This is a genomic window from Mesorhizobium sp. B1-1-7, assembly GCF_006442705.1.
Lineage (GTDB): Bacteria > Pseudomonadota > Alphaproteobacteria > Rhizobiales > Rhizobiaceae > Mesorhizobium > Mesorhizobium opportunistum.
The window spans coordinates 57672-115342 of the sequence record NZ_VFWQ01000003.1 but is presented as its reverse complement, the minus strand read 5'-3'; the positions used below and the strand labels follow the sequence as shown (position 1 = coordinate 115342).

The following is a 57671-nucleotide window of genomic DNA, read 5'->3' as shown; positions in this document are numbered from 1 at the left end:
TGGCGCCGATGGCCGCGCCAGGCACTGGCACCGCGGCGTAGCCTGCGAACAAGGGCGGCCACGCGCCCTTTTCTTTCGTGCCTGTCGCTGTGCTTGCGAGAAGGTCTACCGATCCTCGAAACCGGTCAGCACGCCGACGGCGTTGATGCCGATCTCCTCGACGGCATAGCCGCCTTCCATGACGAACAGCGTCGGCAGGCCGAGCCTGGCGATGCGGCGGCCGATCTTGGGATAGTCGGGGCTGGTCAGCTTGAACTGGCTGATCGGGTCCTTCTCGAAGGTGTCGACGCCGAGCGAGACGATGACGATGTCGGGCGCGTAGGCGGCGAGCTTCGCGCAGGCGTCCTCCAGCGAGGCGTTCCAGGCGTCCCAGCCGGTGCCGAAGGGCATCGGATAGTTGATGTTGAAGCCTTCGCCCGCGCCGACGCCACGCTCGTCGGCGTGGCCGAGGAAGAACGGATACTCGACCATCGGGTCGCCATGCAGATTGAGAACCTGTACGTCGGCGCGATCATAGAAGATCTCCTGCGTACCGTTGCCGTGGTGGTAGTCGACGTCGAGGATGGAGACACGGCTTGCGCCCTGGTCGCGGAACCATTGCGCCGCGACGGCGGCGTTGTTGATGTAGCAATAGCCGCCCATGAAGCCGGCGCCTGCATGATGGCCGGGCGGACGGCAGAGCGCGAAGGCGGACCTTTCGCCGGCCTTGACGAGGCCGGCGGCGGTGAGCGCCACGTCATAGGACGACTTGATCGCCGCCCACGTGCCTTCGACGAAGGTAGCGCCGGCATCGAAGGAATAGTAGCCGAGCAGCGCATCGACACGCTTCGGCGGCACGTCGCCGCGCAGGCCGCGCGTCGGCCAGGTGAAGGGCATGGCCGTGCCCTGGTGACCGGAAGCCACCCATTGCGGCCAGACTGTCGGCAGGAAGTCGATATAGTCCGATTTGTGAATGCGTTTGGCGGCCGCAAGATCGTGCTCGAGCGGCAGGACGATCGGACCGAGCTTCTCGCTTTCGACCCGCGCCTTGATGAATTCGGCGCGCGAGGGCTTTTCAAAACCCGGCACGATCGCTGATGTGACCAGTTCCATCTGGCCGGCATGGCCGGCATGAAGCGGCGAATAGACGGTCTTCATAAAATTCCTCTCGAAATGCGAAATCAGTCAAGGTTGAGGTAGGGGGTCACCAAAGCGAGCCACATTCTTTCCACATCGTCCTCGATGAGGTCATATGTCTTGCGATCTCTTTTCAGCCCCACGAGCCGGCAGGCGTGCCCGACGTCCATCATCAGCACGCCGAGCCGGCTGGCGATCTCGTCTTCAAGGGCCGGATTCACATGCTGTAGCCATGCGGCGTATAGCGCGATGATCTGCTCGTCATATTCGTCCTGGATCGGCCTGAGGTCGGCGTTGCCGGAAATGGCCTCGATCACCGGCATCAGGGTGGCGTTGTCGCGATAGAGCGTGGACGTGTCGATGAAGAGCTTGCGCACTTCCTGGCGAAACTCGTCGCGGTTGGTGGGCGGCACGACCTCGATGCGCCTCGCGATCACCTCGGGAAAGGAGGACAGCCAGCGCCGGGCGAGGTCCAGGAGAATGGCTTCCTTGTTGGGAAAGTATTGGTAGACCGAACCGACCGACAGGCCGGCGCGCCGGGCAATGGCGAGCGTCGTCGGCGCCTTGGTTCCCTGCTCCCGCGTCAAGACCAGCGCCGCGTCGAGAATCCGGTCGACCACCTTGCTCGACCGCTGTTGCCGCGGCTGCTTGCGCGGTTCGAGCGCCATCCTGGTTTCGCGGCTGAGACTGCGCTTCACTGCTCGATGTCCTCGTTCCCTGCCGGGTCTCAATACGGGTGCAGGTGCTGTCCAATACATTCGAAATTCGGTACGTTGACAAACGCGAATAATTAGTCGCATTCTTTTATCCACGCTGTTTTCAGGGATCACAAGGGGAATTTCCAGAGACAGCGCACTGGCATCATTTTTCGTCCGATAGCGCCGCTGCGGTGACGTGGCAGGTTGTCGGACAAGAGGATTGCCGGTCTCAGTCAGTCGTCAAAGCGCGGAGTCGCGATGTCTGTCACAGGTGCGGGTCACAATGCGGATCTGATCGTCATCAATGGTCATGTGCTGACCATGGACGATGACAATCCCACCGCCGAGGCCGTTGCCGTCAAGGACGGCACCATCATCGCCATCGGCGGCCGTGCCTCCATCGAAGAGCTCAAAGGTCCGGTCACAAAGGTGATCGACGCCAAGGGCGGTTCGGTGATCCCGGGCTTCATCGAAGCCCACATGCATCTGTTCTCCGGCGGGGCCGAGCTCGCGCATCTTCAGCTTGGCGGTGTCCATGGCTTCGAGGCGTTGCAAAAGGCGATCCGCGACTATGCGCCGACACGGCCACATGCCACGATGCTGGTCGGGCAGGGCGTCGACTATACCGTGCTTGGCCAAGAGCGGGTGACGCGCCACCATCTCGATCAAATCCTGCCGGACCGGCCCTTCTGCATGGCTGCGCCCGACCATCACACGATGTGGGCCAACACCAGGGCGCTGGAGATGGCCGGCATCCTGCACGGCCGCACGCTTGGTCCGGGCAACGAGATCGTCATGGGTGACGATGGGCTGGCGGCGGGTGAATTGCGCGAGGGCGAGGCCTTCGGTCCGGTGCTCGACCTTGCCGGCGAGAGCCGGGTGCGGCTGGGGCTGGCGACAGGCGGCGAGCCGGACCCGATGCCGTCGGCGGAAGAACGCGCCGCCGACCGCGACATCATGCGGCGTGGGCTTGCCTGGTGCACGCGCCACGGCATCACCTCGATCCAGAACATGGACGGCAATCTCTACCAGCTCGAGCTGCTGGCCGAAATCGACGCCGCGGAAGGCTTGCCCTGCCGCGTCCAGATCCCGTTCCACTACAAGAATTTCATGACGCTCGACATGCTCGACAAGGCGTCCGTGATGAACGAGCGCTACAACAGCGAGTGGCTGTCTTCGGGCATGGTCAAGGTGTTCTACGACGGCGTGCTCGATTCCTGGACGGCGGTGATGGTCGAGCCTTATGCCGATCGCACCGACTGGGTCGGCGAGCCGCTGTTCACGCCGCAGCAGTTCATCGATCTGGCGGTTGCCGTCGACAAACGTGGACTGCAAATCGCCGTGCACTCGATCGGTGACGGCGCCGTCCGCGCCGTGCTCGACGGCTACGAGGCGGCGCAAAAAGCCAATGGCAAGCGCGACAGCCGGCATCGCGTCGAACATATCGAGGTCACAACCGCATCGGACGTGCCGCGCTTCGCCGAACTCGGTGTCATCGCCTCCATGCAGCCGCCGCATCCGCCCGGCGCCATGGATTTTCCGCTGGAGCCGACCGTGTCGCGCATCGGGCCGGCCCGTTGGCCGCTGAGCTATGCCTGGCGGACCTTGAAGAATGCCGGCGCGCATGTCGTGTTCGCATCGGACTGGCCGGTATCGCCGATCGATCCGATCCTGGGCATTCAAGCGGCAGTGATGCGCAAACCATGGGCAGAAAGCGACCCGGACCAGAGCTTCTCGCTGCATGAATCGCTTGCCGCCTACACGGTGGAGGGTGCCTATGCGGAGTTCGCCGAGCACCGCAAGGGTATGCTGAAACCAGGCTATATGGCCGATCTGGTGGTTTTATCTGCCGATATCGAGAGGACCGCGCCGGCCGAACTGCACGGGCTGCGGCCGGTGACGACGATCTGCGGCGGCAAGGTCACCTATCAGGCCTGACAATGGCATGCGGCTTGCTAGCCGAATGAATGACTACTGAACTGTGATTCAATGCCGGACTTGCCAACCTACCGGCCGTGTGGTCACATCCAACAGGGGAAAAACCTCGCCAGCAAGAGCGGGGTCAACAGTGAGGCGTATCGTGCCGGAAAAACCGGATCGGAATGCAATTGAAGTCGTAAACGTCAGTAAAATTTTCGGATCAGGGGAAGGGCAGGTCGCTGCCCTCGATACGGTCTCGGTAACCATCCGCGAAAACGAGTTCTTCACGCTGCTGGGACCATCCGGCTGCGGCAAGACCACGCTGCTGCGGCTGATCGCCGGCTTCGATTTTCCAACCGCCGGCGAGATCCTGCTTTACGGCCAGGACATCGCACCGTTGCCGCCCTTCAAGCGGCCGGTCAACACCGTCTTCCAGTCCTACGCGCTGTTTCCGCACATGACGGTGGCCGACAATATCGGCTTCGGCCTTGAAATGCTGGGCAAGCCCAAGGCCGAGATCAAGGCACGCGTCGCGGAGATGCTGAAGCTGGTCAAGATGGAAGCGCTGGCGGGCCGGCGCACCAGCCAGATCTCCGGCGGCCAGCAGCAGCGCGTGGCGCTGGCCCGAGCGCTGGCGCCGCAGCCCAAAGTGCTGTTGCTCGACGAACCACTATCCGCACTCGACTACAAGCTGCGCAAGGAGATGCAGATCGAACTGAAGCGACTGCAGCACGAGACCGGCATCACCTTCATCTTCGTCACCCACGACCAGGAAGAAGCGCTGACGATGTCGGACCGCATCGCGGTGATGTCGTCGGGCAAGATCCTGCAGGTCGGCTCGCCCTGGGACATTTACGACAAGCCGGCGGAACGCTTCGTCGCCGACTTCATCGGCGAAACCAACTTCCTCACCGCGGCGATAACGGGCATCGGCAACGGAAGGGCGCGCGCGACGCTCAAATCCGGCACGGCCATCGAGGCGACCATTGCCGAAGGCTTCCAGCCAAAGGACAACGCCACCGTGGTGGTGAGGCCCGAGCATGCCAAGCTGACGAGGGACAAGGGCGACCTCGCGGGCACGGTCGAAAACATCGTCTATTTCGGCACCGACACGCATATCCATGTCCAGCTCGACAGCGGCGAGGCCTTCACCGTGCGCCAGCAGAACACGCGCAGCGCCGGCTGCGGTTTCGAACGTGGCGACAAGGTCGGCATCATGATCGGCAACGACGCCGCGCAAGTGCTGAGGGACTGATGGCCACCGCGGAAGAAGTCGCCAAGGCAGCGGAGCGGCGCGATGTGCGTGACCGCTGGCTGTTGTCAGCACCGGCGCTGCTGGTCATTCTGTTTGCCGCGACCGGCCCATTGCTGATCGTGCTTGTCTATTCGTTCCTGACGCCCGGCGCCTATGGCGACGTGAAATGGCAGTTCTCGTCCGACGCCTGGACATCGGTGCTGCTGGAGCGCGACATTTTCGACGACACGCTTTCGCTCGCTGCGGCGCATGTCACCATCTTCTGGCGTTCGATAAAGCTTGCGGTGGTGACGACGCTCGCGACCTTGGCGCTCGGTTTCCCGACCGCCTATTTCATGGCGACGCGCAGCGAAAAGACCAGGGATCTCTGGCTGTTCCTGATCACTATCCCGTTCTGGACCAACCTCCTGATCCGGACCTTCGCCGTGCTGCAGATCATTCGCAACGAAGGCATCATCAACACGATCCTCCTGAAGCTCGGCATCGTCTCGGCGCCGGTCCAGATCCTCTACACCGACACGGCGATCCTGGTCGGCATGGCCTATGTCTACCTGCCGCTGATGGTGCTGCCGATCTACGCCAGCATGGAGAAGCTCGATTTTCGTCTGGTCGAGGCGGGCTATGATCTCTACGCGACACGCTTCAAGGTGCTGCGCAAGATCATTTTCCCGCTGGTCAAACCCGGCGTCATCGCCGGCTCGATCCTGGTTTTCATCCCCGCACTTGGCGCCTATGTGACGCCGAGCGTGCTTGGCGGCGGCAAGAACATGATGCTGTCCAACCTGATCGAACTGCAGTTCGGCCAAGGCCGCAACTGGCCGCTCGGCTCGGCGCTGTCGATCACGGTGATGATCATCGTCATGGTGGCGCTGCTGGCCTATGTGCGCAATGCCGGCAAGTCGGGGGTGCGTCATGGCTGACAACTTCTCCATCAAGCACCAGCCGGGGTTCACGGCGATCGCCGCGACCTGCTTCGTCGTGCTCTATCTGCCCATCATCGTGCTGGTCATCTACGCCTTCAACGCGGCCAGCTCGACATCGGAATGGGGCGGGTTTTCGTTCAAATGGTTCCAGTCGGCGTACCAGAACACGCAGGTCATCGATGCGACGCTGCGATCCTTCCAGATCGGTTCCATCGCGGCGGTGCTTTCGACCATTTTCGCCACCATGGCCGCGCTCGCCACCACGCGCACGGCATCCTATCCCGGCCTCACCTTCAAATACGCGGCGATCAATCAGCCGCTGATGGTGCCCGAGATCGTCACCGGCGTGGCGCTGCTGATCTTCTTCTCGCGCATCAAGATCTTCACCGGCTATTCGGGGATAGGCTACCTGGTCGCCGCGCATACGGCGTTCTGCATTCCCTTCGCCTACCTGCCGATCCGGGCGCGGCTGGAGAATATGGACCTGACGCTGGAACGTGCCGCAGCCGACCTCTACGCGACGCCATGGAAGACCTTCCGCCGCATCACGCTGCCGCTTTTGTGGCCCGGCATCCTGGCCGGACTGATGCTGGCCTTCGTCATCTCGCTAGATGACGTGGTCATCACCGAGTTCGTCAAATCGGGCGGCCAGGACACGTTGCCCACCTACATGCTCGGCCAGATCCGCCGCGGCATCACACCCGAGATCAACGCGATATCGACCGCTTTCCTGCTGCTTTCGGTCGCGATCGTCACGTTGTTTTTCTTCGTCAGCAGGAAACGAGACTGAAACCTGAAATGGGAGTTAGAACGATGAACTGGAAGACAACAGCGACCGCCATGGGGTTGGCGTTGCTCGCATCGACGGGGCTTGCCCGCGCCGAGGGCGTGCTCAACATCTACAATTGGGGCAACTACACCAGCCCCGACGTGATCAAGAAGTTCGAGGACAAATACAAGGTCAAGGTGACCATCACCGACTACGATTCCAACGACACCGCGCTTGCCAAGGTTCGCCAGGGCGGCACCGGTTTCGACATCGCGGTTCCGTCGCAGACCTATGTGCCGATCTGGATCAAGGAAGGTCTCGTGCTGGAGACCGATCCAGGCAAGATGGAGAACTTCAAGAACGTGGCGCCGGAATGGGCCAATCCTGAATTCGACCCTGGCCGCAAATATTCCGTGCCATGGGCCTGGGGCACGATCGGCGTCGTCGTCAACACCGATGCCTACAAGGGCCCGGCCGACACGTGGGGTATTGTCTTCAACACGCCGGACGAACTGAAGGGCAAGGTCAATGTCGTCCCGGAAATGGGCGACGTCATCTTCGCGGCGATCAAATATGTCGGCGGCCAGCAGTGCACCGATGACAAGGCGGTGCTGAAGAAGGTGCGTGACCTCTTGGTGGCGGCCAAGCCGAACTGGATCGCCATGGAATACAACACCATCGAAAAGATGGGCGCCGGCGACTTCAAGGCAACCAGCGACTGGAACGGCTCGGCGCTGCGCCAGCGGCTGGCCAACCCGGCCATCCACTATAATTATCCGAAGGAAGGCTTTGGCCTGTGGAGCGACAACGTCGTCGTCCTCAAGGAAGCCAAGAACGTCGAAAACGCCAAGCTGTTCCAGAACTTCATCATGGATCCGGAAAACGCGGCTGGCCTCTCGGCCTTCCACCGCTATGCCAACGCCATCACCGGCTCGGACAAGTACATGCCGGCCGACATGAAGGACGCGCCGGAAGTCGTCATTCCGGCCGACGCCAAGCCGAAAGGCGAATTCCAGAAGATGTGCCCGCCTGAAACGCAGGAACTCTACACCAAAATCTGGACCGAGCTGCAGAAGTAATCACGACGCGATGGACCCGGCGGCACACGCCGCCGGGTCTTTTTTGTTCCGGGAATGGCTTTCATGGACTCCTATCGCAACAGCGATCCGCGGCCGCCGATCATGCAGGGCTCGCCGCCCGCCATGGTGCCGCCGAAGCTCGACTGGGACAGGCCGCCATGGAACCGCTGGGCGTTCCAGCACATCAGGGAAATTCTGCCGACCGCCGAAGTCTGGCGCGGCAATGGACATCGCCACCGCCTCGAACGCGCCGACGTCGATCTCGATGGGCTGCCGGTCGAGGGCAGCGAGGGCCAGCCTTCGACGCTCGCCGGGCTGCTCGACGAGACCTACACGGATGGCATCCTGGTGCTCAAAAACGGCAAGGTCGCCTATGAGCGCTATTTCAACGGCATGGACGAGCGCACGCTGCATCTGTCGCAGTCGATGGCGAAGTCCGTCACCGGATCGGTGTTCGGCATATTGGCCGGCCGTGGCCTGATCGATCCAGCCAAGGTGGTGACCGACTACCTGCCAGAGCTGAAGGCAACGGGATGGGCCGGGGCCAGCGTCCAGCATGTGCTGGACATGACCACGGGCGTGCACTTCTCCGAGGAATACGCCGACCGCTATTCCGACATCGGCCAGGTCGATGTCGCGACCGGCTGGAAGCCGGTGCCGCCAGGCAGCGATCCGGATTTTCGCTGGCCCTCGCACATGTTCGAACTGATCCTGGGCTTGAAGGACATAATCCGTCCGCACGGAGCGAAATTCGAGTACCGCTCGATCGAGACCGACGTGCTCGCCTTCATCATGGAACGGGTGACGGGCAAGCGGCTGGCGCAGTTGGTCTCGGAAGAGCTCTGGCAAAAGCTCGGCGCTGACGAAAGCGCCTGCTTCACCGTCGACAGCGCCGGCTATGCGCTCGCCGATGGTGGCTTCAATGCTACGTTGCGCGACTATGGCCGCTTCGGCCAGATGATCCTCGGCAATGGCGGCGGCATCGTGCCGGCCGAATGGATCGAGACGACACGCAATGGCAGGCACGGCCCCGATTTCTCCGCCAGCCTGCCGGATGGCAGCTACCGCAACCAGTTCTGGATCGAGGATCCCCGCTCGCGCGCGCTGATGTGCCGGGGCGTGTTCGGGCAGATGATCCATATCGACTGGAACACGGGAATGGTCGTGGTGAAGCTGTCGAGCTATCCGGACTTCAACAACCTCGCCTACTCCATGGCGACACTGAAGGCCGTGCATGCCATCGCCGCCGCGTTGAGCTGAGCCCCCCTAGACTCCAAGAGGAAACGCCATGACCGGTACGACCGTGTTCGAGACCCGCTACGGCTTCCGTCGCAACGAGGTGCTGCTCGCCAACTGGCGCGAGAGCCCGTTCAACCGATGGTCGTTCCAGAACCTCGGCGAACTGGTGCCGACGGCGCGCGTCACGGCGGCCGGGGGCATCGAGGCCCCGATGCAGGATCTCGGTGGCCTGCTTGGCGAAAAGGTCTCGGTCGCCAGCGCGCCGGAAACGGTGGCCGAATTTCTCGTCCGCTCCAGCACCGATGCGCTGACGGTGATGAAAGGCGGCAGGACCATTGGCGACTGGTTCGCGCCGCACATGGATTTCGGCGCCCGCCACATCATCTTCTCGATCAGCAAGTCGGTGACCGCCATCGTTGCCGGCATACTGGAAGCCGAGGGGGTGTTCGATCCGGAAGCGCCGGTGACGCACTACATTCCGGAAGCCGCCGGTTCGGCCTATGGCGATGCCAGCGCACGGCATGTGCTCGATATGAGCGTCAGTCTCGATTTCGAGGAAGCCTATCTCGATCCGGAAAGCGCCTTTGCCCGCTATCGCCGGGCGACGCTGTGGAACCCGGGCGGCGGCACCGAAAGCCTGCGCGAATTCATCCTGACCTTGCAGCGGCTGGCCGAGCCGCATGGCCAGACCTTCCGCTACCGTTCGCCCAATTCCGACCTGCTCGGCCTGCTGCTGGAGCGCGCCTCGGGCCAGCGCTTCAACGATCTGATGCGCGAGAAGCTCTGGCTGCCGCTCGGCGCCGTCAGCGAGGCTTCTATCGGCGTCGACATGGAAGGCACGGCACGCACCGCCGGCGGCATTTCGGTGACGCCGCGCGATCTGGCGTGCATCGGCGAATTGATGCGTCAGGGCGGGGTGGCCAATGGCCGGCGCATCGTGCCGGAGGCCTGGGTGCGCGACACGACCAGCACCGGCGGCAGTGCGGAAGCCTGGCAGCGCGGCGCGATGCTGCCACTGTTCCCCAAGGGGCGCTATCGCAACAAATGGTACCAGACCGGACACGAGAACGGCGCCTATTGCGGCATCGGCATCCATGGCCAGTGGCTCTATATCGACCCCAGGACCGAAGTGGTGATCGCCAAGATGTCGTCGCAGCCGGAGCCGGTCGACGATGCGCTCGATCTCGAGCTTGTGGCGTTTTTCGAAGCGCTGAGCCGGATGGTCTAAGCGCTTCCTGCCACCAAATTAACGTGCGCTTTCCTGTGGACCCGCCGGGCTGACGAAAGCGCGGCGGTTGGCGGACCGGATGTCAGCGCCTATGGTCGCCGCTGTTTTCGAAGCGAGTGGGAATGACATGGCATCCGATATCAAGCGCATCGCAGCCATCATCGCGACCGAGATCGCCGCGCGGCCCGAGCAGGCGGCAGCGGCGATCGAACTGCTCGATGAGGGCGCTACTGTGCCGTTCGTTGCGCGCTACCGCAAGGAAGTGACCGGCGGGTTGGACGATACGCAGCTACGCGACCTTGCCGAGCGGCTCGCCTATCTGCGCGAACTCGATGCACGGCGTGACACGATCCTGGGCTCCATCCGAGAGCAAGGCAAGCTGACCGACGAACTCGAGGGCAAGATCATCGCCGCCGCCACCAAGGCGGAGCTGGAAGACATCTACCTGCCCTACAAGCCCAAGCGCCGCACCAAGGCCGAGATCGCTCGGGAGCGCGGGTTGGGGCCGCTGGCGGAGGCCATCCTCGCCGATCGTTCGCTCGTGCCTGCCGAACTGGCGCTGGCCTATGTCAGCCAAGAGGTGGCCGATGCCAAGGCCGCATTGGAAGGCGCGCGCGACATCCTGTCGGAACAGTTCGCCGAAAATGCCGATCTTGTCGGCAAATTGCGGACCTACATGAAGGAACGCGCCTTCATGCGCGCCAGGGTGGTCGACGGCAAACAGGAGGCCGGCGCGAAATTCTCCGATTATTTCGACCATGTCGAACGCTGGGCAAATGTGCCGAGCCACCGCGCGCTGGCCATGCTGCGCGGCCGCAACGAGGAGGTGCTGTCGCTCGACATCGAGGTCGATGCCGATGACACCTCGCCGGTGAAGCCGGTCGAGCGAATGGTCGCCAATGCCTATGCCATCGGCGGCAGCCTGCCGGGCGACCGCTGGCTGATGGAGGTCGCGGGCTGGACGTGGCGGATCAAGCTTTCGCTGCACCTGACGCTCGATCTGATGCGCGACCTGCGCGAACGGGCCGAGGAAGAGGCGATCCATGTCTTTGCCCGCAATCTGAAGGATTTGCTGCTCGCCGCGCCGGCTGGCTCACGGCCGACGATGGGGCTCGACCCCGGCATCCGCACCGGCGTCAAGGTGGCGGTGGTCGACGGCACCGGCAAGGTGCTGACGACGACGACCGTCTACCCGTTCCCGCCGAAGAACGATGTGAGGGGCACGCAGGCGGAACTCGCCAGGCTCGTTCGCCTGCACAAGGTCGAGCTGATTTCCATCGGTAACGGCACCGGCAGCCGCGAGACGGAGAAGCTGGTGGCGGACATGCTGTCCGACATGCCGTCCGACGGCGGACCGAAGCCGCTGAAAGTGATTGTCAGCGAGGCGGGCGCCTCCGTCTATTCTGCATCGGCGACGGCGGCGGCGGAATTCCCCGGTCTGGACGTGTCGCTGCGCGGCGCGGTGTCGATCGCTCGACGTCTCCAGGATCCGCTCGCCGAACTGGTCAAGATCGAGCCGAAGTCGATCGGCGTCGGCCAATACCAGCACGATGTCGACCAGTACCGGCTCGGCCGGTCGCTGGAAGCGGTGGTCGAGGACGCGGTCAACGCGGTCGGCGTCGATCTCAACACCGCCTCGGCGCCATTGCTGGCGCGGGTTTCGGGTCTCGGTCCCTCGCTGGCCGATGCCATCGTCGCGCATCGCGACGCGACCGGTCCCTTCGCCAGCCGCAAGGATTTGCTGAAAGTAGCGCGCCTTGGACCTCGCGCATTCGAACAGTCCGCCGGCTTCCTGCGCATTGCCAATGGCAGCGAGCCGCTCGATGCCTCCTCGGTGCATCCGGAAGCCTATGGCGTGGCCAAGAAGATCGTCGCCGCCTGCGGCCGTGATGTGCGTTCGCTGATGGGTGACAGCGCGGCGCTCAAGGCGCTCGATCCGCGCGTCTTCGTCGATGAGCGTTTCGGCCTGCCGACGGTGCGCGACATCCTGGCCGAGTTGGAAAAACCCGGCCGCGACCCGCGTCCCGGCTTCAAGACCGCGACTTTTGCCGACGGGGTCGACGACATCAAGGATCTGAAGCCCGGCATGCTGCTGGAAGGCACGGTGACCAATGTCGCCGCCTTCGGCGCCTTCATCGATATCGGTGTCCACCAGGACGGGCTGGTGCATGTCTCGCAACTGGCCGACCGCTTCATCAAGGACGCGCATGAGGTGGTCAAGGCCGGCGACGTGGTCAAGGTGCGCGTCGTCGATGTCGACATCAAGCGCAAGCGCATCGCGCTCTCCATGCGCAAGGATGGCGGCGAGGGCGGCGCATCGAGAGGGCCACGCGACGATGGTGGCGGCAAGCCGGCGCCACGTTCGCCGCTGCCGCAGCGCCAGCCGGAACGGCCGGCCCAGCAAGGCGCGTTTGGCGCCGCGCTGGCGAATGCGCTGAAGCGGAAGTAGCTACCACGCCAGAACAGCCGGCTCCTTTTCGAGCTGGCCCAGCAGCCAGTCGCGGAAACTGGCGACGGGCATGTGGCCGCGCTTGCCCTGCGGGACGACGAGATAATAGGCGCTGCGGCTTTGCATGGGCTGGCCGGGCGCCGGCACGAGCTGGCCGCGCTGCAATTCGCCGGCGATGAGGATCAGCGGCAACAACGCCACACCGAGCCCCGCCATGCAGGCCTGGGCGGCGGTGCCGAACTGCTCGAACTGCATGCCCGGTCCGGTCGGCGCGCTCAGGCCCTGGTGCTCGAACCATTCGGTCCAGGCGCCGGGCCGCGTCGCCATGTGCAGCAGCGGCTGACGGCCGATATCGGCCGGCGTGGCAATGGCTCGGCCGGCGAGGAATTCCGGCGACACCACCGGCGCCACCGTCTCGCGCACCAGCAGCGTCGAGTCCGCCTCCGGCCAATCCGGCAGGCCGTAGTGGATGGCGGCGTCCAGCCTCTCCCGGGCGAAGTCGAAGCGGCCGACGCGGGTGACGAAGTTGATGGTGATATCGGGATTGTTCTCGACGAAATCCGGGATCATCGGCATCAGCCAGCGCGTGCCGAACGTCGGCAGAATCGCCAGGTTCAGGATACCACTATGCCGGTTGCTCATCAATCCAAGGGCTGCGTCGCGCAACTGGCCGAGGGCCGAACGCACCGCGTCGGCATAGATTTCGCCCGCTGTCGACAGCCTGACGTTGCGGCTGTCGCGCTCGAACAGCCGGTGGCCGAACTGATCCTCGAGTAGCTTGATCTGCCTGCTGACCGCGCCCTGCGTCAGATCAAGCTCCTGCGCGGCGGCGGTGAAACTGCCAAGCCGGGCCACCGCCTCGAAGGCGGCAAGGGCGCTGATGTTGGGCAAAAGGCGGCGTTGGACACTCATGATCCATTCCTAACGCTCATTGATTGGTGAAGCAATTTCGTTTGATTTTTTGGCGCCACGGGCCGATAAGCCGGACTTCACCCGTTTTGAGGATCGAGACGCCATGGCCGCCGACAAGAATGCATTCGTCTGGGAAGACCCGTTCCTGATCGAGAACCAGCTTTCGGAAGACGAGCGCATGGTGCGGGACGGCGCGGCGGCCTTTGCCGCTGACAAACTCGCGCCACGCATCGAGGAGGCGTATCTCGAGGAAAGGACCGATGCCGGCATCTTCCGCGAGATGGGCGAGGCGGGTCTGCTCGGCATCACCATCCCAGAGGAATATGGCGGGCTCGGCGCCAACTATGTCACCTACGGGCTGGTCGCGCGGGAAGTCGAGCGTGTCGATTCCGGCTATCGTTCGATGATGTCGGTGCAGTCGTCGCTGGTGATGTATCCGATCCATGCCTATGGCTCGGAGGCGCAGCGCAAGAAATACCTGCCGAAGCTGGCGTCGGGTGAATGGATCGGCTGCTTTGGCCTTACCGAGCCGGATGCCGGCTCGGACCCGGGCGGCATGAAGACGCGCGCCGAGAAGATCGCCGAGGGTTACAAGCTCACCGGCTCCAAAATGTGGATTTCCAACGCGCCGATCGCAGACGTGTTCGTCGTCTGGGCGAAGTTGAAGGGTGACAACGGCAAGGACGAAATCCGCGGCTTCGTGCTGGAAAAGGGCATGAAGGGGCTGTCGGCGCCGAAGATCGGCGGCAAGCTGTCGCTGCGCGCGTCGATCACCGGCGAGGTGGTGATGGAAGGCGTCGAGGTCGGCGAGGACGCCTTGCTGCCCAACGCCAAGGGCCTTGGTGGCCCGTTCGGCTGCCTCAACCGGGCGCGCTACGGCATTTCCTGGGGCGCCATGGGTGCGGCCGAGGATTGCTGGCACCGGGCGCGCCAATACGGCCTCGACCGCAAGCAGTTTGGCAAGCCGCTCGCCGGCACGCAGCTGTTCCAGAAGAAGCTCGCCGACATGCAGACCGAGATCGCGCTTGGCCTGCAGGGCTCGCTCAGGGTTGGGCGGCTAATGGACGAGGGCAAGATGGCGCCGGAGATGATCTCGATCGTCAAGCGCAACAATTGCGGCAAGGCGCTCGACATCGCCCGCCAGGCCCGCGACATGCACGGCGGCAACGGCATCCAGATCGGCTACCACGTCATGCGCCACGCGCAGAATTTGGAGACGGTCAACACCTATGAGGGCACGCATGACGTGCATGCGCTGATCTTGGGACGGGCGCAGACCGGGATACAGGCGTTTTTCTGAGCCGGTCAGCACCATGCAGGCAATGTACGCGCCTGAATGGATTGCTGATCGCGTTACCAAAGGCCGCGCGATTGAGGGCCGCCTTCCCCCACTCCGTCTCGGCTTCGCCGAGCCACCTCTCCCCCCTCCGGAGGGAGAGGAAGGGAGCCAGCCGGAATAGGTCGCGCCTTTCCTCTACCCCGTCGATCGGGGGAGAGGTGGCTCGGCGAAGCCGAGACGGAGTGGGGGTCGAACTGCTCGGGGTCGGGAAGGCTTGGGGCGACGAAACAAGGCGTTCGATTGGGTGCACCGCAACATCCGCTTGGAGATCGGCTACTATCTGTGTCAGGGTCTAGCGTTCGTTTGAAACGCTGAATTCCGGGGCCCTATGGCAATTCTGGCAGCCGTCTATCACCTGACCCATTACAAATACGACCGGCCGGTGGTGCTCGGTCCTCAGATCATCAGGCTGCAACCGGCGCCGCATTCCCGCACCAAGGTGCTGAGCCATTCGCTGAAGATCGAGCCGGCGAACCACTTCGTCAACCTGCAGCAGGATCCCTACGGCAACTTCCTCGCTCGCTTCGTGTTTCCGGAACCGGTGAGCGAACTGAAGATCGAGGTCGATCTCGTCGCCGACATGACGATCTACAATCCGTTCGATTTCTTCGTCGAGCCGTCCGCCGAGGCATTTCCGTTCGAATATCCGGAAGAGATCCGCGACGACCTCGCCATTTACCGCACGCCGGAGCCAGCGGGACCGCTGCTCTCGGCCTTCCTCAACACCATCGACCGCAGCGCGGAAAATACGGTCAATTTCCTCGTCGATCTCAATGCCAGGCTGCAGCGCGAGATCGCCTATATCGTGCGCATGGAGACCGGCGTGTTCTCGCCGGAGGAGACGCTGGCCGCGGCCAAGGGATCGTGCCGCGATTCGAGCTGGCTGCTGGTGCAGATCCTGCGCAATCTGGGCATCGCCGCGCGCTTCGTTTCGGGCTATCTGATCCAACTGAAGCCGGATCTGGTGGCGCTCGATGGGCCGGCCGGCACCGCTGTCGATTTCACAGACCTGCACGCCTGGTGCGAAGTCTATCTTCCCGGCGCCGGCTGGATCGGCTTCGATCCTACCTCGGGCCTGCTCACCGGCGAGAGCCATGTGCCGTTGGCGGCAACGCCACATTTCCGCAATGCAGCACCGATTTCCGGCATGGCGAGTTTCGCCAATGTCGAGTTCGGCTTTGACATGCGGGTCGACCGCATCGCCGAGCATCCGCGCATCACCAAGCCGTTCTCCGATGAAAGCTGGCAGGCGCTCGACGCTCTCGGCAACAAGGTCGATGCCGCACTGGCGACGGGGGACGTACGGCTGACCATGGGCGGCGAGCCGACCTTCGTGTCGATCGACGATTTTGAATCCGCCGAGTGGAACACCGCCGCCGTCGGGCCGACCAAGCGCGAAAAGGCCGATGCGCTGATCCGAAGGCTGCGCGAACGCTTTGCGCCCGGCGGCTTCCTGCATTATGGCCAGGGCAAATGGTATCCCGGCGAAAGCCTGCCGCGCTGGACCTTTTCGCTCTACTGGCGCACCGACGGTCAGCCGGTATGGAGCGACCCATCGCTGATCGCGCACGAAAAGAGCGCGGCCGATAATGTCGGCCCGCAGCAGGCGGAAAACCTGCTGACGGCGATCGCCGATGAGCTTGGCATCGACACGTCCATGGTCAGCGAAGCCTATGAGGACCCGGCCGAATGGCTGCTCAAGGAAGGCAAGCTGCCCGAGAATGTCGATCCGTCGAACTCCAAGCTGGAAGACCCGGAAGAACGCAGCCGCATGGCAAAGGTGTTCGAGCGCGGGCTGACCAAGCCGTCTGGCTACGTGCTGCCGGTGCAGCGGTGGAACAGCCAGGCCTCGGACCCTCGCTGGCGATCCGAAAAATGGACGACGCGGCGCGGCCGGCTGTTCCTGGTGCCAGGCGATTCACCGGTCGGCTATCGGCTGCCGCTCGGCACGCTTCCTCACGTGCCGCCGGCGCAGTTCCCCTACATCGTGCCGGTCGATCCGTCGCTGCCGCGTGGACCGTTGCCCGCGCGTGAAGCCATGTTGCCAGGGCCCGCGCCAGCCGAGCTTGAAGGCGCCGACGAGATGGCGCGGCGCCAGCAGGCTGCCTCATTTACCGCCGCGACCGGACAGCAGGACCGGGTCGAGCAGGAGATCACCGAGATCGGCGGCGCGGTGCGCACGGCGCTCTCGGTCGAGCCGCGCGATGGACGGTTGTGCGTCTTCATGCCGCCGGTCGAGGCGCTGGAGGACTATCTCGAACTGGTCGCCGCAGCCGAGAATGCAGCAAAGGCGATTGGTCTTCCCGTGCATATAGAGGGCTATGGCCCGCCGCATGATCCTCGCCTCAACGTCATCCGCGTGGCACCCGATCCGGGCGTCATCGAGGTCAACATCCATCCAGCTGCCAATTGGCAGGACTGCGTGGCGACAACTACGGCGATCTATGACGAAGCGCGGCTGACGCGGCTTGGCGCCGACAAGTTCATGATCGACGGCCGCCATACCGGCACCGGCGGCGGCAACCATGTGGTGGTCGGCGGCGCGACGCCCAATGACAGTCCGTTCCTGCGCCGGCCCGATCTGTTGAAGAGCCTTGTGCTGCAATGGCAGCGGCATCCCTCGCTGTCCTATCTGTTCTCCGGCCTGTTCATCGGACCGACCAGCCAGGCGCCGCGCTTCGATGAAGCGCGTCACGATTCGCTCTACGAGCTCGAGATCGCCATGGCGCAGGTGCCGCATCCGGATACCGGCTCCGCACCTCTGCCGTGGCTGGTCGACCGGCTGTTCCGCAATTTGTTGACCGACGTCACCGGCAACACGCACCGCTCGGAAATCTGCATCGACAAGCTGTTTTCGCCGGACGGTCCGACAGGGCGTCTTGGGCTGGTCGAATTCCGCGGCTTCGAGATGCCGCCCAACGCGCGTATGTCGCTGGCACAGCAATTGCTGGTCAGGGCGATCATTGCTCGCGCGTGGAAAAACCCGCTCGACGGGCGCTTCGTGCGCTGGGGCACCTCGCTGCACGACCGTTTCATGCTGCCGCATCATGTCTGGGCGGATTTTCTCGATGTGCTGGACGACCTCAACCTCAATGGCTTCGAATTCCGTCCCGAATGGTTCGACGCCCAGCTTGAATTCCGCTTTCCCTTCTGCGGCGAGGTCCAGCATGCTGGCATCAAGCTGGAGCTGCGGCAGGCGCTGGAGCCGTGGCATGTGATGGGCGAGCAGGGCGCCATCGGCGGCACCGTGCGCTTCGTCGATTCCTCGGTCGAGCGGCTGCAGGTCAAGACCGAGGGTCTCAACCCCGAGCGTCATGCGATCGTCTGCAATGGCCGTGTCGTGCCGATGAAGGTTACCGACAACCGCGAGATCGCGGTGGCGGGCGTCCGCTTCAAGGCCTGGCAGCCGGCCTCCGGCCTGCATCCGGCGCTGCCGGTCAACACGCCGCTGGTGTTCGACATCTATGACCGCTGGTCCGGCCGGGCGGTCGGCGGTTGCGTCTACCACGTCGCCCATCCCGGCGGGCGCAATTACGACACCTTCCCGGTCAACGGCAACGAGGCGGAGGCACGGCGGCTCGCCCGCTTCGAACCGCGCGGCCACACGCCATCGGGCTATGTGCTGCGCGAGGAACAACCGGCGGAAGATTTCCCGATGACCCTTGACCTTCGGCGGCCGGCAAGACTCTGATCAGCGATGGCAAAGGGGAATCACAGAAGGGTACGCGGCAAGCCGCAGACCCACAGCTTGCTGGAGCACTACCAGCCGATTGACGGCGTCGTCGATGAGATGGTCGATGCGTCGGGCAATCCCCGCCCGGTCTGGAAGCATTTCATCGAGGCGCTCGACGAGCTCGGCGCCGAAAAGCTCGGCCAGCGGTTCGCCCGCGCCGACCAGTATCTGCGCGATGCCGGCGTCTACTACCGCGTCTATGACAAGGCCGGCGCCAATGAACGCGAATGGCCGCTGGCGCATGTGCCGCTGCTCATCGAAGACGTCGAATGGGCCGACATCAGCGCCGGCCTTGTCCAGCGCGCCGAGCTGTTCGAGGAAACCATCGCCGACATCTATGGGCCGAACCGGCTCGTCGAAAAGGGCATCCTGCCGGCGGGACTGATTGCCGCCAGCCCGGAATATTTGCGGCCGGTGGTCGGCACCAAGCCGGCCGGCGGCCATTTCCTGCATTTCTGCGCCTTCGAGCTTGGCCGTGGACCAGACGGAAGCTGGTGGGTGCTGGGCGACCGCACCCAGGCGCCGTCCGGCGCCGGGTTCGCGCTGGAGAACCGCGTCGCCACCACGCGCGCGCTGTCCGACATCTATGGCGAGATGCATGTGCACCGGCTCGCGGGCTTCTTCCGCCGCTTCCGCGATGCGCTGATCGGCATGGCCAAGGAAACCGACGGCCGCGTCGCCATCCTGACGCCGGGGCCGCTCAATGAAACCTATTACGAACACGCCTATATCGCCCGCTACCTCGGCATCATGCTGCTCGAAGGCGAGGATCTGACCGTTTCGGGCGGCCGGCTGATGGTCCGCACCGTGTCGGGCCTGATGCCGATCAGCGTGTTGTGGCGACGGCTCGATGCCGCTTTCGCCGATCCGCTGGAACTGAGATCGGATTCGCAGATCGGGACGCCGGGGCTGGTCGAGGCGATCCGCCAGGGTGCGGTTGCGACGGTCAATGCGCTGGGCTCGGGGCTGATGGAAACGCGGGCGCTGCTCGGCTTCCTGCCCAAGATCGCGCGCGAGCTGCGCGGGGAGGAACTCAAGTTGCCCAGCGTGGCGACATGGTGGTGCGGGCAACAATCGGAACGGGCCCACGTGCTTGCCAATATCGACCGCATGGTGATCGGCCCGGCACTGTCGACGAGGCTTGCCTTCGAGGATGACGGCCAGACCAGGCTCGGCTCGGCGCTGTCGGCCGGCGAGCGGGCGGAGCTGGTGGCGCACATCGAACGCGAGGGCGCCGCCTTCGTCGGCCAGGAAGCGGTGACGCTTTCGACGACGCCAGTCTATGTCGGCGGCTGGCTGGAGCCGCGGCCGGCGAGCCTGCGCGTCTATCTGGCGCGCACGCCCGAGGGCTGGACGGTCATGCCGGGCGGTTTTGCCCGCGTCGGCCTGTCGCTCGACCCGACGGCGATTGCCATGCAGCGCGGCGGCCAGGCGGCCGACGTCTGGGTGGTCAGCGACCGGCCGGTGGAGCGCGAAACGTTGCTGCCGCAGGAGGGCGACAGCTTCAACCGCACCAGGCCAGGCAGCCTGCCCAGCCGCGCTGCGGAAAACCTGACCTGGCTCGGCCGCTACATCGAACGCTCGGAAGACACGGTGCGCATCCTGCGCGCCTATCACGTGCGGCTTGCCGAAACATCCGATCCGGACATGCCGCTGCTGGCCGACATCAGGGATTATCTCGAACCGTTCGGCATCGACGTCGAAACGGCTATACCGTCGGGACTGATCGGCACGCTGGACAGCGCCGTCTATAGCGCCGGGCAGATCCGCGACCGCTTCTCGCCGGATGGCTGGCTGGCGCTCAAGGACCTGTCGAAGACCATCCATCAGTTCGCAACGACGGTGTCGCCGGGCGACGACGCGACGCGGGCAATGACCGTCATCCTGCGCAAGCTTGCCGGCTTCTCCGGCCTGCTGCACGAGAACATGTACCGCTTCGCCGGCTGGCGCTTCCTCGAGATCGGCCGGCGGCTGGAGCGCGGCATCCAGATCGCCCGCACGCTCGCCCGGCTGACCAGCACCAAGGCGCCGGACGGCGCGCTCGACATGATGTTGGAGATCGGCGACAGCGTGATGACCCATCGCCGGCAATATCCGGTGCAGGCTGGCCGTCGTACGGTGATCGATCTTCTGGCGCTCGATCCGCTCAATCCGCGCTCGATCCTGTTCCAGCTCGAAAGGCTGAAGGCCGAGATCGGCCTGTTGCCCTCGGTCGGCGGCGAGGGACACATGTCGCCGGCGGCGAAGGAGATCCTGCAGCTCAACACGGCCATCGCCATCAAGGAGCCGTCGGACATGACGGCAAAGGCTCTGGACGATCTCGCCAGCGAGATAGGCGGCCTCTACAGCAGCCTTTCGAAGGCCTATTTCGGCTAGGCCCGGATCGCACGGTTTTGCGACCGGAACCCGAGCCAAGACAAGAAAAGTGGCGCATGCTTTACGACATCAGGCTTCATCTCCATTACGACTACGCAGCCGCGGCCGGCGGCGGCCGTCATCAGATCCGTGTTCTGCCGTCGACGATTTCCGGCGTGCAGCGCGTCATTGCGGCATCCCTGTCCTTTGCGCCGGCGCCCAACGAACGGTCGGATTTCTCTGACTTCTTCGGCAACAGCGTTACCTCGATCGCCTTTCGCGACGCGCATGACGCGCTCGACATCAGGATGAGCGCACGCGTCTCGGTGTCGCGGCCCGAGCCGGGGCTCGATGTGTCGCCCGATATCGGCCGGCTCAGGCAGGAACTCGCCGTGGTGCGGTCGTTGGCGTCTGCCTCGCCGCATCACTTTCTGACTGCCAGCAGCCATGCGGGCATCGATGCCGCGATCACCGCCTATGCGCAGGACAGCGTCAGCAATTCGGCCGCCGGTACTGCGATGACCCTGTGCAACCGCATCCATCGCGATTTCACCTATGATGGCGAGGCGACCACGGTGCGGACCCGGGCCAGCGATGCTTTCCGGTTGAAGCGCGGCGTTTGCCAGGATTTTTCGCACATCATGATCGCCGGACTGCGCGGGCTCGGCATTCCGGCCGGCTATGTCAGCGGCTTCCTGCGCACCATTCCACCGAAGGGGAAGCCGCGGCTGGAAGGCGCCGATGCCATGCACGCCTGGGTCAAGGTGTGGTGCGGGCGCGACGCCGGCTGGCAGGAGTTCGACCCGACCAACGGCATGCGGGCCAGCAACGACCATATCACGGTCGGCTTCGGCCGCGATTATTCGGACGTGGCACCGATCGTCGGTGTGTTGAAGACCACCGGCGGGCAGGTCGGCGAGCAGGCTGTCGACGTCATTCCGGTCGCCCTTGAAAAGGCGTGAGGCGGACCGAAACAGGAGGCGCACCCTGTCGCTGCAAATGCGGTGGATGAAGCGGCTTCTCAAACATCGAAGGGGCCGCTATTCTATGTTCGTTTCGAGGGCACAGCCATTATACTGCTAGAGCGCGCAGGCGCGGGATTTTGTAATTGAAAGCGGTCAGCGTCGTCATTCCTGCCCACAACGCGTCGGCTACCATTGGGACAACGTTGGCGTCGCTGCGGGGCGAGGCCGAGGTCATCGGCGAGATCCTGCTGGTCGACGACGCATCGACGGACGACACGGCGGCGGTCGCAAGGCGGGCGGCGGCGCAACTGTCGCTGCCGCTACGCGTGTTGCCGGCCGACTGCCGCGATGCCGGTGGCGCCCGCAACGGGGCGCTGGCGCAGGCGCTTCATCCCTGGGTATATCTGATCGACGCCGACGACCTGCATCTTCAAGGTGGATTGCGCGCGCTGCTGCGGCAGGCCCAGAGCCAGCCGAAAGCCGACATGATCGTTGGCGCCTACCGCCGACGCGTGAATGGCCAGGACCGGCAGATCAAGGTGCCGAACGGCTATCAGGACGCCTGCCTCGCAAACGCTTCGGCCTATGTCAAAGGCGATATACGTTCGGTGGCCGTTGGCAGCGTGCTGGCATCTCGGCGCCTGATCGGCGAAACACGGTTTCCGGTCAGCCTTGCCTATGACGAGGACACGCTGTTCTGGGCGCGGCTGATGAGCAAGGCGTCGCTGGCCATGATCCCGCAGCCCGTCATGGTCTATGAGGTTTCGCCGGCCCGTTCCGACGATCGTTTCGCGATCAACCCGGTGCGGCGCTTCCTGGAGTGGCGCCGGGAATTGCGCACGCTCACCGATTGCAACATCCCAGTCTCGGCACTGAAGACGAGGGAGGGGCTTGTCGCCCTCAAGATCGCGCGCGTCCACTATGCACGCGGCGATCTCGACACCGCCGCGCGCTTCCTGGCGGTGGCCGCAGCCGCGCCGAAGCGGCGGTCGGAAGCCTGGCGCTGCCTGCGCTACAGGCTGAAGCTCGCCGTACGGTGCCGTCTGTCGGCACCACGGATAGAGCTGCAAGGCGCCCTCTAACTCTTTCTTTTGACGCAACTCCCAAAGGGAAAGCGCTGCGCTTTTCCCGGGAAACCGTTTCATACTTTTCCTGGAATTGCTCTGGATTCCCCTGCATCTCGCCGGCCGACGGATGTCGGTTACCATCGACTTTGCGGCCGGCGGTGGAACCAGCGGTCAGCCAACGGCTTATGTACGGGTATTTGCGTGGAGCCGTCATGCTGCGGAGATCCGGATTATCGCGCGGCATGTCGGCCGACAGCGGCGCTGCGCCGAAGAACGGGGCACAAACCTCGGCCGAGCACGCTGCGCTGACCTATGTCAGCGATGCCGAGCCCGGTATTCGCCGGCTGAAGGCAGGCAAGGGATTTTCCTACGAGCGACCGGACGGGCGACCGGTCTCGGATGCCACCAGGGCACGTATCGAGGCTATCGTCATCCCGCCGGCGTGGACGGATGTCTGGATCTCGCCCGACGCCAATGGGCATATCCAGGCGACCGGAAGGGATCAGCGGGGGCGCAAGCAGTATCGCTATCATCCACAATGGGCCGAAGAACGCGACAGCGCCAAATATTCGAGCCTCGTCGCCTTCGCCGAAAGCCTGCCGGAATTGAGGCGCAGGATAGACAGCGACCTGCGCCGCCACGGCCTGCCGCTGGAACGCGTCGTCGCCGCGGTCGTCTGGCTGCTCGACAACACGATGATACGCGTCGGCAATGCCGCCTACGCCCGCGACAACAAGAGCTTCGGACTGACGACATTGCGGGATCGGCATGTCGACATCAAGGGATCGAGCCTGCGGTTCGCCTTCAAGGGCAAGTCCGGGAAGGAATGGAAATTGAAACTGGTCGATCGCCGCATCGCCGGGATCGTACGGGGCGCGCAGGACCTGCCTGGCCAGAAACTGTTCCAATACCTGGACGAGGACGACAACAGACGGCCGGTCCGTTCGGAGGACATCAACCTCTATATCCGGCAGGCCGCGGGCGACGCATTCACTTCGAAGCATTTCCGCACATGGGGCGGCACCATCCGTGCCGCTTCGCTGTTTGCGCAGACGGAATTGCCCGAAAGCCAGGCGCAGCAAAAGCGTGTGATGAACAGCGTCATCGACAAGGTGGCCGAGCGGTTGGGCAACACTCGCGCCGTCTGCCGAAAATGCTATATCCACCCGCGGGTCCTCGAAGCCTGGTCACAGGGGCGCCTACTTGCCGAAATAGCCGAAGCCAACAGGCGCAAGCGTTCCATCGACTGTCTCGACGAGGAGGAAGCGCTCGTGCTGAGATGGTTGAGGGCACATGAAGGTTGATTGCGGTTGCCAGCGGCGCCAAATCCAAAGCCGTCGGATTTTTTTATCGACGTCATGTCGGGATCGGCCTTACTGTTTCGTCCTTTGATACAGAAAAGGACCGCCCATGCTTTATGCCATCCTCTGCTATGCCTCCGAAGACGTCGTCTGCTCCTGGAGCAAGGAGCAGGACGACAAGGTCATGACCGATCTCCTCGACGTTCAGCAGAAATACGCCAATGCCGGCCGGCTCGGCCCGGTGGCACGGCTTTTGCCGACGACGGCGGCGACGACGCTGCGGAAGGTCAAGGGCGAATCGGTCGTCATCGACGGGCCGTTCGCCGAGACCAAGGAACAGTTCCTCGGCTTCTACACGCTTGATTGCGCCGATCTCGACGAGGCGGTCGAATTCGCGCGCGAACTCTCCGAGGTCAACCCGAGCGGCGGTTCCTACGAGATCCGGCCGGTCTCCATCTTCAATCCCAGCAGGATTGCCGTATGACCGAACTTGCCTGGATCAGCTCCGCGATCAGTGCCGCCCGCCCGCAGGCGATGGGAGCGCTGCTGCGCTATTTCCGCGATCTCGATACCGCGGAGGAAGCTTTCCAGGATGCCTGCCTCAGGGCGTTGAAGAACTGGCCGCAGAACGGGCCACCGCGCGACCCGGCGGCCTGGCTGATCTTCGTCGGCCGCAACAGCGGCATCGACGCGGTGCGCAAGCGCGCCAAACAGGCGCCGATGCCGGAAGAGGACCAGATCTCCGATCTGGAGGATGCCGAAAGCGATATCGCCGAGCGGCTGGACGGCGCGCATTACCGCGACGACATCCTGCGGCTCCTGTTCATCTGCTGCCACCCTGACTTGCCCGCGACACAGCAGATCGCCGTCGCGCTGCGCATCGTCTCCGGTCTCACCGTCAAGCAGATCGCGCGCGCCTTCCTGGTCGGCGAAAGCGCCATGGAACAACGCATCACCCGTGCCAAGGCACGCATCGCGGACGCCGGCGTGCCGTTCGAGACACCGGGCGCGGTCGAGCGCTCGGAACGGCTGGCTGCGGTGGCGGCCATGGTCTACCTGATCTTCAACGAAGGCTATTCGACCAACAGCGGCGAGGCGCCAGCCCGTGCACCGCTCTGCGAGGAGGCAATCCGGCTGGCTCGGCTGCTGCTCAGGCTGTTCCAGGCCGAACCGGAGATCATGGGGCTGACGGCGCTGCTTTTGCTGCAGCATGCGCGCGCGCCGGCCCGTTTCGACGAAGACGGCGAGATCGTGCTGCTCGAGGACCAGGATCGCGGCCTGTGGAGCCGCAAGATGATCGACGAAGGGCTGGCGCTGGTCGACAAGGCGTTGCGCCATCGCAAGCCCGGTCCCTATCAGGTGCAAGCGGCGATCGCGGCGCTGCACGCCCGGGCTACGAAGGCCGAGGATACCGACTGGGTGGAGATCGATCTGCTTTACGGCCTGCTCGAACAGATGCAGCCATCGCCGGTGGTGACGCTCAACCGCGCGGTTGCGGTCTCCAAGGTGAGCGGCCCGGAAGCAGCCCTTGCCATGATCGAACCGCTGGAGCCGAGGCTTTCCGGCTATTTCCACTTCTTCGGCCTCAAGGGCGGGCTGTTGATGCAGCTCGACCGGGGCGACGAGGCGCGCATCGCTTTCGACCGCGCCATCGCGCTTGCCAATACGGCGGCCGAAGCGGCCCATATCCGCATGCATATCGACCGCTTGATGAAGGACGGCGCCGTGCGCGCGCCGGCAAAAAAGGCAAACTGAGCTCCGTCTGCCTGGCTCAATCGTGCAGGTTGGGCTTGGACCATGCCGGGGTGGCGATTTCCCCCTGAAACGCGTAATGCCACGCCATGACTGTGCCCGAGATGCCAGCCGGCAGGCGGGTAACTGGGCGCGAAGCTCTGACCGAAGCCATTGGAGCAACGGGATCTGAAAGGGACAAAAATGACCATAGCGAAGGAAACGGCCGAACTTCTGGCGAAACTGGGTGTCGCCAAGGACGCGCTTGTTGGCGGCGACCTGATCGTGCGCAGCCCGGTGACGGGCGAGGAGATCGCGGCGCTGAAGACCATCTCGCCGACTGAGGCGGCCAAGACCATCGATGCCGCGCACAAGGCATTCCAGTCCTGGCGGCTGGTTCCGGGTCCGAAGCGAGGCGAACTGGTGCGCCTGCTTGGCGAGGAACTACGCGCGCACAAGGCCGAGCTCGGCCGGCTGGTGTCGATCGAGGTCGGCAAGATCCCGTCCGAGGGCCTCGGCGAAGTGCAGGAGATGATCGACATCTGCGATTTCGCGGTCGGTCTGTCCCGGCAATTGTACGGCTTGACCATCGCTACCGAGCGTCCAGGCCACCGGATGATGGAAACCTGGCATCCGCTTGGCGTCGTCGGCGTCATTTCGGCCTTCAACTTCCCGGTCGCGGTGTGGTCGTGGAACGCAGCGCTGGCGCTGGTCTGCGGCGACGCGGTGGTGTGGAAGCCGTCGGAGAAGACGCCGCTGACCGCACTTGCCTGCGAGGCGATCTTCAAGCGCGCCGTCAAGCGCTTCGGCGCGGACGCGCCGCAGGGGCTGGCGCCGGTGTTGATCGGCGATCGTGCGGTCGGCGAGATCCTGGTCGACCATCCCAAGGTGCCGCTGGTTTCGGCCACCGGCTCGACCCGTATGGGCAGGGACGTTGGGCCGCGCCTGGCCAAGCGCTTCGCGCGCGCCGTGCTGGAGCTCGGCGGCAACAATGCCGGCATCGTCTGCCCGACGGCGGACCTCGACATGGCGCTGCGCGCGATTGCCTTTGGAGCGATGGGCACCGCCGGCCAGCGTTGCACGACGCTGCGGCGCCTGTTCGTGCATGACAGCGTCTATGACGCCCTGGTTCCACGTCTGAAGAAGGCATACGAAAGTGTTTCGGTCGGCAACCCGCTGGAGACCTCTTCGCTGGTCGGGCCGCTGATCGACAAGGCTGCCTTCGACAACATGCAGAAGGCCTTGAAGGAAGCGGTGTCGCATGGCGGCAAGGTGACTGGCGGGGCGCGGCTCGAGAACGGTCATCCGGACGCCTACTACGTGCACCCGGCGCTGGTCGAGATGCCGAAACAGGTCTCGCCGGTGACGGAAGAGACCTTCGCGCCGATCCTTTATGTGATGAGATATTCGGATTTCGATACCGTGCTCGACGAGCACAACGCGGTTGGCGCCGGCCTTTCGTCGTCGATCTTCACCCGTGACCTGCAGGAATCCGAGCGCTTCCTCGGGGTCGACGGTTCGGACTGCGGCATCGCCAACGTCAATATCGGCACGTCGGGGGCCGAGATCGGCGGTGCTTTCGGCGGCGAAAAGGAAACCGGCGGCGGCCGCGAGAGCGGCTCCGATGCGTGGAAGGCCTATATGCGGCGCGCCACCAATACGGTGAACTATTCCAAGGCGCTGCCGCTTGCCCAGGGTGTCTCGTTCGACATTGATTGAGACAGTCGGGGCTTACCCTAGATCAGTGTCGGTGCTCGGCGAGCATCAATCGACACAGGTGGAGGGCGTACACAACGCCGTAACGCTGGAGAGTCTTTCGCGCTTGTCCGGCGTTGGCCTTTCGTAGCGTCTTTTCATGCGGATTTCTCACCGATCGCAACGCCGCACAGGCGGCGGCAATCAAAGCGTCTACCTGCCATGCCGGATTTGTGCATCTCCCGTATGGGGGATGCCGCCCGGATCATCCGCCTGCCGGAGAGGTGACGCAAGCGGTCCGGCGTTCCACGAAAACGCCGAACCGCACGATCTCGTTGGTTTGTGGGAGGGAAGCCGTCTCACACTTTCCCTGGAATTGCTTCGATGCCCGGCATTGCTCAATTGCCTTGCGATGGCGGGAAGCAGGCTTTGAAGGCATCGTCGACGACGGCCAGCTTGGCGGCCTGGACGGTCATGTATTCCTCGTAGAATCCGTGTGATACCCACATCACCGAATGGCCTCGCTGGCCGAGCCAGCCGATGCTGCCGAGTTCCTCGGCGGTGCGCAGTTTGCGGCCGAGATGGGTCCGCGACAGCTTGAGCCATTTGGCGAAGTCGCCGATCGAAACCACGCTGGTCGGAATCCGCTCCAGGTCGGCATGGTCGGGATCGATGCCTGACATCAACCAGTCCATGACGATGCCGCCATTGTTGAGCCAGATGAACAGGGAAAAGGTCTGGTTGGGTTCGCGCACTGGCTTTGAGGCAAGCAGGCCGTCAGCCACCAGGGGCTGCAACGTGGCAAGCATGTCGGGCCGATCCAAGTATCTGGCCAGCCGGTCGCCGCCGTCGATATGGTCAAGCGTGCGCAGATGGGCGATCACCCAGCCGGTGAATCTCTCGATGGTGGCCGCCGTCGGTTGCAGGGGATGGGTGCGACCGTCTCCACCCGCCACATACTCGGCGATGTTGTAGTGCAGCATCTCCTTGATGAAAGCGTCTGCCGTGTTGCGGCTGGCTACCTCGTTCTTGTGCACAACCTCGATGAAGCGCGATACGGTCAGTTCCTTGCGGCGGTCGTTAGGGTCGCGCCTGAAGTGCATGGCCAGGCCGGCATGACCCATCAGCCAGCGCTGCTGCGTGGCAAAAATGGACGCCAGCCGCGGGCTCTCCTCATAGATTCGGATCAGCGCCTTCGACTGTTCTTGAACGTAGCGGTGCAGGGCCGGATGTCGGGCTATGTCTTCCAGATTCAGCGCTGGTCTCCTGATGCTTGAATCAAACTCGCATGGCGAAGTTACGTTTCCCATTTTTCAGTCTTCAACACTTCTGTCCAGACGTACCAATTGTGGAGAACAGGCCAGCCAAGGCATGGAGCTACGGCGATGGGGCATGGTCCAGTCGCTAACTGATTGCTATGGCTTGGAAAACCCCTCCCAATGATAGTCAGCCGAACGGCCCCCCGTTGAATTGACCTTCATCAGGGCCAGGCATAGTTTCCGCGTCATTCCGAGCGGCGGGGCACGCCTTTCGGACATGGGTGCAGACCAGCCGTGGTTTTGACGAGCGATAAGACATCGCCCGGCGGCGAAGCTTTGCCGCGTTCTACTCCGAAATGCGAGTGACTGAGTGGACTATCGAAAGAAGATCGTGATTGGCAAAAATGCCGGCGACCTGCTTGTTCTTGGCGGGCCGCCGGCGCGTGGAACATGGCTGATGCTGCTGGCCGCTTCGGCATGTTTGCCGGTTCAGGCCAATGCCTTCGCAGAGACCGCCAGCCAGATCACGCCGCCAAGCCTCCGGCCGCTACCGCAGACCAACATGACTGAAGTTTCGATTCCAGAGGGCTGGAGGCTCCAAAGCCGACGCCACCGAAGTTCACCGGAGGCGCCGCACATTCATTGGCGGCCTGCGTCAGCCGTTCGGGTAGTAGCCGCCATCGGCGCCGTCGCCGATGTAGAAGCCGCCGCCCGAATCGTTTTGCAGCTGCTGGTCCAGCTTCTCGATCTGGCTGAGCAAGACCCGGTAGTCGCTGCCGGTCGCCGAGCGTTGAATGCTATTGGCCTGCATCATCAGGTCGTGCTCCTGCTCAGGGGTGATCGCTTTCGCAACCCTTGCCTCGACAATCCCCTGCTTGACGCCCTGCAACTGATCCAGGACCACTTTTGCCTCGACGGACATGCCGCTCGGTTCGACCCGGTGGCGATGCACCGCGTAGGCACTCGATAAAGGGCATCGCCGCCAGAAGCGATGCGATTGCTATGATCTTCGGTGTGAAACTGCGCGTGGTCGCGCCTCCCTTCAGCGGAAAAGCGGTAAAGGTATCGCTTTCCAATCGCGGGCCATCCACTCCCGTCGCGTCGCGATGATCCTCTCATCGCCGGCGGTTCGTGGCCCTGCAATCCATATAGAGGGCGTTCCAACTCGTTAGAGGGCAAGGAACGCAAAGTTGACAGATTGTGATCGGCGGCCGGTCAAACGCCTTGGACGCAGCTCATTCGGCGGCCTGGACGCGGTTGGCCAGGATGATGGCGCGGATCTCGGACCGGCAGGAGCCGCAATTGGTGCCGGCCTTCAGGACATCGCCGATGGCTTCGACGGTCGTGCAGCCGGCCGCCACGGCGGTCACGATCTGGTTGACGCCGACGGTGAAGCAGGAGCAGACGGTCGCGCCGGCATCGGGCCGTTCGGCGCCGGCACGACCGGCGACGATGCGGAAGCGTTCGCGTTGGCCGGCGTGGGATATTTCCAACTGTTCAGCCGCCCAGACGCGCGACACAGCGACCGGACCGGGCGCGACGAACAAGGCGCCGGCGAGGTGCTCGCCATCAAAAGCGGCAATGCGATGCTGGCCGGCCTCGCGGTCGTGATAGGCAAGCATTTCTGCTCGCGGCTCCAGACCAAACAGTGACCGGGCAAAGCCCGTCCAATCGACCTCGGCCCCGGCGAAAGCAAGCTCGACCCGCCACCCACCCTTGCAGCGGGCTGCCGCCCAATAGGGAGCGGCTATTGCCTGGGGATGTTGCCGCGTCACCGCGAAACCAAAGGCCCTGGCCGCAAATTTCTCAATATGGGCCGCGACGTGTTTCAGCGCCGGCTGGCCCGAGATTGGATCGGTGAGCGGCGCGGTAAGCGTGTCGAGCCGTCCTTTGGCGGCGAACTGATCGGTCCAGTGCATCGGCGCGAAGAGGCTGCCACGGCGCTGGCGGGCCGTGATCAGCGCACGCGCGAACACTTCGCCACGCGGGCTGGAGATGCGCACGATGTCGGCATCGCCAATGCCATGGTGTTCTGCATCCGCCGGATGGATTTCGACGAAGGGCTCGGCGATGTGCTGGGACAGACGCGGGCTTTTGCCGGTGCGCGTCATCGTGTGCCAATGGTCGCGGATCCGGCCGGTGTTGAGGACGAGTGGGAAGTCAGGTGTGGTGCGGATTTCCGTGGTGGCGCGGATGGCGATGAAGCGCGCCTTGCGGTCGGGGGTATAGAAATTGCCGTTGGCGAAGAAGCGGGTGGTGGAGGGGCCAGGTCCAGCTTGAACACCCCCCTCTGTCCTGCCGGACATCTCCCCCGCAAGGGAGGAGATTGGCAGCTTCGACGCCGGCAGGTTTCCTGCGTCGCTGGTGATTGGCGAAGGCCGCGACAATAGGTGATCTCCCCCCTTGCGGGGGAGATGGCCGGCAGGCCAGAGGGGGGTGCCTGGGCTCGGCGCTGGCCACTGGAAAGGCGCCAAGTCCTCGTAGGCCTTTGCATCAATTGAGCCACAAGCACCAATATCGAAATCCCGCGCGCCATCGTTCTCGAAGCCCGACAGCGCGGCATGCTCGCCAAAAACCGCCGCCGGCGTCTCATGCGCAAACGCTTCGCCAAATCCCATCCGACGCGCCACCTCGGCAATGATCCACCAGTCGGGCCGCGCTTCGCCGGGCAGGCTGAGAAACGCGCGCTGGCGCGAGATGCGGCGCTCGGAATTGGTGACAGTGCCGTCCTTCTCGCCCCAGGCGGCGGCCGGCAGCCGGACATGGGCGTGGCGGACGGTGTCGGTGCTCACCAGCACGTCGGAGACCACGACGAACGGGCAAGCCTTGATCGCGGCCTCGACGGCATCGGCGTCCGGCATCGAATCGACCGGGTTGGTGGCTATGATCCACAGCGCCTTGATGCGCCCGTCGGCCACGCCTTGAAACATCTCGACCGCCTTCAGGCCAGGCTTTTGCGCGACAGCAGGTGCATTCCAGAAGCGCCGCACGCGGTCACGGTGTTCGGGGTTCTCGATCTCCATATGGGCGGCGAGCATGTTGGCCATGCCGCCGACCTCGCGGCCGCCCATGGCGTTGGGCTGGCCGGTCACCGAAAATGGTCCGGCGCCCGGCCTGCCGATGCGGCCGGTGGCGAGATGACAGTTGATGATGGCGTTGACTTTGTCGGTGCCGGAGGACGACTGGTTCACGCCCTGGCTGTAGACGGTCACCGTCTTGGCGGTCGCGGCAAACAGGCTGTAGAAACGGACAAGCTCGTCTTCGCCGAGGCCCGTCGCTGCGGCAACGCCCGCCAGATCGAGCGCCGAGGCGGCGAAAAGCGCTTGTCCGAAGCCGGTGGTGTGCGCGGTGATATAGCCGCGGTCCAGCGCATTGTGCTGGCCGAGCCAGGCGAGCAGACCGGTGAACAAGGCGACGTCGCCGTCCGGCGCGATCGCCAGGTGCATGTCGGCAATGTCCGATGTCATGGTGCGGCGCGGGTCGACCAGCACGATCTTCATGTCCGGCCGCTTTTCGCGGGCCGCGGCGATGCGCTGGTAGAGGACGGGATGGCACCAGGCGAGGTTGGAGCCGACCAGCACGATCAGGTCGGCAAGCTCGAGATCGTCGTAGTTCCCCGGCACGGTGTCGGAGCCGAAGGCGCGGCGGTGGCCGGCGACCGACGAGGCCATGCAGAGCCGCGAATTGGTGTCGATGTTGGCCGAGCCGACAAAACCCTTCATCAGCTTGTTGGCGAGGTAATAGTCCTCGGTCAGCAACTGGCCGGAGACGTAGAAGGCGACCGCATCCGGTCCGTGCTCGGCGATGGTTTGCGAGAAGGTCGACGCGACAAGGTCGAGCGCCTCGTCCCAGCCGGCGCGGCTGCCGTGGATTTCAGGATGAAGCAGCCTGCCGTCGAGGTCGATGGTTTCGGCCAAAGCCGAACCTTTCGAACAGAGCCTGCCGAAATTCGCGGGATGGTCGGGGTCGCCGCGGACGGACACTTGCCCGTCCGCGGCAACCTTCGCCAGCACGCCGCAGCCTACCCCGCAATAGGGGCAGGTGGTCCTCACCTCGCGCGCTGCTTCAATGTCCATGTTCAGGCCGCGCGGCTGGCCAGCGCTTCCAGCGCGATGAACAGATGTTCGCCTTCCCGTTTCACCGGGATGGTGCGGACCGCGCCCTCGTCGGCGCCGAGCGCCTTGCCCGTCTCCAGCGAGATCACCCAATTGTGCAGAGGGCAGGTCACCGCGGCGCCATGGACGATGCCCTGGCTAAGCGGCCCGCCTTTGTGCGGGCAATGGTCATCGATGGCATAGACCTGGTCGTCGGCGGTGCGGAAGACAGCGACCTTGCCTTCAGGCGTGGCAACGCAGCGCGCGCCACGGCGCGGGATGTCGGAAAGGGTGCCTATTGCGATCCAGTTCATTGCGCTGCCTTTGCTTGGTAGGATTGCGCCTCGCGCAAACATCTCCATCACTCCGCCGCCTCGGCAAACCCGACCGAAGCCATCGGCCGGAATTCGTGCTTGTCCTTACCCGAAACGCGCTCCGACCAGGGATCGACCTGGGCGGATCTCTGCGAGAAGACGAAGCGCTCGTAATAGGCCTTGCGCTTGTCCGCATCGTCCATGATCTGGCGCTTGATCTCGGGGATGCCGATGCGCTTGGCCCATTTGTAGATGCGCTCGAGATAGCGGCCCTGCTCGCGGTACATCTGCGTCAGCGCCACGATATGCTCCAGCGCCTCGTCTTCCGTCTTCACGAGGCCGAGCACTTCGGTGCCCTTGATGTCGAGGCCGGCGGCACCGGCGAAATGGATCTCGTAGCCACTGTCGACGCAGATGACGCCGACATCCTTGCAGGTCGCCTCGGCGCAGTTGCGGGGGCAGCCCGACACCGCCATCTTGACCTTGGCCGGGGTCCACGAGCCCCACATGAATTTCTCGATGCGGATGCCGAGGCCCGTCGAATCCTGCGTGCCGAAGCGGCACCAGTCGGAACCGACGCAGGTCTTCACCGTGCGCAGGCCCTTGGCGTAGGCGTGGCCGGAAACGAAGCCGGCCTGGCCGAGATCGGCCCACACCGCCGGCAGGTCCTCCTTGCGGATGCCCAGCATGTCGATGCGCTGGCCGCCAGTGACCTTGACCATCGGGATCTCGAACTTGTCGACGACATCGGCGATGGCGCGCAGCTCGGCCGCATTGGTCACGCCGCCCCACATGCGCGGCACCACCGAATAGGTGCCGTCCTTCTGGATGTTGGCGTGGACGCGCTCGTTAATGAAACGCGATTGATAGTCGTCGGCGTACTCGTCCGGCCAATCGCAGACGAGGTAGTAGTTGAGCGCGGGCCGGCATTTGGCGCAGCCGCAGGAGGTCGTCCACTCCAGTTCCTGCATGACGGCGGGAATGGTCTTCAGCCCCTTGGCCTTGATCAGCCGGCGCACCTCGTCATGGCCGAGCGTGGTGCAGCCGCACATCGGCTGTACGGCGGCCGGGTTGTAGTTGTCGCCAATGGTCAGCACCATCAGCTTCTCGACCAGCCCGGTGCAGGAGCCGCAGGAGGCCGACGCTTTGGTGTGAGCCCTGACGTCGTCGAGCGAGGTCAGGCCCTTGGCTGTGATCGTACTGGTGATCTTGCCCTTGCAGACGCCGTTGCAGCCGCAGATTTCCGCATCATCCGGCAAGGCTGCAACGGCCGCCATAGGGTCCAGCGGGGCACCCCCCTGGTAGGACTGGCCGAAGATCAACGTATCGCGCATTTGCGATATGTCGGTCTGTTTCTTCTTGAGGTCGTTGAACCAGGCGCCGTCCGCCGTCTCGCCATAAAGCACGGTGCCGATGATGCGGTCGTCCTTGAGCACCAGCCGCTTGTAGACGCCGGCGGCGGCGTCGCGCAGCACGATCTCCTGGCGATCCTCGCCTTCGGCGAAATCGCCGAGCGAGAACAGGTCAATGCCGGTAACCTTGAGCTTGGTTGGCGTGTCCATGTGGACGAAGGCAGCGGCCTCGTCGCCGGCGAGCTGGCTCGCGGCAACGCGCGCCATCTCGTAGAGCGGCGCCACCAGCCCATAGACCATGCCGTTGACCTCGGCGCATTCACCGAGCGCGAAGATGTCGGGGTCGTTGCTGCGCATGCCGGCGTCGACGACGATGCCGCGATTGACGGCAATGCCCGCCTCCTTGGCCAGCGCCGCATTGGGCCGGATGCCGACCGCCATCACCACCAAAGTCGCCGGGATGACGGTGCCGTCGGCGAGTTCGACTTGCTCGACCTTGCCGTTGCCGGTGATTGCCTGGGTGTTGGCCTTGGTGACGACCTTGATGCCGCGTTCTTCGACCGCGCGCTGCAGGAGATAGCCGGCGGCCGGATCGAGCTGGCGCTCCATCAGCGTCGGCATGACGTGCAGCACGGTGACGTCCATGCCCTGCGCGCTCAGGCCGGCCGCGGCCTCGAGCCCAAGCAGGCCGCCGCCGATAACCACGGCCTTGGACCTGGACTGGGCGGCAAGCATCATCGCCTGGACGTCGTCGAGGTCGCGATAGGTCAGCACGCCGGGCAGATTGTGGCCCGGGACCGGGATGATGAACGGCACCGAGCCGGTGGCGATGACCAGTTTGTCGTAGGGTTCGGTGACGCCGTGGTCCGAGGTGACGGTCTTCGCTGCCCGATCGATAGCGACGATCTTGTGGCCCTTGTACAGCGTGATGTCGTTGGCGATGTACCAGCCATCGCCATGGATGATGATTTCCTCATACGCCTTTTCACCGGACAGCACCGGCGACAGCATGATGCGATCGTAGTTCACCCTGGGCTCGGCGTTGAAGATGGTGACCTGGTAGCGGCCCGGCGCTTGCTCCAACAGGTGCTCCAGCATGCGCCCAGGGGCCATGCCGTTGCCGATGATGACGAGTTTTTCGGTCATTGGTCTACTCCGCGGCTTCGACGAAGCGGTGGCGTTCGTAGAGGAATTTCAGCACCGCCTCGCGGCAGCGCAGGAAGGTGCGATCCGAGGCGAGTTCGATGCGCCGGCGGGGGCGGGCCAGCGGCACGGGAAGAACCTCGCCGATGGTCGCGGCCGGGCCGTTGGTCATCATGACGATGCGGTCGGAGAGCAGCACCGCCTCATCGACATCATGGGTGATCATGATCGTCGTCGAGCCGAGCCTGGAATGGATGTCCATCACCGCGTCCTGCAGATGGGCGCGCGTCAACGCGTCGAGCGCGCCGAACGGCTCGTCGAGCAGCAGGATCTTCGGCTCCATGGCCAGCGCGCGCGCGATGCCGACGCGCTGCTTCATGCCGCCCGAGATTTCCGCCGGCCGCTTGTCCCTGGCATGCGCCATCTGCACGAGGTCGAGATTGCGCATGATCCAGTCATGCCGCTCGGCCTTGCTCTTGGAACGGCCAAAGACTTTCGACACCGCCAAGTTGATGTTCTCGTAGACCGTCAGCCACGGCAAAAGACTGTGGTTCTGGAACACCACGGCGCGCTCGGGTCCGGGGCTGTCGACCTCCTTGTTCTCGAGCAGCACGGCACCAGCGGACACAGTGGTCAGCCCGGCGATCAGGTTGAGCAAGGTCGACTTGCCACAGCCTGAGTGACCGATGATGGAGACGAATTCGCCCTTGTCGATGGTCAGCCGGATGTCCTTCAGGACCTCGCTGACCTGGCCGCCGCGGGCGAAGGATTTGTCGATATGGTCGAGTTTCAGGTAGGCGGTCATCACGCTCTCCTCACTTTGCCGTCGTGCCGCGGGTGACGAAGACGCCGACCGCGGCGACCAGACGGTCGAGGCAGAAGCCGGTGACGCCGATATAGGCGAGCGCGACGATGATGTCGGGCAGCCGCGACGAGTTCCACGCGTCCCAGATGAAGAAGCCGATGCCGACGCCGCCCGTCAGCATTTCGGCGGCCACGATGGCGAGCCACGACAGGCCGATGCCGATCCTGAGGCCGGTGAAGATGTAGGGTGCCGCGGCCGGCACCATGATCTTGATGAAGAATTCGAGCGGGTTGAGCCGCAGGATGCGGGCGACGTTGCGGTAATCCTGCGGGATGTTGCGCACGCCGACGGCGGTGTTGATGATGATCGGCCAGATCGAGGTGATGAAGATGACGAACAGCGCCGACGGGCTGGAATCGCGGAACGCGGCCAGCGACAGCGGCAGCCAGGCGAGCGGCGGCACGGTGCGCAGGATCTGGAACACCGGATCGAGGCCGCGCATCGCCCAGATCGACTGGCCGACCAGCGCGCCAAGCGCAACGCCGACGACCGCCGCCATGCCGAAGCCGATGGCAACACGCTGCAGCGAGATCAGCACCCGCCAGGCCAGCCCGATATCCTGCGGGCCGTTGTTGAAGAACGGATGCGCGATGAGGTCGTAGGCCTCGTTCCACACTTGGCTGGGCGGCGGCAGGCTCGATGTCGGCGACGAGCAGGCGATTTGCCAGACGACGAGCATCAAAGCGATGACAACGACCGGCGGCACCAGGGTGCTCGCCAGCTTTCCGACGATCGCGACCGGATCGAAGCGGCGTCGTGCCTTGACCGTGAAGGCGATGACTTCGGCCGGCTTGGCGGGAAAGGCCTTCACCTTGGTGTCCTCGATCGTCTGGATAGACATGTCTGGGAAAAACTCCGTGGGCAGATGGTGAGGGCCAGGTGCGACGGCACGAACGGTGCCGTTGCGCTGGGGACGACAACGGCGCAACGCGCCGTTTGCGCTGGTCAGGCCGAAGCCTTGATCTTGAGGCTGTCGAGATAGGCTGACGGGTTGGCCGGGTCGAAGACTTTGCCGTCGAAGAAGGTCTCGACACCGCGCGAGGAGGACGCCGGGATATCGGCGGCGGCAATGCCGAGATCCTTGGCCGCCTCGCGCCACAGATCCTCGCGGTTGACCTGGTCGACCAGCACTTTGATGTCGGTGGTCGGCGCGAATTTGCCCCAGCGTATGTTCTCGGCGAGGAACCAGCTGTCATGGCTCTTGAAGGGATAGGAGACGCCGCCCTTCCAGAACTTCATGTAGAGATCGGTGCCGGTGGCGACGCGGCCATTGCCGTAGTTGATGTCGCCCTTGAGGCGGCCGATGATGTCGGCGACCGGCACGTTCATCCATTGCCGTTTGCCGATGATGGCGGCCATCTCGTCCTTGTTCTCCGTGGCCTCGCACCATTGCTGGGCTTCCATGACGGCCATCAGGATCGCCTTGGTGGCGTTCGGGTACTTGTCGATGAACTCGGCGCGCAGGCCGAGCGCCTTTTCCGGATGGCCCTTCCACAACTCGCCCGTCGTGGCGGCGGTGAAGCCCACGCCCTGGTGGACGAGCTGCTCGTTCCACGGCTCGCCGACGCAGAACACGTCCATGTTCCCGACCTTCATGTTGGCCACCATCTGCGGTGGCGGCACGACGATGGTCGAGACGTCCTTGTCGGGATCGATGCCGCCGGCGGCGAGCCAGTAGCGCAGCCACAAATCATGGGTGCCGCCCGGGAAGGTCATGGCGGCCTTGATGTCCTTGCCGGCCGCCTTCTTGGCCGCGAAGACGTCCTTCAGCTTCGAGGCATCGAGGCCGACGCCGGTGGCGGCATATTCTTGCGCCACCGAAATGCCCTGGCAGTCGTAGTTGAGCCGCGCCACGATCGCCATCGGCATCGGCTGGTTGTTCTGGGTCACCTTGCCGGTGTGCATGAGATAGGGCAGCGGCGTCAGTATATGGGCGCCGTCGATGCCGTTGGCGGCGCCGCCGAGCATCAGATTGTCGCGCGTCGCGCCCCACGAGGCCTGTTTCAGCACCTCGACATCGGGCATGCCGAATTTCGCGAACAGCCCCTTCTCCTTGGCGACCATCAACGGTGCGGCATCGGTCAGCGCGATGAAGCCGAGCTTGGCGCCAGTGACTTCCGGGGCGGAGGTAGCGGCATGGGCGCCGGACGGAAAGAGCTTGCGGGCGGCCACGAACAGGCCGGCCGTCATCGCGCTGCTGACCAGAAAATCACGACGTGTCACATCCCCGAGCGATGTGCCGGTGCCGATTAATTTCTTCATTGTCTTCTTCATCGTCGTCTCCGGTTGAACGCGATCCGCGCCGTCGATTGACCCAAAACAAAAAAGCCGCCGGCCAGGTCGTCGCGTCCGGGAATCCGGATCGCGTCTTGACCTGAGCGGCAGCTTTGCCTGTGGCGCCCGCCATTGGACGCCTGTTCCGTGACCCGCGAAGGGCCTGATTATTTCAAAGCAGGAACCATGCCAGTTTGACGATGAGGGAAAAATATCAATGAAATCATTGATAAACGCCGGTCGTCGACGCGTCAGGCGCTATGGCGAGCAGACCAAAGATTGTTCAGTAGAGCAATCGCGCGCACAATTTTTGTGCAATGCACAAGAATGGCGCGGAAACGATCAAGCTTTCGCGCGGGCCGATTTCTGCTTCTCGACATACGCTTCGATCTGGTCCGGATCGAAGATCTGGCCGTCAAAGAAACCGTCGGGGCCAAGCACCAGGCCCGCCCCGGTCGCGCCGACCGCGGTTGCGGCCTTGAGCGCGCCCTCGACCTTCGAATTGGCGCCCGGCAGCGCCACGCCCAGCGGCTTCAGCGCCGAACGGTAGAGGTCGGGACGGTAGCAGTCGCGGGCAATGGCGAGATTGTCGGGCGTGTGCGCGACATGCCCCCAGCGCACCATCTGCGTGTAGAACCACAAGGCATGGCTCTTCCACGGGAAGTTCGCCGCCTTGTCGAAGGGCACGAAGAAGTCTTCGATATCCAGGTCCGCCCCGCCACCCAACTGGAGATGGCCGGTGAGGATCGGCATCTGGACAGCCGGCGGCAGGCCGAGGAAACCAGCTTTGGCCATCACATCGGCCAATTCGGCGCGGTTCGCCGGATCCTGGCACCAGCGCGCCGAATAATGCAGTGCGCGCAAGAGCGCCGCCAGGGCTTCGGGGGACTGCTCGGCCCAGGCTTTGCGCACGCCGACCACCTTCTCCGGGCTGTTGCGCCACAACAACGCCTTGACGGTGACGATATGGCCGGTGCCGGCCGCCACCGCGGCACTGTTCCAGGGCTCGCCGACGCAATAGCCGTCGATGCGGCCCGCGGCCAGCGCGTCGGCCATGAACGGCGGCGGCACGATGACGATCTCGATCTCGCGCTGGGGATCGATGCCGCAAGCGGCCAGCCAGTAGCGCAGTTCGTAATTATGCCCCGAATGCGGGTGCACGACTGCAAAGCGCAGCGGATCGTGGCCAGCGGCCGCGCGTTCGCGGATAAGCGCGCCAAGTGCCGCACCCGCGCGCGCCGGATCGAGATCGGGCGCCGCGCCGTGCGCCGCCATGCCCTCCCACACCGCGTTGGAGATGGTGACGCAATTGCCGCCGAGCCCGAGCGAGAACGGCACGATGGTCTCGGAAGCGAGCGGCGTCAGCCCGAGATTGCAGGCGAGCGGCATCGGTCCCAGCATATGCGCGAGATGGAAGTGGCCGATAGCGATGCGGTCCCGGATATTGGCCCAGGAGGTCTCGCGATGCAGCGTCAGGTCGATGCCTTCGCGCCTGGCGAAGCCAAGCTCGCCGGCGGCGACCAGCACGGCGCTGTCGAAAAGCGGCATGAAGCCGGCGGTGATCTGGTGCTCGGCGCCCATCGTCATTCGTCCTCCGCCGGTCCCAGCAGCCCGGCGGCAGTCACCAGGCTCTGGGCGATGTCGCCGATCTTGCGGTTCTGGTTCATCGCGGTCTTGCGCAGCAGCGTGTAGGCGGCTTCTTCCGTCAGCCCGCGCGACTTCATCAGGATGCCCTTGGCACGGTCGATCACCTTGCGGCTCTCCAGCTCGCTGCGCGCCTCTTCCAGTTCGCGCGCCATGCGCGAGAAGGCGTTGAAGCGGCTGACGGCCATGTCGAGGATTGGCTTGACGCGTTCTTGCCGCAGGCCGTCGACGACATAGGCCGAAACGCCGGCATCGACCGCGGCCTCGATCGAGGCTTGGTCGGAGCGGTCGACGAACATGGCGATCGGGCGCTTCACGGCGCGCGACAGCTGGAACATGTTTTCCAGCATGTCGCGGTTGGGGTTTTCGAGGTCGATGACGATGACGTCAGGCTCGATCTCGGCGATCCGCCGCGCAATGCCGGTGACATCGTGGATGACGGTGACCTGCTGATGGCCGGCCTCGCGCAGGCCGGCCTCGATTATCGAGGCGCGGATGCGATTTTCATCGATCACCAGGACGGCTAGAGCGGGGCGGATCATGCCTGCATTGTGGGCATGGCCGTCAAATTGTGCAATGCGGCATAGCCATGTCCATCAATTAGACCGCAGCCATGCGCGTCATGGCATTCGCCGCACGAGATCAGCCGCAGACGCGAACGTCTTCAACCACCTTGTGGTGGTGGCGCCAATGCACGACCGTTTCGACGTGGCAGCGATGGTGCCGGTGGTGGCGCCGGTATGCGCGATCCCGGTAGTCGCTATCACTGTCGTACTGGACGCTCTGGTCGTCATCATACTGGTTGTCATAATGTCGATTGTGGTGACGGCGAATAACAATTCCGCTGTCGGAATCATCGTCCGATGAATATCGGTTGCCGTCGTCGGACTGGATAGTCACGCTTGCGGCTCGCGTTGGTGCAGTCACTGCCGCTGTCGCGGCAAATGCCAACATGGAAGCCAAAATCAGTTTTTTCATCCCATCCTCCTGCCTGTCCAAAACGTATGAACTCGACCTATAAACTCATGGAAGAACCGGGCGTTCCCTGTCAAATCTACACGCTTTGCTACGCCGGAGACATCATGGCGTTATCAGCGGCGGCCATACGATCAAGGCGAACAAGCGCCGTGAGCGGCAGATGGTCGGAGGCAACGCGCGAAAGCGGCGTATCGTGCGCCTCCACCGCCGCGATCATTCCGTGCCGATTGGTCATGATCCGGTCGAGAGCCAGCAGCGGCAGGTTTGACGGGAAGGTGGGAACCGCCGGCGGCTGCGGACCGAACGTCGCATGCAGCGTGTTGAGCGCCGAGCGGTTGCCGAGCCGCCATTCGTTCAGGTCGCCAAGCAGTAAGGTCGGCTTTTCGTCCGGGCTGTTCATGAGATCGAGCACGACACGTGCCTGCTGGGAACGCGAGTGGCGCAACAGGCCGAGATGAGCGGCGATGACGCGCAAAGTCTGGCTTCCATCCATCTCGATCTCCGCCACGACGGCACCGCGCGGCTCCAGCCCCGGAAGCTTGATCTGATGCACGTCGCGAACCACTCCCTTCTTGAACAGCAGGACATTGCCATGCCAGCCATGGCCCTTGCCGGTAGCCGAAATCGGCACGGGGACAAGGCCGGTTTCCCGTTCGAGCCGGGGCAGGTCGAGAAGCCCGTCACGGTCGCCGAAACGATTATCGGCTTCCTGCAAAGCGATGACATCGGGATCGATTTCGCGGATGACGCGGCTGGTGCGCTCGGGATCGAATTTGCGGTCGACGCCGATGCATTTGTGGACGTTGTAGGAGGCGACCAACGTGCCGGTGGTGCCGGTCGTCTTGTGCGCGGCGGCGTTTGCCTTCTGCATCCGACGGTCGCGGATGGACAAAAGCATGCTTGCTGGCAGGCTGCGTCCGTTCATCCGCATCGCGTGCCCGCCATTTCAGCCGCTTTCATCATGCACATCAAATAGAGTCTTTCGGTCTGTGTTCCATGATCGGCGTCAAACTATCTGGCAAACACGTCGTTTTGTTAAAGATAGGGCAAACCCATCTAGAGATAGGGTGAACCAAGCCAAAGGACCCGGTCGAACAGCCTGATGAGGAACGGCCGGGCGCGCAAGGCATCGAGCGTCACCGGCACGGCGGAGGTCATTGCCGATCCGATCCGCGCTTCGATCTCACGCGCAAAGCCTGCGTCGAGGATTTCCAGGTCGATCTCGAAGTTGAGCCGCAACGACCGGGCATCGAGGTTGGACGACCCGATATAGGCCCATGCGCCGTCGATCGACAGCAGCTTCGAATGGTCGAACGGCCCTTCGGTGCGCCAGACGCGGCAATAGTGCTTCAGCACCTGATCGAATTGCGCGGTCATGGCGCGATCGACGAGGAAAAGGTTGTTCACCGCCGGCACGACGATGTCGATTTCGACGCCGCGCCGGGCGGCGGTGATCAGCGCGCTGACCAATTCGCGGTCGGGCAGGAAATAGGGCGACATCAGGCGGATCGACTTGCGCGCGACGGAAAACGCGCCGATCAGCAGCTTGTGGTTGGTCTCGTTGCTGGCGTCCGGGCCGGAAGCGACCGCTCGCACCAGCATCGGGACGCCGGGCGCCGGCGACAGTGACGCTATGCGCCATGCATCGCCCTTCAACGCCTCTTTGGTGACAAAACGCCAGTCCTCGGCGGCGACCGAGAAGAGGTCGGCGACGACTGGGCCGGTTACCCGGAAATGCGTGTCCCTGGCGCTCTTCGAGCCAGCGAACTCCGCGGAAAAACCCTTGCGGATGTTCATGCCGCCGGTAAAGGCAACCGTGCCGTCGACCACCAGGATCTTCCGGTGGGTCCTGAGGTTGGCGTAGGGCAGCCGCAGGCCCATGACGATGTTGCCGTTGAAGAGATCGGCGGGAATCTTTGCGTCGCGCAGGTGCCCCAAAATGCTGGGGACCGAGTAGCGGGCGCCGACGGCATCGATCAGCACGCGAACGGTGACGCCGCGCCGGACGGCATTGGCCAGCGATTCGACGAAGAGCAGGCCGACGGCGTCATTGTCGAAAATATAGGTCTCGAGCAGGACACTGCGCTCGGCGCCATCGATCGCCGCGCACATGGCGGTGTAGGCCTCGTCGCCCGTCTCCAACACGTCGATTGCATTTCCCGGGTTGAGCGTGCGTCTCGCCACCCGGTCGCCGAGCGTTCTAAGACCCGTGAAGCGCTGTCCGTAGCGCTCGACGATCAGTGCCTCCTCGGCGACGAGGTCGCGCTCATGCTTGGCCGACACCGCATCGCCGGCAAGCGGGCGCTGTGCGCTGATGGTGGCACGACGGATGCGGTTTATGCCGGCGACGGCATAGATCAGCACGCCGAGGATCGGCGACAGCACCATCACGCCGACCCAGCCGGTGGCAGCGCGGACGTCTTCCTTGGTCATGACGGCGTGGGCGATGCCGACGGTTGCCATCGCCACTGAGATGATCGCCAGGATTGTGGTCCCGTGAGTCGCAATAGTCTCGAACATTGCCGGGACTATCCAGCGAGCGATTGCAGAAGGCAATGCATCAGCTCATGCCTCGCAGCGCGATGGCGTGGTATCGCTGGCCAAGGATTTGAACCGAGGTCGGCCAGGCGGCGACGCCAGAGCCCGCACGAGGTGGGACGCCTGGCCGAACGAATCCTGCTGCAGCAACTCGACGGAGGCAAACCGGGCAGCGCGATAGAAGGGATGCCTTCCCTGGCGCCATTGCGATGGCACGCGTGATGTTGACGGGGCTTGCAGGGCTGCCAACGGTATGCGGTTCGACTGAAGAATACCATCCTTCACGTCAGAGAGTGAGCCGACCAAGCTCCGATAGAATGTCGTCGTGCAAAGCCCTCCCTGACCTTGGGTAAAGCATAGAACTGGCGCGATCCGGCATCGTCCTGAGCTGTTTTGATACTCCAAGGCTTCCTGTACTTTGGTGCCACATCTATTGTATATCAAGAGGAATGAAATTAGCGATATAACACTTTGATCGGAGCCGAGGGGGAGCGCCGAATGATGACATTCAACTTCAAGGGGCCTCCCGTGGGGGACGGCGACGTGTCGGCCGAATGCCAGGGCCAGCTGCTGCCTTTCATCCATGAAATCGTCCAGGCAGCGGTCGCGGCGGGGTGGAGCCGGGACGATGTTCTTCTGGCTTTTGTGGAACTCTCCTGGGATCTCTACGAGAAACGTCGCGGTGATCTGTAAAATTACGCCTCAGTTTGAAGTTCGCAGCGGCCAGGGGCGTGTTTTTACCCGTGTTCTTGCCACAGGCCGCTATTGCCGGTCAGCCTGACACTGGACGTCACGACGCCAGCTTAGGCGCAGCAGGCCCTGTTTGACAATCAATGAAAATCGCGGAATCGCTCTCGCCAGGCTGATACGCGGAACTCGCGCATGGCGAAGGCTCGCCATGCGGCGGAAATGGAATGCTCGCCAACTTCCTCCACCGGTCACTTCTTTGTTTTCTCGAACAAAAATTTTTCTTTGCACGTGGAAGTTCTTTCCTATCCAAGGCCTGTGCGTTACGCTGGTTGCGGGTCGGGCAAGGGGATTTCAAGCTACAGCAAGACGGCTGAGGCGGCATGCATGAACAAAGCGGACGAAGCTCGGGAAAGCGGCGTTTCCCGGGGCGTCGATCGGACAGCCCGATGCATCTTGAACATCATTTCGGAAAGTGCCGGTCCCAGGCATACCCCGGCGCGCGGGAGCGTCATCTATTGCGTCCGCAATCCCGGGTCGCAGAAGTTCCTGTCCTGGACACACGAGGGCGATTTCCCCGTTACATCGTTTGAGCCGCCCCCGTTCGGAATGGGTGAGCTGCAGATCGTCGAGATGAGGCCGGCCAGCAATGCCGTAGAAGTAATCACGAATTGTTTTTCAGGGGAACGGGGAGATCAGCCTCGGGTTGTGTTCCAATTGGGACGTATCAGGAGGCGAGAACATGCGGCGGCGTGAGGATGACCCGGCAGGGTCTGCTTCGGGGGCGGGTTCCGCGCAAGAGCCGGCGCTGCAACCAAAAGGCGGGCTTTCCGTCCGCGGCGCACGCAAGGTGCAGGAGTTCCTGGATGAGAACTTCACGCGCAAGCTGGCGCTTGCCGACATGGCCGCGGTTTGCGGGCTTTCACCCTATCACTTCATGCGAGCCTTCTCGAGGACGTTCGGAATGCCGCCGCACCAATATGTTATCGATCTGCGGCTTGATTTCGCCGAAAGGCTGCTTGCCGAGAGCCGGATGACGATCGCCGACATCGCCCATCTGGCCGGCTTTTCCAGCCAGAGCCATTTTACCACCCTTATGAAGAAATACCGGCAGACGACGCCATTGCAGGCGCGGGTGGGCAAGCTTAACGCCAAGATTAGATGAAACGGAACTTACGAAATTGCTTGACTACTTGGCTTATAAGCGTCTCCTAAAGTAACTCGCCGTTAACCTCTGTCGGTTTGCTCCGATCTTTTCTCACAAGACAGCAATTTCGTGAAATACTGCGAGCAGGAATCATGCCTTTCTGGTGGCGAACGGAATTGTCAGACATTTCGTGCCGGCCAGCGGAGAGGGAACCATGACCGACAACCAGATTTCGAGCGGCCAGATTGCGAGCGGCTCACTTCTTGTTCAGCGTCGCGCGGCGCATTTCGCCGGGCAGTGGATCGCAGGGGCCGATCATGGTTCGCGCTCGGTTCGCCGCCGCCTGATGGCGGTGCTGCGGATGGCGCATCGCGCGCTTAGCATGGGGCGTAAGCGCCTGGGTTTGGGAACGTTGGGCGTCGGCGGAGCTGCAGCCGCAGTGCTGAGCGCCTTCGTGATCGGCATGGCCGCGACGCCGGCTCTGGCACAATATCAAGCCGGTGGTGGTTCCGCGACTGCTCCCGAGGCCGTAGCGATCGGAAATGGCTCAACCGCCAGCCTTAACTGGGCGGTAGCGCTCGGCTTCCAAGCCCAATCAACGGCTCAATACTCGATCGCCATCGGCCGGACTGCGTCGGCCACGGGCACTGGCGGCGCGGTGGCGATCGGGTCCGGCACGATCTCGAACAACATCAATACGGTGGCGATCGGTGTTGCCGCCAGTGCCGCTGGAGCCGGGGCTAGCGCGCTGGGCACCAACGCCAACGCTTCGGGCGGGAATTCCACCGCAGTCGGCGTTTCGGCTACAGCCAACAACAACTATGCGTTCGCCGCCGGCTACGGATCCGTCGCCAGCGGGCTGCGCAGCACTGCGATTGGACAGTTCGCAGCGGCGTCCGGGCTGGATACTGTCGCACAAGGCACCAGCACTGTTGCTAGCCAGCAGAACGCCGTCGCCGTCGGCTTCCAGGCGACCGCAACCGCGATAAACGCCGTCTATCTCGGTTCGCGCACCGCCGCCGGAACGGGAGCGCTGGCCCAGAGCGCCATCGGCATCGGCACCGATGTTACAGCTTCTCAGGTTGATGCCACTGCGATCGGGCGCCAAAGTAAGGCAACGGGGACGGGCGCCACGGCGATGGGTCGGAACGCCAGCGCCTGGGGCAATCAGTCCATCGCATTCGGCCTGGGTGCGCAGGCGGGCGTGCAAGCCAATACGGCCCTGCCCAACAGCATCGCCATCGGCACCAATTCGCTCTCTTCCGGCGCTTTCGCCACTGCCATGGGCGCTACCACGGTTGCGAGTGGCGACGCCAGCACGGCGGTTGGCAATACGGCCGTTGCCAGCGGCGCGAACGCCTCCTCGCTGGGATCCGGGGCGAATGCGGCAGGAGACAATTCTCTCGCTGCTGGTGTCAATGCCAATGCCGGGGGTGTCGGCAGCACCGCACTCGGCATCGGCACATCGGCGGCCGGCGCCAGTTCGGCCGCCGTCGGCTTCCAGGCCCAGGCTGCCGGCGCCAATGCCATCGCCGTTGGTCCCCAGGCAAATGCATCAGCGCAAAACTCGGCAGCGCTCGGCAACGTCGCCGTGGCCTCGGGCAATTTCGCGCTGGCCCTGGGCAATTCGGCCACGTCGAGTGGCGTAGGCTCGGTCGCGGCGGGCTCGGGAGCTCAGGCCACGGACGTTTCCGCCACGGCGCTCGGCAACAACGCCACGGCGACCGCCGCAAGCGCGAGCGCTCTGGGCCTGGGCGCCACGGCAAGCGGCATAAACAGCACTGCGGTCGGCAAGTCGGCCAATGCGAGCGCGCAGGACGCCATCGCCATGGGTACGAGCGCCAAGGCCAGTTCGGCCGAAGCGGTCGCGATGGGCACCAATGCGGTGGCGGCCGGCGGCAAAGCGGTCTCGATCGGGTCCGGCAACACCGCCTTTGGCAACGGCGCGGTCGCCATCGGCGATCCGAGCTACGCCAGCGGCACCGGCGCCTTCACCGGCGGCGCCAACAACATCGCCAACAGCGACGGCACGGCGACCGCCACCGCGGCCAATATGGCCAACGGTGCCGTCGCCATCGGCAACAGCAACAAGGCCATCGGACAGGGCTCCGTCGCACTGGGCAACGGCTCGACCGCCGGCGCCTCCGGCCTGGCAGGCAATGTCGCGCTGGGCGACGGCGCGACGGCGGCGGCAAGCACCGGCGACGTCGCACTCGGCTCGGGCTCGGTGACCGCCACGGCGGTCGGCACGGCCAGCGGTGTGGTCAACGGTACCACCTACGCCTTCCAGGGCACCAACCCGACCTCGACAGTCAGCATCGGTGCACCCGGCGCGGAGCGCACCATCACCAACGTCGCCGCTGGGCGGATCAGTTCGACGTCAACCGACGCGATCAACGGCTCGCAGCTCGCCGCCACCAACCAGGCCGTCGATGCCATCGGCGCCGTCGTCAACAATCTCAACGTCGGCGGCGGCATCAAATATTTCCACGCCAACTCGACGGCGGCGGACTCCCAGGCGCTGGGCACCGATTCCGTCGCGGTCGGACCGAACGCGGTGGCCAACAATGCCGGCGATGTCGCGATCGGCCTGAATTCGACGTCGGGCGCAACGACCAATGTCGGCGGCGCCACGATCGGCGGCACCGCCTATACCTTCGCCGGCGGCACGCCGGCGGGCGCCTTCTCGGTCGGTTCGGCGGGCGCCGAACGCCAGATCCAGAACGTCGCGGCTGGACAGTTGAATGGCGGCTCGACCGATGCGGTCAACGGCTCGCAGCTCTTCGCCACCAACCAGCAGGTGACGCAGAACACAACCGACATTGCCAACATCGGCAGTGGCGTGACCAATCTCGGAAACACGTTCAACACCATCGCCGGCGACACCTCGACCGCCTATACCGACGCCAACGGCATCGGTATCCGCTACGCCCGCACCAACGAGGCCGGGCTGGCGCAGACCGATTCCTTCGCGCAAGGGGTAGGCTCTACCGCCGTCGGCTACCAGGCGACTGCGACCGGCGACAGCGCGCTCGCACTCGGCCGCGCCACACAGGCCAGCATCGACGGCAGCGTGGCGCTCGGTTCCGGCTCGGTCTCCGATCGCGCGATCGCTCCCGCTTCCGGGCAACTGCCCGCCGGCCCGTCCAATTTCATCCAGTACAACACCACCGACAAGACGCTGCTCGGCGCCGTTTCGGTCGGCACCGCCACGTCTTACCGGCAGATCACCAACGTTGCCGACGGCACGCAGGATCAGGATGCGGTGACGGTGCGCCAGCTCGCTGGCGCTATCGCTTCCGTGTCGGCGACGTCGACCAAGTATTTCCATGCCAATTCGACGGCGGGCGATTCTCTCGCCGTCGGCGCCGAGTCGGTCGCGGTCGGCCCGACGACGGTCGTCAATGGCGACAATGGCGTCGGCATCGGCAATGGCGCCATCGTCGACCAGACAGCACCCGGCGGAACCGCCATCGGCCAGAACGCGCATGTGATGCTGGCCGACGGCCTGGCGCTCGGCACCAATTCGCTGGCGTCCGGCATCCAGTCGGTGGCGCTCGGCGCCGGCGCCCAGAGCACCTTCATCAACAGCGTCGCGCTCGGCGCGCAGTCCATCACCTCGGTCGGTGCCCAGACCGGCTACACGGGTTTTGGCCTTACCGCCCCGCAGACCTCGGTCGGCGAAGTGTCGATCGGCGCCGCCGGGGCCGAACGCAAGCTGACCAATGTCGCGGCGGGCTCGGCCGATACCGACGGCGTCAACGTCTCGCAACTGCGCGGCGTGTCGCAAAATATCAGCAACCTGTTCGGCGGCGGCACCACGGTCAATCCCGACGGGTCGATCACCGGACCGACCTACACCGTCCAGGGCAACACCTACACGACCGTCTATGACGGGCTCACGGCGGTCGACAACGCGCTGACCAACATCACCAGTGGCGGCGGCATCAAGTATTTCCACGCCAATTCGACGCTGGCCGACTCCATCGCCAGCGGCACCGACAGCGTCGCGATCGGTCCGGCCAGCGTGGCGAGCGGCACCAACAGCCTCGCCGCCGGCAATGGCTCGACGGCCACCGGGCAGGGTGCCGTCGCGCTCGGGCAGGGCGCCAAGGCCAACAATGCCAATGATGTGGCGCTCGGTTCCGGATCGGTGACGCAGACCGCCGTCGGCACCGCCAGCACCGTCATCAACGGCAAGACCTATGCCTATGCCGGGACGACTCCAACCGGGACCGTCAGCGTCGGTGATGCCGGCGCCGAGAGGACGATCACCAATGTCGCCGCCGGCCGTGTTTCCTCAGACAGCACCGACGCGATAAACGGCTCACAGCTCTTCGCCACGAACACGGCGATCGAGGATCTGAAAGCCGGCGTTGGGGGTCTCACCCAGAATGCGGTGACCTATGATACTCAGGGTGGCGCCAAGACGAACACCATCACGCTGCAGGGCGGCGACGTCAACGCGCCGGTCGTCATCTCCAATGTCGGCCCTGGCGTCAAGGGCAACGATGCGGTCAATGTCGACCAGATGAACAACCGCGTGGATTACGCCATCAACACTTCCAACTCCTATACCGACAAGGTGGCCGGCACGACCTTGCAACAGGCCAACGACTATACCGACCAGAAGCTCAGCCAGCTCAACACGGACCTGGGCGGCATACGCGACGAAGCACGGCAAGCGGCCGCGATCGGGCTCGCTGCTGCCTCGCTGCGCTACGATGATCGTCCCGGCAAGCTGAGCGTCGCGGCGGGTGGCGGCTTCTGGCGGGATTCGAGCGCCTTGGCCTTCGGCGCCGGCTACACCAGCGAGGACGGTCGCATCCGCGGCAACTTGTCCGGCACTGCCGCCGGTGGGCATGTCGGCGTCGGCGCCGGCATCAGCTTCACCTTGAACTGAGGCAGGAATGAAAGGACTTGTCGCCCTGACCTGCCTGGCGCTCTGCGGCGGCCTCGTGCCGGCCGCCGGGCAGGTTACATCGCCCTACAGGATCAAGCCCTCGGATGTGGTGCTGCCTCCCGAGGCAAAACTGGGGGAGTACCAGCGCACCATCCGCCCGTTCGAGAACTGGACGCTGATCTGTGACGAGAACCTCAAGGCCCGCAAGAAGGTCTGCAACGTCTCGCAGATCATCGAGGATGCTGCTGGCAAGATGGCCTTCAGCTGGTCGCTTGCCGCCACGCAGGACGGCAAGCCCTACATGATCCTGCGCACCGCGCCGAATGCCAGGAGCGACGGTCTGGTATCGCTGAAGTTCGATGGACAGCCACAGCCGATCGACGTGCACCTGAACGGCTGCAACGAAATGGTCTGTGTCGGCATGCTGCCGGTGGGGCCGGTGATGCGCCAGCAGATAGCGCGCAAGGCGACGCCGGCGATCTCCTATCCAACCGTCGACGGCCAGACGATCACCGTGACCGCAACGCTCAAGGGGCTGACGGAAGCCCTTTCGCCAGTCAAATAAGGGGCAGCACCATGAGCCAGCAGGACCAGTTCATGTCCGCGAAACGCAGCAACCCGGCCGTCGAGGCGGATCGGCAAAGGCTCGTCGAGCCATCGCGGCGGCGGTGGCCGCGCGTCGTCGGATTTTCCCTGTTGGGGCTGGTGGTGGCGGGCGTAGGCTTCGCCGCCGGGAATTATGCCGCGATCGCCAATCTGGTCGGCGGCGCGACCGCCGCACAGGCTTCGACGCCGTCGCCCACGCTTCCGGACACGCCTTTCCTCGAGCACGTCAAGCAAGCCGGCGTGCAGGCCTGCTCGACTGTCTATCCGGTGCTCGGACAGATCCTGACGACAGGCACGAAATACAGCGTCAAATCGTTGTGGAACGACCAGGCCGCCGACAAGCATGCGGTCCAGGCCTTTGTCGGCATGGACTATGCGTCGGAACGCTACAACGGGCCGGCCGCCGGCGTAGTCTTCGCATCGCCCACCGCTTCGGGCTGCGAGGGGGCGATGGTGCGGGTGGCGCCATTCGCCAGCCCGTGCGCGGACATCCCCGCCATCTTGCCGCAAGGCAGCAAGATCACCGACCATCTCGGGCAGGTCGAGGTGTATGAGCTCGGAGGCAACGCCGGTGAAGCGCTTCTCCTGCCGACTGGCAAAAGCTGCGTGGTGATCTCGGTCGCTTCGGCGGCGAAGTAGGCGAGCGAGTGGGATCGAGGAAAGGGGTGCCGACCATGAGATTGCAAGCTTTGGCGGTTTTGGGTTTGACCTTGTTGTGGAGCGGACAAGTCGTCTCGGCCGACCTGGTGGCGCCGCCGGAGCCGCAGCAGGAGGAAAAAGGCATCTGGGCGGCCATCGCCTATTCGCAGGCCGATAGCAAATACGGCTTCTTCTGGGGCGCCGACAAGCGGCAGGAGGCGAAGGACATCGCGCAGAAATATTGCGAGAACGCGGGCGGAAAGGCCTGCAATGTCGTCACCGTCTTCCGCAACCATCGCCATTGGAACGATGACGACAAAACCGGCTTTCCCTACAAGCACTGCGGTGCGCTCGCACTGGCCGACAAAGTCGAGAACCGGTTCACGCCCTGGGGCGTGAACTCTGCCGAGACCCGCCGCGAAGCCGAGGACCTCGCCTTGCAGGCCTGCGAGGCGACGGGCGAGAGATGCAAGATCCGCGAATGGGTCTGCACATGAAGCGTGGCCTCAAGGCCGCCTGCGCCTGCGGGGCAATCGCATTGTCATTGATGTCGCCCGCATCGGCACAGCAACAGGTGGCGGCAGTTGCGGATGGCCCCTCATCGCTGCGCGAAGTCTGCCAGGACTGGAGCGTGGCTTGCTCTGTCCAGGAGAATGTGAGGGTCTGCTCGCTTTCGCAGGACCAGGTCCAGAAGAACGGCCAAAGGCTGCTTGCCGTGGAGATACAGAGACGCGCGGACGGCTCGACGACGGCTACCTTGCTTCTGCCCTTCGGCATCCTGCTCGATTCGGGTGTGACGCTGCAGATCGACGATCAGCCGCCATCGTCCCAACAGCGTTTCAGGACGTGCTTGCCGACGGGCTGCCTCGCCGTCTTTGCCATCGATCGGTCCTTGGTTGGAAAGATGCGGGGAGGCACGGTGCTGAAGCTCAATGTCACGACGGATGCCGAGACCCCGCTGACATTTCCGGTGTCGCTGCACGGGCTTAGCGCGGCGCTCGATCGCATGGTCGCGTTGAGCGCGAGGTGAGGAGAAGGGCGGCTGCCTTCGATGCCGGCCGATGGAACGTTGCCGTGCCGAAGGTCGTTTAGTCCGGTGCCACTGCCATCGGATCGCGATCATGAAGAAGAAAACCTACGTCAAACCCACGCTTGTAAAATGCGGAAAATTGACGGAGCGCACGGCGCAGATCGTGGCATCCGGGGTCATACTGGGCGAGTGACCGCCTACGGCTATTTTTCCCGCATTGCTCGACGGAAGTTGGCGCGGAGCCCCGAGGCGATCGCTTCAGCCATTTGAGTCATTCGATAATTTTCCTATTGGGCGATCGCCGATTTTCTGTTTAGCCATACCCACGGCGATGTGTCAGACTTTGCCGCATTTCGCAAAATGCACGAGAGTTGGTAGCCGAAGGAAGTACGATGACAGGACAAAAAGTTGCGTTGGTTAGCGCTGGCGGAAGCGGCATGGGCGCGGAGACCGCCCGTCGACTTGCCGCGGACGGCTACAAGGTCGGGATTCTCTCGTCCTCAGGCAAAGGGGAAGCGTTGGCAAAGGAGCTCGACGGCTTCGGTGTCACCGGCTCGAACCAATCCAATGACGATCTCAAGCGGCTGGTCGATGGCGCTGTCGAGCGGTGGGGCCGCGTCGACGTGCTTGTAAACAGCGCTGGCCATGGCCCACGAAAGCCCATCCTCGAGATTACCGACGAGGATTGGCATGACGCAATGAACGTTTATTACCTGTGCGCTGTTCGTCCGACGCGGTTGGTCACACCAATCATGCAGAAGCAGAAATCGGGCGTCATCATCAACATCTCCACCGCCTGGGCGTTCGAGCCGAGCCCGATGTTCCCCACCTCTGCCGTCTTCCGTGCCGGACTGGCCTCCTTCACGAAGATCTTCGCGGATACCTATGCCGGTGACAACATTCGCATGAACAACGTTCTTCCAGGTTGGATCGACAGCCTGCCCGCAACCGAGGAACGTCGCGACAGCGTGCCGTTGGGGCGCTATGGCACCAGCCAGGAAATCGCCGCCACGATCGCGTTCCTTGCGTCGGACGGCGCGGCCTACATAACCGGCCAGAACATCCGCGTCGATGGCGGCATAACGCGCGCCGTCTAGAACAGGCATTCAACAATGCGCACCAAAACCAGCATTCGTGTCGTCGGCTGTCACGCCGAAGGCGAGGTCGGCGACGTCATCGTGGGTGGCGTGCTGCCGCCGGCGGGCCGCACGATGATGGAGAAGATGATCACGATGGAACGTGATCACGACCATATCAGGCGCATGCTGATCTGCGAGCCGCGCGGCAGCGTCGCTCGGCACGTCAACCTGCTCGTGCCATCGACGCGTGACGATTGTGTCGCCGGCGCCATCATCATGGAGCCGACGGAATACCCTCCGATGTCCGGTTCCAATACGATCTGCGTCGCCACGGTCCTGCTGGAGACCGGCATGGTGCCGATGCAGGAGCCCGAGACGCGTTTCAAGCTCGACATGCCGGGTGGCGTCATCGACGTGCGCGCCGAATGCCGCGACGGCAAATGCGTGTCGATCACCTTGCGCAATGCGCCTGCCTTCGCCGAACGTCTCGATGCCAACATCGAGGTCGAGGGGCTGGGAACGCTCACGATCGACGTCGCCTATGGCGGCATGTTCTACGCGATCGTCGATGCCGAGGCGCTCGGCTTCTCGGTCGCCCCCGACGAGGCTCGCGAGCTGGCGGTGATGGGCGAGAAGGTTCGACGGGCCGCGCGCGAACAGCTGGATGTCGTGCATCCGGAATTCGAACATGTGCGCGGCGTGTCGATCGTGCAGTTCGCCATGCCGTTCCAGGGTCCCGGCAATGTCACCCGCAACACCTGCATCGTCTCGCCGGGACGCTCCGACCGCAGCCCGACGGGAACCGGCACGTCGGCCCGCATGGCCGTGCTGCAGGCCCGAGGCCTGATGGGAGTTGGCGACGTATTGATCCACGAATCGATCATCGGCTCGCGCTTCGCCGGCAAGATTGTGGAGCTGAAGGAGATCGGCGGCCGCAAGGCGATCGTTCCGGAAATCACCGGCCGAGCCTGGATCACCGGTGAGCATGCCTACTACCTCGATCCGACGGACCCATACCCGCAAGGCTACGTGCTGTCGGACACATGGGGGACTTCCACCTCGGTCAAGCAATAGACGTGCAGCGGCGTCGAAACAGGTTCGGTCTAGGCCGAAACCTCAGGGACCATTCAACCGGGATGCCCGCGATTGAAAGAACTGCAGGAACAATTCGCGCTCGGTGGTGATGTCGAGTTTTTCGTAGATGCGGCGGCGGTGATTTTTGACCGTGCCGACCGCGATCCCCAGCCGCTCGGCGATGCTGGCGGTCGGATGTCCGGCCAGGACGAGCTGGACGAGTTCGCGTTCCCGCTGTGAAAGCTCCGGCCAGAGACTGGCCGGAATGCTGGGCTTCTGCTGCGGCGAAGCGCCGGGCCCTGTCGGCATCGATGTGCGGGAGAACTCGTTTCCGCGCGCGGTTATGTCGAGTGCGTGCAGGGCTGCGAACACCGGCAGCCGCTCTTCCAATCGCGCGATCTCGCTGTCCTTGAAAGAGGCGCTCGAACGGTCGAGAAAGATGCCGAGACACCAGTCGCCGCCATCCGCCAGCATGATGCCGACTTCGTCGCAGATTTCCGACTGCGCCAGGAAGCCAGCTATGTACTGGCCGCGCTTGGCCTCGTCGTCGGCAAGCCGTTTCAGCGGCATGATGCCAAGCCGCCGCTCGCGCCGCCACGAGGCATAGAACGGGTCGAACACGTAGTAACTCGCGAGATAGCGCTGCACCATCTCGTCCGAGAAGCGCCGGTGCTTGACGAATTCCGGTGTCTGCGTCGCCGAATAGCGCGTCACCGTGACGAGGTCATGCTCGATGTCGGCGCCGATCAGGTCGATCAGGCAGTCGACATGCCTGTCCGTGCCGGTGGCGGCGATCGCCTTGGCGAGCGGCGCCCAGATATTGCCCATGCGCATGCCCTTTTCTCGGCGATCCCGGCCCGACCGTCATTGTGTCTTTTGGCATATGGCGCGAGGCCGCCCAAGGATTCTAGCCTTGCCTCAACCTAGACCACATTCCGAGGCGCCCGTGACCCAACCCAATCCCGTCGGCCCGATCGTCGGCACCCCTCCGATCATTGGCAATCCAATCGTCATCGGTATCGACGCCGGCGGCACCATGACCGACACCATCCTTGTCGATCAGGACGGCCACTTCAAGATCGGCAAGTCGGCGACCACGCCGAAGAACGAAGCCGAAGGTTTCCTGGCCTCCGCCGAGGACGCGGCCGATGCCTGGGGCATCTCGCTGGAGCAGCTCTTCTCCGGTGTCAACGTCGTGCTCTATTCCGGCACCGGCATGCTCAACACGCTGTTGTCGCGTACCGGCCGCCGGCTCGGGCTTATCACCACCAAGGGCCTGGAGGACATGATCCTGATGGGCCGCGGCTTGCAGGCCTGGGCCGACTATTCCTATGCCGACCGGCTGCATGCGGTGACCCATCATCATCCCGATCCGCTGGTGCCGCGCCGCCGCACCCATGGCGTCACCGAACGCATCGACCAGTTCGGCGACATCATCCTGCCGCTCTACGAGCACGAGGTGGCTGCCGCCGCCAGGAAGCTGATCGCCGACAAGGTCGAGGGCATCTGCATCATGACGATCTTCTCGCACGTCAATCCCGTGCACGAGAAGCGCATCGCCGAGATCTGCCGCGAGGAGATCGAAAAGGCCGGCGCCGAGATCACCGTCTACACCAGCCACGAAGTCCGCCCGGTCATCCGTGAACAGTCACGGCTGAACTCGGTGCTGATCGAGGCCTACGCGACGTCGCGCGGCCGCAAGCAGCTCAAGGGTATCGAGGACGTCTCGAAGAAATACGGCTTCAAATATGGCGTGCAGACGCTGCTGTCCTTCGGCGGCCTGACCTCGATCAACCATCCGCGCCTGCACGAAACCATGATCTCCGGCCCGATCGGCGGCATTCTCGGCGCGGCCTATGTCGGCAAGCTGATCGGCAACGACTCGCTGATCTGCTCGGACATGGGCGGCACCTCCTTCGACATGGGCGTCATCACGCGCGGCCAGACGCGGATCGAGAACGAGCCTTTGATGGACCGTTTCAAGCTCAACGTGCCGACGCTGCATCTCGACACGATCGGCGCCGGCGCCGGCATGATCCTGAAGGTCGATCCCCTGACCAAGAAGGTCTCGCTCGGGCCGGAAAGTGCGGGCTCGGATCCCGGCCCGATCTGCTTCGCCAAGGGCGGCACCGAACCCACCATCGCCGATTGCGACGCCATCCTGGGCCGCCTCAACCCGCATTACTTCCTTGGCGGCAAGGTCGTGCTGCAGGTCGGGAAGGCGAGGGCAGCCTTCGAGGAAAAGTGCGCGCTCCTGCTCGGTGTGGGCGT

Annotated in this window: 46 protein-coding genes (2 of these 46 cut by a window edge); 29 read left to right on the top strand and 17 right to left on the bottom strand. The window is 64.0% G+C overall.

Annotated elements, in window-relative coordinates:
- Positions 1–41 carry the end of a TMEM43 family protein gene (locus FJ978_RS05290; protein WP_140570786.1) on the top strand. It extends 1153 nt beyond the left edge of the window, so the window shows 41 of its 1194 coding nt (coding positions 1154–1194); its start codon lies off the left edge, out of view; it ends in the stop codon at positions 39–41.
- Between the two features lie 64 nt (positions 42–105).
- Here the strand turns inward: FJ978_RS05290 and FJ978_RS05285 are convergent, their stop codons facing one another.
- Both FJ978_RS05285 and FJ978_RS05280 read right to left on the bottom strand, forming a co-directional pair.
- The gene (locus tag FJ978_RS05285) at positions 106–1137 is read right to left on the bottom strand and encodes a histone deacetylase family protein (RefSeq protein ID WP_140570784.1); all 1032 of its coding nucleotides are present in this window, start codon (positions 1135–1137) and stop codon (positions 106–108) included.
- Between the two features lie 23 nt (positions 1138–1160).
- On the bottom strand, positions 1161–1814 hold the full coding sequence (locus FJ978_RS05280; protein ID WP_013893232.1) for a TetR/AcrR family transcriptional regulator: 654 nt from the start codon (positions 1812–1814) through the stop codon (positions 1161–1163).
- Positions 1815–2072: 258 nt separating this feature from the next.
- Here FJ978_RS05280 and FJ978_RS05275 point away from each other — a divergent pair, with 258 nt between their 5' ends.
- From FJ978_RS05275 to FJ978_RS05240, 8 genes are all read left to right on the top strand, one after another.
- The gene (locus FJ978_RS05275) at positions 2073–3752 is read left to right on the top strand and encodes an amidohydrolase (RefSeq protein ID WP_140570782.1); all 1680 of its coding nucleotides are present in this window, start codon (positions 2073–2075) and stop codon (positions 3750–3752) included.
- A 142-nt stretch (positions 3753–3894) separates the two neighbouring features.
- A complete protein-coding gene (locus FJ978_RS05270) occupies positions 3895–4989 on the top strand; it encodes an ABC transporter ATP-binding protein (protein ID WP_013893234.1) in 1095 nt (364 codons plus the stop codon).
- Positions 4989–5909: an ABC transporter permease gene (locus tag FJ978_RS05265; RefSeq protein WP_013893235.1), complete on the top strand. Its 921-nt coding sequence runs from the start codon at positions 4989–4991 to the stop codon at positions 5907–5909. The genes FJ978_RS05270 and FJ978_RS05265 overlap by 1 nt, the downstream gene beginning before the upstream one ends.
- Complete coding sequence (locus FJ978_RS05260) at positions 5902–6702, top strand: ABC transporter permease (protein WP_023765726.1); 801 nt, start codon at positions 5902–5904, stop codon at positions 6700–6702. The genes FJ978_RS05265 and FJ978_RS05260 overlap by 8 nt, the downstream gene beginning before the upstream one ends.
- 23 nt (positions 6703–6725) lie before the next feature.
- Positions 6726–7760 carry an extracellular solute-binding protein gene (locus FJ978_RS05255; protein ID WP_140570780.1) on the top strand — a complete coding sequence of 345 codons (1035 nt, stop codon included), beginning with the start codon at positions 6726–6728 and terminating at the stop codon, positions 7758–7760.
- A 63-nt stretch (positions 7761–7823) separates the two neighbouring features.
- Positions 7824–9020 carry a serine hydrolase gene (locus tag FJ978_RS05250; RefSeq protein ID WP_140570778.1) on the top strand — a complete coding sequence of 399 codons (1197 nt, stop codon included), beginning with the start codon at positions 7824–7826 and terminating at the stop codon, positions 9018–9020.
- A 28-nt stretch (positions 9021–9048) separates the two neighbouring features.
- Entirely contained in the window at positions 9049–10227 is a 1179-nt protein-coding gene (locus FJ978_RS05245) for a serine hydrolase (RefSeq protein WP_140570776.1), read from the top strand.
- A 127-nt stretch (positions 10228–10354) separates the two neighbouring features.
- Positions 10355–12676 (top strand): Tex family protein, encoded by a 2322-nt coding sequence (locus FJ978_RS05240; protein ID WP_140570774.1) that lies wholly within the window; start codon positions 10355–10357, stop codon positions 12674–12676.
- Here the strand turns inward: FJ978_RS05240 and FJ978_RS05235 are convergent, their stop codons facing one another.
- Positions 12677–13588, bottom strand: coding sequence for a LysR family transcriptional regulator (locus tag FJ978_RS05235; RefSeq protein WP_140570772.1), 912 nt, complete (start codon positions 13586–13588; stop codon positions 12677–12679).
- 103 nt (positions 13589–13691) lie between these two features.
- On the opposite strand from FJ978_RS05235, the gene FJ978_RS05230 reads away from it, so the two are divergent.
- From FJ978_RS05230 to FJ978_RS05190, 9 genes are all read left to right on the top strand, one after another.
- Positions 13692–14888 (top strand): acyl-CoA dehydrogenase, encoded by a 1197-nt coding sequence (locus tag FJ978_RS05230; protein WP_140570770.1) that lies wholly within the window; start codon positions 13692–13694, stop codon positions 14886–14888.
- 367 nt (positions 14889–15255) lie between these two features.
- Positions 15256–18618, top strand: a complete 3363-nt coding sequence (locus tag FJ978_RS05225) for a transglutaminase family protein (RefSeq protein ID WP_140570768.1) — start codon at positions 15256–15258, stop codon at positions 18616–18618.
- Positions 18619–18624: 6 nt separating this feature from the next.
- Positions 18625–21036 carry a circularly permuted type 2 ATP-grasp protein gene (locus FJ978_RS05220; protein WP_140570766.1) on the top strand — a complete coding sequence of 804 codons (2412 nt, stop codon included), beginning with the start codon at positions 18625–18627 and terminating at the stop codon, positions 21034–21036.
- Positions 21037–21092: 56 nt separating this feature from the next.
- Positions 21093–21977, top strand: coding sequence for a transglutaminase family protein (locus tag FJ978_RS05215; RefSeq protein WP_013893245.1), 885 nt, complete (start codon positions 21093–21095; stop codon positions 21975–21977).
- Positions 21978–22123: 146 nt separating this feature from the next.
- Complete coding sequence (locus FJ978_RS05210; RefSeq protein WP_013893246.1) at positions 22124–23062, top strand: glycosyltransferase family A protein; 939 nt, start codon at positions 22124–22126, stop codon at positions 23060–23062.
- A 197-nt stretch (positions 23063–23259) separates the two neighbouring features.
- On the top strand, positions 23260–24351 hold the full coding sequence (locus FJ978_RS05205; protein ID WP_140570764.1) for a DNA topoisomerase IB: 1092 nt from the start codon (positions 23260–23262) through the stop codon (positions 24349–24351).
- Between the two features lie 106 nt (positions 24352–24457).
- Positions 24458–24832, top strand: coding sequence for a YciI family protein (locus FJ978_RS05200; protein ID WP_140570762.1), 375 nt, complete (start codon positions 24458–24460; stop codon positions 24830–24832).
- Positions 24829–26103 (top strand): RNA polymerase sigma factor, encoded by a 1275-nt coding sequence (locus FJ978_RS05195; protein WP_140570759.1) that lies wholly within the window; start codon positions 24829–24831, stop codon positions 26101–26103. Before FJ978_RS05200 ends, FJ978_RS05195 begins: the two co-directional genes overlap by 4 nt.
- 180 nt (positions 26104–26283) lie before the next feature.
- Complete coding sequence (locus FJ978_RS05190) at positions 26284–27798, top strand: aldehyde dehydrogenase family protein (RefSeq protein ID WP_140570757.1); 1515 nt, start codon at positions 26284–26286, stop codon at positions 27796–27798.
- Positions 27799–28172: 374 nt separating this feature from the next.
- Here the strand turns inward: FJ978_RS05190 and FJ978_RS05185 are convergent, their stop codons facing one another.
- The 13 genes from FJ978_RS05185 to FJ978_RS05125 form a co-directional block, all read right to left on the bottom strand.
- Positions 28173–29084: a hypothetical protein gene (locus FJ978_RS05185; RefSeq protein WP_140570755.1), complete on the bottom strand. Its 912-nt coding sequence runs from the start codon at positions 29082–29084 to the stop codon at positions 28173–28175.
- 604 nt (positions 29085–29688) lie between these two features.
- Positions 29689–29955, bottom strand: coding sequence for a hypothetical protein (locus tag FJ978_RS05180; protein WP_140570754.1), 267 nt, complete (start codon positions 29953–29955; stop codon positions 29689–29691).
- A gap of 313 nt (positions 29956–30268) precedes the next feature.
- The gene (locus FJ978_RS05175) at positions 30269–33109 is read right to left on the bottom strand and encodes a nitrate reductase (protein ID WP_140570752.1); all 2841 of its coding nucleotides are present in this window, start codon (positions 33107–33109) and stop codon (positions 30269–30271) included.
- 2 nt (positions 33110–33111) lie between these two features.
- Positions 33112–33441, bottom strand: a complete 330-nt coding sequence (gene nirD, locus FJ978_RS05170) for a nitrite reductase small subunit NirD (protein ID WP_013893254.1) — start codon at positions 33439–33441, stop codon at positions 33112–33114.
- A 47-nt stretch (positions 33442–33488) separates the two neighbouring features.
- Positions 33489–35939, bottom strand: a complete 2451-nt coding sequence (nirB, locus tag FJ978_RS05165; protein WP_140570750.1) for a nitrite reductase large subunit NirB — start codon at positions 35937–35939, stop codon at positions 33489–33491.
- A 4-nt stretch (positions 35940–35943) separates the two neighbouring features.
- A complete protein-coding gene (locus FJ978_RS05160) occupies positions 35944–36741 on the bottom strand; it encodes an ABC transporter ATP-binding protein (protein WP_013893256.1) in 798 nt (265 codons plus the stop codon).
- A gap of 10 nt (positions 36742–36751) precedes the next feature.
- Positions 36752–37642 (bottom strand): nitrate ABC transporter permease, encoded by an 891-nt coding sequence (ntrB, locus tag FJ978_RS05155; protein ID WP_023778436.1) that lies wholly within the window; start codon positions 37640–37642, stop codon positions 36752–36754.
- 104 nt (positions 37643–37746) lie between these two features.
- Positions 37747–39063: a CmpA/NrtA family ABC transporter substrate-binding protein gene (locus FJ978_RS05150; RefSeq protein ID WP_140571248.1), complete on the bottom strand. Its 1317-nt coding sequence runs from the start codon at positions 39061–39063 to the stop codon at positions 37747–37749.
- Positions 39064–39417: 354 nt separating this feature from the next.
- Complete coding sequence (locus tag FJ978_RS05145) at positions 39418–40656, bottom strand: CmpA/NrtA family ABC transporter substrate-binding protein (protein ID WP_181176869.1); 1239 nt, start codon at positions 40654–40656, stop codon at positions 39418–39420.
- 2 nt (positions 40657–40658) lie between these two features.
- Positions 40659–41261: an ANTAR domain-containing response regulator gene (locus tag FJ978_RS05140; protein WP_013893260.1), complete on the bottom strand. Its 603-nt coding sequence runs from the start codon at positions 41259–41261 to the stop codon at positions 40659–40661.
- 100 nt (positions 41262–41361) lie between these two features.
- The gene (locus FJ978_RS05135; protein WP_084018670.1) at positions 41362–41697 is read right to left on the bottom strand and encodes a hypothetical protein; all 336 of its coding nucleotides are present in this window, start codon (positions 41695–41697) and stop codon (positions 41362–41364) included.
- An 88-nt stretch (positions 41698–41785) separates the two neighbouring features.
- Positions 41786–42628 carry an endonuclease/exonuclease/phosphatase family protein gene (locus FJ978_RS05130; protein WP_140570746.1) on the bottom strand — a complete coding sequence of 281 codons (843 nt, stop codon included), beginning with the start codon at positions 42626–42628 and terminating at the stop codon, positions 41786–41788.
- 125 nt (positions 42629–42753) lie between these two features.
- Positions 42754–44217 (bottom strand): phosphatidylserine/phosphatidylglycerophosphate/cardiolipin synthase family protein, encoded by a 1464-nt coding sequence (locus tag FJ978_RS05125; protein WP_140570744.1) that lies wholly within the window; start codon positions 44215–44217, stop codon positions 42754–42756.
- A gap of 516 nt (positions 44218–44733) precedes the next feature.
- Here FJ978_RS05125 and FJ978_RS05120 point away from each other — a divergent pair.
- The 10 genes from FJ978_RS05120 (at position 44734) to FJ978_RS05075 (ending at position 55400) form a co-directional block, all read left to right on the top strand.
- Positions 44734–44928 (top strand): hypothetical protein, encoded by a 195-nt coding sequence (locus FJ978_RS05120; RefSeq protein WP_013893264.1) that lies wholly within the window; start codon positions 44734–44736, stop codon positions 44926–44928.
- 189 nt (positions 44929–45117) lie between these two features.
- Positions 45118–45678, top strand: coding sequence for a hypothetical protein (locus tag FJ978_RS05115; protein WP_140570742.1), 561 nt, complete (start codon positions 45118–45120; stop codon positions 45676–45678).
- Positions 45665–46087, top strand: coding sequence for an AraC family transcriptional regulator (locus FJ978_RS05110; RefSeq protein ID WP_181176864.1), 423 nt, complete (start codon positions 45665–45667; stop codon positions 46085–46087). The genes FJ978_RS05115 and FJ978_RS05110 overlap by 14 nt, the downstream gene beginning before the upstream one ends.
- A 196-nt stretch (positions 46088–46283) precedes the next feature.
- Complete coding sequence (locus FJ978_RS05105) at positions 46284–50972, top strand: YadA-like family protein (RefSeq protein ID WP_140570738.1); 4689 nt, start codon at positions 46284–46286, stop codon at positions 50970–50972.
- Between the two features lie 7 nt (positions 50973–50979).
- Positions 50980–51537 (top strand): invasion associated locus B family protein, encoded by a 558-nt coding sequence (locus tag FJ978_RS05100; RefSeq protein WP_140570736.1) that lies wholly within the window; start codon positions 50980–50982, stop codon positions 51535–51537.
- Positions 51538–51548: 11 nt separating this feature from the next.
- Positions 51549–52217 carry a hypothetical protein gene (locus FJ978_RS05095; RefSeq protein ID WP_140570734.1) on the top strand — a complete coding sequence of 223 codons (669 nt, stop codon included), beginning with the start codon at positions 51549–51551 and terminating at the stop codon, positions 52215–52217.
- A gap of 35 nt (positions 52218–52252) precedes the next feature.
- A complete protein-coding gene (locus FJ978_RS05090; protein WP_140570732.1) occupies positions 52253–52714 on the top strand; it encodes a DUF4189 domain-containing protein in 462 nt (153 codons plus the stop codon).
- The gene (locus tag FJ978_RS05085; protein ID WP_140570730.1) at positions 52699–53247 is read left to right on the top strand and encodes an invasion associated locus B family protein; all 549 of its coding nucleotides are present in this window, start codon (positions 52699–52701) and stop codon (positions 53245–53247) included. Before FJ978_RS05090 ends, FJ978_RS05085 begins: the two co-directional genes overlap by 16 nt.
- A 392-nt stretch (positions 53248–53639) precedes the next feature.
- On the top strand, positions 53640–54344 hold the full coding sequence (locus FJ978_RS05080; RefSeq protein ID WP_140570728.1) for an SDR family oxidoreductase: 705 nt from the start codon (positions 53640–53642) through the stop codon (positions 54342–54344).
- Between the two features lie 15 nt (positions 54345–54359).
- On the top strand, positions 54360–55400 hold the full coding sequence (locus tag FJ978_RS05075) for a proline racemase family protein (protein ID WP_140570726.1): 1041 nt from the start codon (positions 54360–54362) through the stop codon (positions 55398–55400).
- 42 nt (positions 55401–55442) lie between these two features.
- On the opposite strand, the gene FJ978_RS05070 is transcribed toward FJ978_RS05075, so the two are convergent.
- Positions 55443–56234 carry a LuxR C-terminal-related transcriptional regulator gene (locus FJ978_RS05070; protein WP_140570724.1) on the bottom strand — a complete coding sequence of 264 codons (792 nt, stop codon included), beginning with the start codon at positions 56232–56234 and terminating at the stop codon, positions 55443–55445.
- Positions 56235–56394: 160 nt separating this feature from the next.
- Here FJ978_RS05070 and FJ978_RS05065 point away from each other — a divergent pair, with 160 nt between their 5' ends.
- Positions 56395–57671, top strand: partial view of a hydantoinase/oxoprolinase family protein gene (locus FJ978_RS05065; protein WP_140571246.1) — the 5' portion only. It continues 853 nt past the right edge of the window; 1277 of the gene's 2130 nt are visible here — the first part of the coding sequence; its start codon is at positions 56395–56397; the stop codon falls past the right edge of the window.

Coding starts and splice junctions, on each gene's coding strand:
- FJ978_RS05285 (WP_140570784.1), bottom strand. CDS start 1,137: ATGAAGACCGTCTATTCGCCGCTTCATGCCGGCCATGCCGGCCAGATG.
- FJ978_RS05275 (WP_140570782.1), top strand. CDS start 2,073: ATGTCTGTCACAGGTGCGGGTCACAATGCGGATCTGATCGTCATCAAT.
- FJ978_RS05265 (WP_013893235.1), top strand. CDS start 4,989: ATGGCCACCGCGGAAGAAGTCGCCAAGGCAGCGGAGCGGCGCGATGTG.
- FJ978_RS05260 (WP_023765726.1), top strand. CDS start 5,902: ATGGCTGACAACTTCTCCATCAAGCACCAGCCGGGGTTCACGGCGATC.
- FJ978_RS05255 (WP_140570780.1), top strand. CDS start 6,726: ATGAACTGGAAGACAACAGCGACCGCCATGGGGTTGGCGTTGCTCGCA.
- FJ978_RS05250 (WP_140570778.1), top strand. CDS start 7,824: ATGGACTCCTATCGCAACAGCGATCCGCGGCCGCCGATCATGCAGGGC.
- FJ978_RS05245 (WP_140570776.1), top strand. CDS start 9,049: ATGACCGGTACGACCGTGTTCGAGACCCGCTACGGCTTCCGTCGCAAC.
- FJ978_RS05240 (WP_140570774.1), top strand. CDS start 10,355: ATGGCATCCGATATCAAGCGCATCGCAGCCATCATCGCGACCGAGATC.
- FJ978_RS05235 (WP_140570772.1), bottom strand. CDS start 13,588: ATGAGTGTCCAACGCCGCCTTTTGCCCAACATCAGCGCCCTTGCCGCC.
- FJ978_RS05230 (WP_140570770.1), top strand. CDS start 13,692: ATGGCCGCCGACAAGAATGCATTCGTCTGGGAAGACCCGTTCCTGATC.
- FJ978_RS05225 (WP_140570768.1), top strand. CDS start 15,256: ATGGCAATTCTGGCAGCCGTCTATCACCTGACCCATTACAAATACGAC.
- FJ978_RS05220 (WP_140570766.1), top strand. CDS start 18,625: ATGGCAAAGGGGAATCACAGAAGGGTACGCGGCAAGCCGCAGACCCAC.
- FJ978_RS05215 (WP_013893245.1), top strand. CDS start 21,093: ATGCTTTACGACATCAGGCTTCATCTCCATTACGACTACGCAGCCGCG.
- FJ978_RS05205 (WP_140570764.1), top strand. CDS start 23,260: ATGCTGCGGAGATCCGGATTATCGCGCGGCATGTCGGCCGACAGCGGC.
- FJ978_RS05200 (WP_140570762.1), top strand. CDS start 24,458: ATGCTTTATGCCATCCTCTGCTATGCCTCCGAAGACGTCGTCTGCTCC.
- FJ978_RS05195 (WP_140570759.1), top strand. CDS start 24,829: ATGACCGAACTTGCCTGGATCAGCTCCGCGATCAGTGCCGCCCGCCCG.
- FJ978_RS05190 (WP_140570757.1), top strand. CDS start 26,284: ATGACCATAGCGAAGGAAACGGCCGAACTTCTGGCGAAACTGGGTGTC.
- FJ978_RS05185 (WP_140570755.1), bottom strand. CDS start 29,084: ATGGGAAACGTAACTTCGCCATGCGAGTTTGATTCAAGCATCAGGAGA.
- FJ978_RS05180 (WP_140570754.1), bottom strand. CDS start 29,955: ATGTCCGTCGAGGCAAAAGTGGTCCTGGATCAGTTGCAGGGCGTCAAG.
- FJ978_RS05175 (WP_140570752.1), bottom strand. CDS start 33,109: ATGGACATTGAAGCAGCGCGCGAGGTGAGGACCACCTGCCCCTATTGC.
- nirD (WP_013893254.1), bottom strand. CDS start 33,441: ATGAACTGGATCGCAATAGGCACCCTTTCCGACATCCCGCGCCGTGGC.
- nirB (WP_140570750.1), bottom strand. CDS start 35,939: ATGACCGAAAAACTCGTCATCATCGGCAACGGCATGGCCCCTGGGCGC.
- FJ978_RS05160 (WP_013893256.1), bottom strand. CDS start 36,741: ATGACCGCCTACCTGAAACTCGACCATATCGACAAATCCTTCGCCCGC.
- ntrB (WP_023778436.1), bottom strand. CDS start 37,642: ATGTCTATCCAGACGATCGAGGACACCAAGGTGAAGGCCTTTCCCGCC.
- FJ978_RS05150 (WP_140571248.1), bottom strand. CDS start 39,063: ATGAAGAAATTAATCGGCACCGGCACATCGCTCGGGGATGTGACACGT.
- FJ978_RS05145 (WP_181176869.1), bottom strand. CDS start 40,656: ATGGGCGCCGAGCACCAGATCACCGCCGGCTTCATGCCGCTTTTCGAC.
- FJ978_RS05140 (WP_013893260.1), bottom strand. CDS start 41,261: ATGATCCGCCCCGCTCTAGCCGTCCTGGTGATCGATGAAAATCGCATC.
- FJ978_RS05135 (WP_084018670.1), bottom strand. CDS start 41,697: ATGAAAAAACTGATTTTGGCTTCCATGTTGGCATTTGCCGCGACAGCG.
- FJ978_RS05130 (WP_140570746.1), bottom strand. CDS start 42,628: ATGCGGATGAACGGACGCAGCCTGCCAGCAAGCATGCTTTTGTCCATC.
- FJ978_RS05125 (WP_140570744.1), bottom strand. CDS start 44,217: ATGTTCGAGACTATTGCGACTCACGGGACCACAATCCTGGCGATCATC.
- FJ978_RS05120 (WP_013893264.1), top strand. CDS start 44,734: ATGATGACATTCAACTTCAAGGGGCCTCCCGTGGGGGACGGCGACGTG.
- FJ978_RS05115 (WP_140570742.1), top strand. CDS start 45,118: ATGGCGAAGGCTCGCCATGCGGCGGAAATGGAATGCTCGCCAACTTCC.
- FJ978_RS05110 (WP_181176864.1), top strand. CDS start 45,665: ATGCGGCGGCGTGAGGATGACCCGGCAGGGTCTGCTTCGGGGGCGGGT.
- FJ978_RS05105 (WP_140570738.1), top strand. CDS start 46,284: ATGACCGACAACCAGATTTCGAGCGGCCAGATTGCGAGCGGCTCACTT.
- FJ978_RS05100 (WP_140570736.1), top strand. CDS start 50,980: ATGAAAGGACTTGTCGCCCTGACCTGCCTGGCGCTCTGCGGCGGCCTC.
- FJ978_RS05095 (WP_140570734.1), top strand. CDS start 51,549: ATGAGCCAGCAGGACCAGTTCATGTCCGCGAAACGCAGCAACCCGGCC.
- FJ978_RS05090 (WP_140570732.1), top strand. CDS start 52,253: ATGAGATTGCAAGCTTTGGCGGTTTTGGGTTTGACCTTGTTGTGGAGC.
- FJ978_RS05085 (WP_140570730.1), top strand. CDS start 52,699: ATGGGTCTGCACATGAAGCGTGGCCTCAAGGCCGCCTGCGCCTGCGGG.
- FJ978_RS05080 (WP_140570728.1), top strand. CDS start 53,640: ATGACAGGACAAAAAGTTGCGTTGGTTAGCGCTGGCGGAAGCGGCATG.
- FJ978_RS05075 (WP_140570726.1), top strand. CDS start 54,360: ATGCGCACCAAAACCAGCATTCGTGTCGTCGGCTGTCACGCCGAAGGC.
- FJ978_RS05070 (WP_140570724.1), bottom strand. CDS start 56,234: ATGCGCATGGGCAATATCTGGGCGCCGCTCGCCAAGGCGATCGCCGCC.